This is a genomic window from Microbacterium sp. Z11_20 (assembly GCF_057197605.1).
Genome location: NZ_JBXVOQ010000004.1, coordinates 282,595 through 337,722 on the forward strand (window position 1 = coordinate 282,595; position 55,128 = coordinate 337,722).

Annotated in this window: 57 protein-coding genes and 1 tRNA gene (2 of these 58 cut by a window edge); 28 read left to right on the forward strand and 30 right to left on the reverse strand. The window is 69.5% G+C overall.

What is annotated here, in order from left to right; genetic code table 11:
* Both AC2DFQ_RS11765 and AC2DFQ_RS11770 read right to left on the reverse strand, forming a co-directional pair.
* Window positions 1-299 carry the start of a Gfo/Idh/MocA family protein gene (locus AC2DFQ_RS11765; protein WP_484510728.1) on the reverse strand. 934 nt of this gene lie to the left of the window's left edge, so only the first 299 of its 1,233 coding nucleotides appear in the window; the start codon lies at window positions 297-299; its stop codon lies off the left edge, out of view.
* 168 nt (window positions 300-467) lie between these two features.
* Complete coding sequence (locus AC2DFQ_RS11770) at window positions 468-1,280, reverse strand: DeoR/GlpR family DNA-binding transcription regulator (protein ID WP_484510727.1); 813 nt, start codon at window positions 1,278-1,280, stop codon at window positions 468-470.
* 118 nt (window positions 1,281-1,398) lie between these two features.
* On the opposite strand from AC2DFQ_RS11770, the gene AC2DFQ_RS11775 reads away from it, so the two are divergent.
* The 7 genes from AC2DFQ_RS11775 (at window position 1,399) to AC2DFQ_RS11805 (ending at window position 7,076) form a co-directional block, all read left to right on the forward strand.
* Window positions 1,399-2,274 (forward strand): SIS domain-containing protein, encoded by an 876-nt coding sequence (locus tag AC2DFQ_RS11775; protein WP_484534026.1) that lies wholly within the window; start codon window positions 1,399-1,401, stop codon window positions 2,272-2,274.
* Window positions 2,271-3,137 (forward strand): ROK family protein, encoded by an 867-nt coding sequence (locus AC2DFQ_RS11780; protein ID WP_484534027.1) that lies wholly within the window; start codon window positions 2,271-2,273, stop codon window positions 3,135-3,137. Before AC2DFQ_RS11775 ends, AC2DFQ_RS11780 begins: the two co-directional genes overlap by 4 nt.
* Complete coding sequence (locus AC2DFQ_RS11785) at window positions 3,134-4,126, forward strand: 1-phosphofructokinase family hexose kinase (protein ID WP_484534028.1); 993 nt, start codon at window positions 3,134-3,136, stop codon at window positions 4,124-4,126. The genes AC2DFQ_RS11780 and AC2DFQ_RS11785 overlap by 4 nt, the downstream gene beginning before the upstream one ends.
* Window positions 4,123-4,956: a class II fructose-bisphosphate aldolase gene (locus tag AC2DFQ_RS11790; RefSeq protein ID WP_484534029.1), complete on the forward strand. Its 834-nt coding sequence runs from the start codon at window positions 4,123-4,125 to the stop codon at window positions 4,954-4,956. Before AC2DFQ_RS11785 ends, AC2DFQ_RS11790 begins: the two co-directional genes overlap by 4 nt.
* A 118-nt stretch (window positions 4,957-5,074) precedes the next feature.
* Window positions 5,075-5,464, forward strand: coding sequence for a GntR family transcriptional regulator (locus AC2DFQ_RS11795; RefSeq protein ID WP_484510722.1), 390 nt, complete (start codon window positions 5,075-5,077; stop codon window positions 5,462-5,464).
* A complete protein-coding gene (locus tag AC2DFQ_RS11800; protein WP_484534030.1) occupies window positions 5,464-6,381 on the forward strand; it encodes an ABC transporter ATP-binding protein in 918 nt (305 codons plus the stop codon). The genes AC2DFQ_RS11795 and AC2DFQ_RS11800 overlap by 1 nt, the downstream gene beginning before the upstream one ends.
* Window positions 6,378-7,076 (forward strand): hypothetical protein, encoded by a 699-nt coding sequence (locus tag AC2DFQ_RS11805; protein WP_484510720.1) that lies wholly within the window; start codon window positions 6,378-6,380, stop codon window positions 7,074-7,076. The genes AC2DFQ_RS11800 and AC2DFQ_RS11805 overlap by 4 nt, the downstream gene beginning before the upstream one ends.
* 125 nt (window positions 7,077-7,201) lie before the next feature.
* On the opposite strand, the gene AC2DFQ_RS11810 is transcribed toward AC2DFQ_RS11805, so the two are convergent.
* The gene (locus tag AC2DFQ_RS11810) at window positions 7,202-7,513 is read right to left on the reverse strand and encodes a chorismate mutase (RefSeq protein WP_484510719.1); all 312 of its coding nucleotides are present in this window, start codon (window positions 7,511-7,513) and stop codon (window positions 7,202-7,204) included.
* A gap of 128 nt (window positions 7,514-7,641) precedes the next feature.
* Here AC2DFQ_RS11810 and AC2DFQ_RS11815 point away from each other — a divergent pair, with 128 nt between their 5' ends.
* Window positions 7,642-8,760 carry an AI-2E family transporter gene (locus tag AC2DFQ_RS11815; protein WP_484534031.1) on the forward strand — a complete coding sequence of 373 codons (1,119 nt, stop codon included), beginning with the start codon at window positions 7,642-7,644 and terminating at the stop codon, window positions 8,758-8,760.
* Between the two features lie 22 nt (window positions 8,761-8,782).
* Here AC2DFQ_RS11815 and AC2DFQ_RS11820 read toward each other — a convergent pair whose 3' ends face one another.
* A complete protein-coding gene (locus AC2DFQ_RS11820; protein ID WP_484534032.1) occupies window positions 8,783-9,976 on the reverse strand; it encodes a lactonase family protein in 1,194 nt (397 codons plus the stop codon).
* Window positions 9,976-11,262, reverse strand: coding sequence for an adenylosuccinate synthase (locus AC2DFQ_RS11825; RefSeq protein ID WP_484534033.1), 1,287 nt, complete (start codon window positions 11,260-11,262; stop codon window positions 9,976-9,978). Before AC2DFQ_RS11825 ends, AC2DFQ_RS11820 begins: the two co-directional genes overlap by 1 nt.
* A 106-nt stretch (window positions 11,263-11,368) precedes the next feature.
* On the opposite strand from AC2DFQ_RS11825, the gene AC2DFQ_RS11830 reads away from it, so the two are divergent.
* Together AC2DFQ_RS11830 and argG are read left to right on the forward strand one after the other, a co-directional pair.
* On the forward strand, window positions 11,369-12,076 hold the full coding sequence (locus tag AC2DFQ_RS11830) for a Pr6Pr family membrane protein (RefSeq protein WP_484534034.1): 708 nt from the start codon (window positions 11,369-11,371) through the stop codon (window positions 12,074-12,076).
* A 40-nt stretch (window positions 12,077-12,116) separates the two neighbouring features.
* Window positions 12,117-13,559 carry an argininosuccinate synthase gene (gene argG, locus AC2DFQ_RS11835; protein ID WP_484534035.1) on the forward strand — a complete coding sequence of 481 codons (1,443 nt, stop codon included), beginning with the start codon at window positions 12,117-12,119 and terminating at the stop codon, window positions 13,557-13,559.
* A gap of 141 nt (window positions 13,560-13,700) precedes the next feature.
* Here argG and mnhG read toward each other — a convergent pair whose 3' ends face one another.
* The 7 genes from mnhG to AC2DFQ_RS11870 form a co-directional block, all read right to left on the reverse strand.
* Complete coding sequence (mnhG, locus tag AC2DFQ_RS11840; protein ID WP_484510713.1) at window positions 13,701-14,102, reverse strand: monovalent cation/H(+) antiporter subunit G; 402 nt, start codon at window positions 14,100-14,102, stop codon at window positions 13,701-13,703.
* On the reverse strand, window positions 14,099-14,368 hold the full coding sequence (locus AC2DFQ_RS11845; protein ID WP_484510712.1) for an MrpF/PhaF family protein: 270 nt from the start codon (window positions 14,366-14,368) through the stop codon (window positions 14,099-14,101). Before AC2DFQ_RS11845 ends, mnhG begins: the two co-directional genes overlap by 4 nt.
* Window positions 14,365-14,955 (reverse strand): Na+/H+ antiporter subunit E, encoded by a 591-nt coding sequence (locus AC2DFQ_RS11850; RefSeq protein ID WP_484510711.1) that lies wholly within the window; start codon window positions 14,953-14,955, stop codon window positions 14,365-14,367. The genes AC2DFQ_RS11845 and AC2DFQ_RS11850 overlap by 4 nt, the downstream gene beginning before the upstream one ends.
* Window positions 14,952-16,508, reverse strand: a complete 1,557-nt coding sequence (locus AC2DFQ_RS11855) for a Na+/H+ antiporter subunit D (protein WP_484510710.1) — start codon at window positions 16,506-16,508, stop codon at window positions 14,952-14,954. The genes AC2DFQ_RS11850 and AC2DFQ_RS11855 overlap by 4 nt, the downstream gene beginning before the upstream one ends.
* Entirely contained in the window at window positions 16,505-17,050 is a 546-nt protein-coding gene (locus tag AC2DFQ_RS11860) for a Na(+)/H(+) antiporter subunit C (RefSeq protein ID WP_484510709.1), read from the reverse strand. Before AC2DFQ_RS11860 ends, AC2DFQ_RS11855 begins: the two co-directional genes overlap by 4 nt.
* Complete coding sequence (locus tag AC2DFQ_RS11865; protein ID WP_484534107.1) at window positions 17,047-19,986, reverse strand: Na+/H+ antiporter subunit A; 2,940 nt, start codon at window positions 19,984-19,986, stop codon at window positions 17,047-17,049. The genes AC2DFQ_RS11860 and AC2DFQ_RS11865 overlap by 4 nt, the downstream gene beginning before the upstream one ends.
* A 97-nt stretch (window positions 19,987-20,083) precedes the next feature.
* Window positions 20,084-21,139, reverse strand: coding sequence for a LacI family DNA-binding transcriptional regulator (locus AC2DFQ_RS11870; protein WP_484534036.1), 1,056 nt, complete (start codon window positions 21,137-21,139; stop codon window positions 20,084-20,086).
* Between the two features lie 66 nt (window positions 21,140-21,205).
* Here AC2DFQ_RS11870 and AC2DFQ_RS11875 point away from each other — a divergent pair, with 66 nt between their 5' ends.
* From AC2DFQ_RS11875 to AC2DFQ_RS11885, 3 genes are all read left to right on the forward strand, one after another.
* Window positions 21,206-22,435, forward strand: a complete 1,230-nt coding sequence (locus tag AC2DFQ_RS11875) for an MFS transporter (RefSeq protein ID WP_484534037.1) — start codon at window positions 21,206-21,208, stop codon at window positions 22,433-22,435.
* 46 nt (window positions 22,436-22,481) lie between these two features.
* Entirely contained in the window at window positions 22,482-23,177 is a 696-nt protein-coding gene (gene nucS / locus AC2DFQ_RS11880; RefSeq protein WP_484534038.1) for an endonuclease NucS, read from the forward strand.
* 79 nt (window positions 23,178-23,256) lie between these two features.
* A complete protein-coding gene (locus AC2DFQ_RS11885) occupies window positions 23,257-23,940 on the forward strand; it encodes an HAD hydrolase-like protein (protein ID WP_484534039.1) in 684 nt (227 codons plus the stop codon).
* Between the two features lie 199 nt (window positions 23,941-24,139).
* Here AC2DFQ_RS11885 and AC2DFQ_RS11890 read toward each other — a convergent pair whose 3' ends face one another.
* Window positions 24,140-24,343 carry a cold-shock protein gene (locus AC2DFQ_RS11890; RefSeq protein WP_484510704.1) on the reverse strand — a complete coding sequence of 68 codons (204 nt, stop codon included), beginning with the start codon at window positions 24,341-24,343 and terminating at the stop codon, window positions 24,140-24,142.
* Window positions 24,344-24,639: 296 nt separating this feature from the next.
* Between AC2DFQ_RS11890 and AC2DFQ_RS11895 the strand changes: the two genes are divergently transcribed.
* Entirely contained in the window at window positions 24,640-25,125 is a 486-nt protein-coding gene (locus AC2DFQ_RS11895) for a GNAT family N-acetyltransferase (RefSeq protein WP_484534040.1), read from the forward strand.
* Between the two features lie 21 nt (window positions 25,126-25,146).
* Here the strand turns inward: AC2DFQ_RS11895 and AC2DFQ_RS11900 are convergent, their stop codons facing one another.
* On the reverse strand, window positions 25,147-27,357 hold the full coding sequence (locus AC2DFQ_RS11900; protein WP_484534041.1) for an alpha-galactosidase: 2,211 nt from the start codon (window positions 27,355-27,357) through the stop codon (window positions 25,147-25,149).
* 118 nt (window positions 27,358-27,475) lie between these two features.
* Here AC2DFQ_RS11900 and iolC point away from each other — a divergent pair, with 118 nt between their 5' ends.
* Complete coding sequence (gene iolC / locus AC2DFQ_RS11905) at window positions 27,476-28,432, forward strand: 5-dehydro-2-deoxygluconokinase (protein ID WP_484534042.1); 957 nt, start codon at window positions 27,476-27,478, stop codon at window positions 28,430-28,432.
* Complete coding sequence (locus tag AC2DFQ_RS11910) at window positions 28,432-29,313, forward strand: class I fructose-bisphosphate aldolase (RefSeq protein ID WP_484534043.1); 882 nt, start codon at window positions 28,432-28,434, stop codon at window positions 29,311-29,313. The genes iolC and AC2DFQ_RS11910 overlap by 1 nt, the downstream gene beginning before the upstream one ends.
* A 3-nt stretch (window positions 29,314-29,316) precedes the next feature.
* Here the strand turns inward: AC2DFQ_RS11910 and AC2DFQ_RS11915 are convergent, their stop codons facing one another.
* A complete protein-coding gene (locus AC2DFQ_RS11915) occupies window positions 29,317-29,442 on the reverse strand; it encodes a hypothetical protein (RefSeq protein ID WP_484534044.1) in 126 nt (41 codons plus the stop codon).
* Between the two features lie 13 nt (window positions 29,443-29,455).
* On the opposite strand from AC2DFQ_RS11915, the gene iolB reads away from it, so the two are divergent.
* On the forward strand, window positions 29,456-30,391 hold the full coding sequence (iolB, locus tag AC2DFQ_RS11920) for a 5-deoxy-glucuronate isomerase (RefSeq protein ID WP_484534045.1): 936 nt from the start codon (window positions 29,456-29,458) through the stop codon (window positions 30,389-30,391).
* The gene (gene iolD, locus AC2DFQ_RS11925; protein WP_484534046.1) at window positions 30,388-32,274 is read left to right on the forward strand and encodes a 3D-(3,5/4)-trihydroxycyclohexane-1,2-dione acylhydrolase (decyclizing); all 1,887 of its coding nucleotides are present in this window, start codon (window positions 30,388-30,390) and stop codon (window positions 32,272-32,274) included. Before iolB ends, iolD begins: the two co-directional genes overlap by 4 nt.
* Window positions 32,275-32,291: 17 nt before the next feature.
* Here the strand turns inward: iolD and AC2DFQ_RS11930 are convergent, their stop codons facing one another.
* The 7 genes from AC2DFQ_RS11930 to AC2DFQ_RS11960 all read right to left on the reverse strand — a co-directional run bounded on the left by AC2DFQ_RS11930 (window position 32,292) and on the right by AC2DFQ_RS11960 (window position 38,682).
* Entirely contained in the window at window positions 32,292-33,053 is a 762-nt protein-coding gene (locus tag AC2DFQ_RS11930) for a GntR family transcriptional regulator (RefSeq protein WP_484534047.1), read from the reverse strand.
* 58 nt (window positions 33,054-33,111) lie between these two features.
* A complete protein-coding gene (locus AC2DFQ_RS11935; RefSeq protein WP_484534048.1) occupies window positions 33,112-33,939 on the reverse strand; it encodes a ThuA domain-containing protein in 828 nt (275 codons plus the stop codon).
* Entirely contained in the window at window positions 33,936-35,099 is a 1,164-nt protein-coding gene (locus AC2DFQ_RS11940) for a Gfo/Idh/MocA family protein (RefSeq protein WP_484534049.1), read from the reverse strand. The genes AC2DFQ_RS11935 and AC2DFQ_RS11940 overlap by 4 nt, the downstream gene beginning before the upstream one ends.
* A gap of 7 nt (window positions 35,100-35,106) precedes the next feature.
* Complete coding sequence (locus AC2DFQ_RS11945) at window positions 35,107-35,997, reverse strand: carbohydrate ABC transporter permease (RefSeq protein ID WP_484534050.1); 891 nt, start codon at window positions 35,995-35,997, stop codon at window positions 35,107-35,109.
* 1 nt (window position 35,998) lies between these two features.
* The gene (locus tag AC2DFQ_RS11950) at window positions 35,999-36,919 is read right to left on the reverse strand and encodes a carbohydrate ABC transporter permease (protein ID WP_484534051.1); all 921 of its coding nucleotides are present in this window, start codon (window positions 36,917-36,919) and stop codon (window positions 35,999-36,001) included.
* A gap of 20 nt (window positions 36,920-36,939) precedes the next feature.
* On the reverse strand, window positions 36,940-38,298 hold the full coding sequence (locus tag AC2DFQ_RS11955; RefSeq protein ID WP_484534052.1) for an ABC transporter substrate-binding protein: 1,359 nt from the start codon (window positions 38,296-38,298) through the stop codon (window positions 36,940-36,942).
* Between the two features lie 300 nt (window positions 38,299-38,598).
* A tRNA-Leu gene (locus AC2DFQ_RS11960) sits at window positions 38,599-38,682 on the reverse strand.
* A 478-nt stretch (window positions 38,683-39,160) separates the two neighbouring features.
* On the opposite strand from AC2DFQ_RS11960, the gene AC2DFQ_RS11965 reads away from it, so the two are divergent.
* Genes AC2DFQ_RS11965 through pknB form a run of 7 tightly spaced genes read left to right on the forward strand, consistent with a single transcriptional unit; the run spans window position 39,161 to window position 48,033 of the window.
* Window positions 39,161-39,901 (forward strand): FHA domain-containing protein, encoded by a 741-nt coding sequence (locus tag AC2DFQ_RS11965; RefSeq protein ID WP_484534053.1) that lies wholly within the window; start codon window positions 39,161-39,163, stop codon window positions 39,899-39,901.
* A complete protein-coding gene (locus AC2DFQ_RS11970; protein WP_484510698.1) occupies window positions 39,898-40,434 on the forward strand; it encodes an FHA domain-containing protein FhaB/FipA in 537 nt (178 codons plus the stop codon). Before AC2DFQ_RS11965 ends, AC2DFQ_RS11970 begins: the two co-directional genes overlap by 4 nt.
* Window positions 40,435-40,448: 14 nt before the next feature.
* Entirely contained in the window at window positions 40,449-41,687 is a 1,239-nt protein-coding gene (locus AC2DFQ_RS11975) for a PP2C family protein-serine/threonine phosphatase (protein ID WP_484534054.1), read from the forward strand.
* Window positions 41,684-43,093, forward strand: a complete 1,410-nt coding sequence (locus tag AC2DFQ_RS11980; protein ID WP_484510696.1) for an FtsW/RodA/SpoVE family cell cycle protein — start codon at window positions 41,684-41,686, stop codon at window positions 43,091-43,093. Before AC2DFQ_RS11975 ends, AC2DFQ_RS11980 begins: the two co-directional genes overlap by 4 nt.
* Before the next feature lies 1 nt (window position 43,094).
* Window positions 43,095-44,549, forward strand: coding sequence for a peptidoglycan D,D-transpeptidase FtsI family protein (locus AC2DFQ_RS11985; protein WP_484510695.1), 1,455 nt, complete (start codon window positions 43,095-43,097; stop codon window positions 44,547-44,549).
* Window positions 44,546-46,294 (forward strand): serine/threonine-protein kinase, encoded by a 1,749-nt coding sequence (locus tag AC2DFQ_RS11990; RefSeq protein WP_484534055.1) that lies wholly within the window; start codon window positions 44,546-44,548, stop codon window positions 46,292-46,294. Before AC2DFQ_RS11985 ends, AC2DFQ_RS11990 begins: the two co-directional genes overlap by 4 nt.
* 35 nt (window positions 46,295-46,329) lie before the next feature.
* The gene (gene pknB / locus AC2DFQ_RS11995; protein ID WP_484510693.1) at window positions 46,330-48,033 is read left to right on the forward strand and encodes a Stk1 family PASTA domain-containing Ser/Thr kinase; all 1,704 of its coding nucleotides are present in this window, start codon (window positions 46,330-46,332) and stop codon (window positions 48,031-48,033) included.
* Here the strand turns inward: pknB and AC2DFQ_RS12000 are convergent.
* The 3 genes from AC2DFQ_RS12000 to AC2DFQ_RS12010 are packed head-to-tail and all read right to left on the reverse strand — an operon-like array spanning window position 48,011 to window position 49,610.
* The gene (locus AC2DFQ_RS12000) at window positions 48,011-48,670 is read right to left on the reverse strand and encodes an anthranilate synthase component II (protein ID WP_484534056.1); all 660 of its coding nucleotides are present in this window, start codon (window positions 48,668-48,670) and stop codon (window positions 48,011-48,013) included. The two genes, pknB and AC2DFQ_RS12000, sit on opposite strands and share 23 nt — an antisense overlap.
* Window positions 48,667-48,822: a hypothetical protein gene (locus AC2DFQ_RS12005; RefSeq protein ID WP_484510691.1), complete on the reverse strand. Its 156-nt coding sequence runs from the start codon at window positions 48,820-48,822 to the stop codon at window positions 48,667-48,669. Before AC2DFQ_RS12005 ends, AC2DFQ_RS12000 begins: the two co-directional genes overlap by 4 nt.
* A complete protein-coding gene (locus tag AC2DFQ_RS12010) occupies window positions 48,822-49,610 on the reverse strand; it encodes a class E sortase (protein WP_484534057.1) in 789 nt (262 codons plus the stop codon). Before AC2DFQ_RS12010 ends, AC2DFQ_RS12005 begins: the two co-directional genes overlap by 1 nt.
* A gap of 53 nt (window positions 49,611-49,663) precedes the next feature.
* Between AC2DFQ_RS12010 and AC2DFQ_RS12015 the strand changes: the two genes are divergently transcribed.
* The gene (locus AC2DFQ_RS12015) at window positions 49,664-49,903 is read left to right on the forward strand and encodes a cell division protein CrgA (protein ID WP_484534058.1); all 240 of its coding nucleotides are present in this window, start codon (window positions 49,664-49,666) and stop codon (window positions 49,901-49,903) included.
* Window positions 49,904-49,962: 59 nt separating this feature from the next.
* Here the strand turns inward: AC2DFQ_RS12015 and AC2DFQ_RS12020 are convergent, their stop codons facing one another.
* Both AC2DFQ_RS12020 and AC2DFQ_RS12025 read right to left on the reverse strand, forming a co-directional pair.
* A complete protein-coding gene (locus tag AC2DFQ_RS12020; protein WP_484534059.1) occupies window positions 49,963-50,889 on the reverse strand; it encodes a rhomboid family intramembrane serine protease in 927 nt (308 codons plus the stop codon).
* 16 nt (window positions 50,890-50,905) lie between these two features.
* Window positions 50,906-51,463, reverse strand: a complete 558-nt coding sequence (locus AC2DFQ_RS12025; RefSeq protein ID WP_484510687.1) for a peptidylprolyl isomerase — start codon at window positions 51,461-51,463, stop codon at window positions 50,906-50,908.
* A 101-nt stretch (window positions 51,464-51,564) separates the two neighbouring features.
* Between AC2DFQ_RS12025 and AC2DFQ_RS12030 the strand changes: the two genes are divergently transcribed.
* Window positions 51,565-52,143: a DNA helicase gene (locus AC2DFQ_RS12030; protein ID WP_484534108.1), complete on the forward strand. Its 579-nt coding sequence runs from the start codon at window positions 51,565-51,567 to the stop codon at window positions 52,141-52,143.
* On the forward strand, window positions 52,140-52,622 hold the full coding sequence (locus AC2DFQ_RS12035) for an aminoacyl-tRNA deacylase (RefSeq protein ID WP_484510686.1): 483 nt from the start codon (window positions 52,140-52,142) through the stop codon (window positions 52,620-52,622). The genes AC2DFQ_RS12030 and AC2DFQ_RS12035 overlap by 4 nt, the downstream gene beginning before the upstream one ends.
* 7 nt (window positions 52,623-52,629) lie before the next feature.
* Here AC2DFQ_RS12035 and AC2DFQ_RS12040 read toward each other — a convergent pair whose 3' ends face one another.
* The 3 genes in view from AC2DFQ_RS12040 to AC2DFQ_RS12050 are tightly spaced (at most 40 nt apart) and all read right to left on the reverse strand, a layout consistent with a single transcriptional unit that may run on beyond the window.
* On the reverse strand, window positions 52,630-53,058 hold the full coding sequence (locus tag AC2DFQ_RS12040; RefSeq protein ID WP_484534060.1) for an NUDIX hydrolase: 429 nt from the start codon (window positions 53,056-53,058) through the stop codon (window positions 52,630-52,632).
* A gap of 40 nt (window positions 53,059-53,098) precedes the next feature.
* Entirely contained in the window at window positions 53,099-54,469 is a 1,371-nt protein-coding gene (locus AC2DFQ_RS12045) for an NtaA/DmoA family FMN-dependent monooxygenase (protein ID WP_484534061.1), read from the reverse strand.
* A 30-nt stretch (window positions 54,470-54,499) separates the two neighbouring features.
* Window positions 54,500-55,128: the final stretch of an NtaA/DmoA family FMN-dependent monooxygenase gene (locus AC2DFQ_RS12050; protein WP_484534062.1), read on the reverse strand. It continues 733 nt past the right edge of the window; 629 of the gene's 1,362 nt are visible here — the last part of the coding sequence; the start codon falls outside the window, past its right edge — the gene reads right to left on this strand; it ends in the stop codon at window positions 54,500-54,502.

Genomic DNA, 55,128 nt, shown 5'->3' on the forward strand with positions numbered 1-55,128 from the left:
CCGACACCGGCGCGGAGCAGCTGTTCGGCGATGTCGGCGTGCGTGTCGTCGGGCGCGGTGACGACTGCGGCATCGACACCGCCGGCATCCAGGAGCGCAGTGATGTCGCCGTGCACCGGAATCCCGGCGAACAACGACTCCGCGCGCGTCCGGCCGTGCGGCGACGGTTCCACAGCGGCCACGACCCGGGCTCCCGGGAAGGCATCCGGCACGTGGTGGGCGATCACGCTGCGCGCGCCGACGCCCACCACCGCAACGCGGGGCGCATCGTGCCCGTCGCGGAGCGAAGGGGGCGTCACAGGGTGCCCACGTCCGGCTGCATGGAGCCATCTTGCAGGTTGTGAGCGAATTTGTCACGGGTGGGCTGGAAACGTGCAGGATCGGCCAGTACCCTGGGCCGAAACCTCGCAAACGCGCGCGGCCCGGGGCGCGTCCCGTCCGACGCTGACGCGGCGACGGTCCCGGCGTCAGCGGGGCGGGGAGGCGCGCGCCGAAGGCGCCACGATCACGTCGACGCCCGCCTTCTCGAACTGGGCGCTCACCCGGGCCGGAAGCGGTGCGTCCGTGACGAGGATGTCGACATCGTCCAGCGCACAGATCCGCGCGAAGGTCGTTCGACCGATCTTCGTCTGATCGGCAGCGACGACCACCCTGCGGGCGACCGCGGCGATGTGCCGACTGGCGTCGGCCTCACCCTCGTGGAGGGTCGTGGCACCGAACTCCGCCGTCAGTCCATCGACACCGAGGATGGCGATGTCGAGGCTGAAGTCGCGCAGTGACCGGCCCACGAGTGGCCCGATGAGCTCGTACGACTGCCGTCGCGGCACGCCACCGGTGACGACGATCTTGATGTTCTCCCGCACGGAGGATTCGAAAGCGATGTTGAGCGCATTGGTCACGATGGTGACCCCCGGCTCGCCCCCCACCGAGGGGAGTCGCTCACTCCGGCCGAGGGCGCGCGCCACCTCGGTGACGGTGGTTCCGCCGTTCATGCCCACCGTCGCCCCGGGCGGGACGAGGCCCTCGACCGCCCGCGCGATGGCGAGCTTCGCATCCGCCTGGCGGGCGATCTTGTACTGCAGCGGAAGCTCGTATCCCGACCCCAGCGCCGACGCCCCGCCGTGGGTGCGCGTCACGAGCCGCTGTTCGGCCAACGTGTTGAGGTCGCGGCGAGCCGTCGCCGTGGAGACGCCGAGCCGCTCGCTCACGTCGGCGATGCTCACGTGACTCTGCTCGCTCACGAGTTCGAGCACGAGATTGAGCCGCTGCTGCTGGTGCATCGGGACGGCACCTCCTCCGACTCATCGTTGCACAGCGGAAGTTGACGCCGGTGATTGATTCTGCTCAAATGCTTGGTAAACGATCAGTTTTGATCCGCCGCCTTCAGGAAGAAGACCGATGAGTTCCCCCTTCGTCGATGATGAGATCGCGTCCCAGCCGGCGTCTTGGGCGGAGGCGGCCCGCGTGGCCCCCACGGTGCGTGATGCACTCCCCTCGGCCGGTGAGCGGGTGGCGTTCGTGGGGTGCGGGACCAGCTGGTTCGTCGCCATGGCCGCGGCGGTGCGGCGAGAGGCTCTCGGCCTCGGAGAGTCGGACGCCTTCGCGGCGAGCGAGTTCCCGTCCGGCCGGCAGTACGACCGCGTCGTGGCGATCTCCCGGTCGGGGACCACGACAGAGGTCGTCGATCTGCTGCAGCAGCTGGACACGCCGACCACCCTGATCACCGCGGTGGCGGACTCCCCCGCGACGGTGGCGGCCCAGCACACGGTGACCCTCGACTTCGCGGACGAGCAGTCCGTCGTCCAGACCCGGTTCGCCACGAGTGTGATCGCACTGCTGCGCAGCCATTTCGGAGAAGATCTGGAGGCCGCCATCGCCGACGCACGGACGGCGTTGACGATCGACATCGCCGCCCTCGTCTCCGTCGATCAGTGCACCTTCGTCGCCACCGGATGGCCGGTGGGTCTGGCCTACGAGGCGGCGCTGAAGACGCGGGAGGCCGCGCAGGCATGGGCGGAGTCCTACCCCGCGATGGACTACCGCCACGGTCCGATCTCCATCGCTCAGCCCGGGCGACTCGTCTGGAGCCTCGGCGGTACTCCCGAGGGCCTGGAAGCCCAGGTGACCGCGACCGGCGCGACGTTCGTCGAGCACGATCTCGACCCGCTCGCGCGTCTCATCGTCGCGCAGCGATTCGCTGTCGCGCTGGCGAAGTCCAAGGGACTCGATCCCGACCACCCGCGCTCCCTCACCCGGTCCGTCATCCTGGCGTGACCGCTCCCCTCGCGATCGGCGTCGACGTCGGCGGCACGACGGTGAAGGCCGTCGTCGCCGACGCGCACGGCGCCATCCAGGCCGAGTCCCGCGCGCCGACGCCCTCGCCCGACCCCGCCGGCACCGCCGTCGTCGAGACCGTCGCGCGTCTGGTCGCCGACCTGGACGACGCCGCGCGGCTCCCGATCGGCGTCGTGGTGCCCGGCATCGTGGACGAGACCCGCGGAAGGGCACTGTATTCCGCCAACCTCGGATGGTCGGACATCCCGCTGGCCGCCCACATCCAGGAACGCCTCGGGCGCCGGATCGGGTTCGGCCACGATGTCCGCGCAGGAGCGCTGGCCGAGGCGCGGTGGGGTGCGGCCTCGAGCGTCGCCGGCGTCGTCGCGTTCGTTCCCGTCGGCACGGGTGTGGCGGCGGCCATTCTCGTCGACGGGCGTCCTGTCGTGGCGGGGGGATGGGCGGGTGAGATCGGACAGCTGCGCATCACCGCTGGCCGGTTCGCGGGTGCGCGAGTGGAAGAGATCGCCTCCGCGGCCGGCACCGCGCGGCGGGCGGGCCTCCCGGATGCGAAGACCGTGCTCGAACGCGTCCGCGACGACGACGCCGACGCCCTGCGCGTCTGGCGCGAGACCATCGACGTGCTGGCCGATGCCCTGGCCGCTCTCACGGCCACGACCGGGGCGGAGACGATCGTGCTCGGCGGCGGCCTTGCCCTCGCGGGCACCGACCTCACGGAGCCGCTCGCCCGCTCGCTGTCCGGGCGCCTGGGCGCGCTCCGCCATCCCGTGCTCCGCACCGCACGGCTCGGTGACCGCGCCGCCGCCCTCGGTGCGGTACTGCTGGCGGCGGGTCCGTCATGAGCGATGCGAGACCCGTCGGCGACGGCCCGGCTATGGCTCGCATCCTGACCGTGACGCCGAATCCGGCCATCGACGTCACCTACACGGCGGCGCGGCAGGCCCTGGGTGAGACCGTGCGGGTCACCCAGGTGCGCCGGCGCCCCGGGGGTAAGGGGCTGAATGTCGCTCGCGTGCTCCGCACGCTCGGTCGCGACGTGGTGGCGCTGCATCCGCTCGGGGGCGATGCCGGCGCCTGGATCGAGCGGGCACTGGTGCGCGACGGGCTGCCCGCCACCGCGTCGTCCATCGCGGGCGAGACACGGACGACCGTGGCGGTCGTGGACGGCATCGACCACCCCACCCTGCTCGCTGAACCCGGGCCATCGCTCTCCGACAGCGAATGGGCGAACCTCCTCGACACGGTCGCCGCCGCGATCACGCCGGGTGACTGGGTCGTCGTGGCGGGGTCCTTCCCGCCGGAGACCACACCCGCCCGGGTGACACGCCTCGTCCGGCGCGTCCATGACCGTGGCGCCCGCCTGCTCGTCGACACGAGCGGCCCCCTCCTCGAGGCCGCCGCCGCAGCCGGCAGCGACGTGGTCAAGGCCAACGAGGACGAGATTTGCGAGGCGACGGGCGAAGACGACGCGGGCCGCGCGCTCGCCCGGCTCTCGGCGCACGGATGCGACGTGCTGATGTCGCGCGGCAGGCATGGTGCCGTTCTCCGCCTCGCCGAGGGCGACACGTGGGAACAGCCGGCGGTGCCCGGGGTGGCGGGAGATCCCACGGGCGCGGGGGACGCCGCAACCGCCGGATTCATCGCGGCGCTCACCGAGGGTCACGGCCCGGCGACGGCGCTGGCCTGGGCGGCCGTTGCCGGAGCCGCGGCGGTTCTCCGTCCGGTCGCCGGCGAGATCGGCCCCGCCGTCCTGGCCGCGCTCGGCGGCCGGCTGGGCCTCCCGTCCGACCGCCTTCTCCTCCCCCTCGAGCCCGATCGGAGCCGCCCGTGACCGCACGGACCGTCGTCGACCTCGTGTCCGAGGCCCGCCGTGAAGGATCCGGAGTCGGAGCCTTCAACGTCGTCCTCCTCGAGCACGCCGAGGCGATCGCCGAAGGGGCAGAGCGGGCCGGGCGCCCCGTGATCTTCCAGATCAGCCAGAATTGCGTCGCCTACCATGGCGCGCTGGCCCCGCTCGCGCTGGCGACCCTCCGCATCGCACGGTCCCTGTCCGTGCCCGCCCTCGTCCACCTCGATCACGCCGACGACGGCGACCTGGTGCGGGAGGCCGTCGACCTGGGGTTCGACAGCGTCATGTTCGATGCATCCGCCCTCTCGTACGCCGGCAACATCGCCGCCACGAGCGACATGGCCCGGTTCTGCCAGGAACGCGGGGTGCTGATCGAGGCCGAACTCGGCGAGATCGGCGGCAAGGACGGCGTCCACGCCCCCGGGGTGCGCACCGACCCGAACGACGCACGCCGATTCGTCGAGGCGACGGGGGTCGACTGGCTCGCGGTCGCGGTCGGCACCTCTCACGCCATGACGTCGCGCGAAGCCGCCGTCGACACCGCCCTCATCGGCCGCCTCGCCGAGGCGGTGCCGGTGCCGCTCGTTCTGCACGGGTCGTCCGGTCTTTCCGATGAGCAGCTGCAGCATGCGGTGGCGGCGGGAATGACGAAGATCAACATCTCCACACATCTCAACGGCCTCTTCACCGCCGCCGTGCGCACCGCCCTGGCGGATGCACCCGACCGCGTCGATCCGCGGACCTACGTCGCGCCAGGGCGGAAGGCCGTCGCCGAGGAGACCGCCCGCCTCCTCGGCCTCCTCGCCTCGTGATCCACGCCGCCTAGGACGTGAGACTCCGTCCCAGCTCCTTCTCCTCCCCCGCTTGACAGCGGGCACCTTTGCCGTCATGGTTAGTTACTGAAGTAAGCAACCAATCAACGGAGGGCACGTGATCGAAGAAGGCAGAGCGCTCTTCCTGCAGATCGCGGAGAGCGTCGAAGACGCCATCATCGACGGCAGCCTGCCCGAGGAGGGCCAGGCGCCGTCGACCAATGAGCTCGCGGCCTTCTACCGGATCAATCCCGCCACCGCCGGCAAAGGAGTCAACATGCTCGTCGACAAGGGCGTGCTCTACAAGCGACGGGGCATCGGCATGTTCGTGGCTCCCGGCGCGCGTGAGCTGCTCCTCGCGGAGCGCCGCACCGCATTCGCCGACCGCTTCGTCGAGCCGCTGCTCGCCGAAGCCCGCAAACTCGGGCTCGGACCCGATGACCTCACCGCTCTCATCCGCGACCGCGCCGACCGGGTCGAGGACACCCCTACCGAAAGGACGGCCTGATGACCGCCGTAATCGAGGTGAACAACCTCACCAAGCGCTACCGCGACACCGTCGCCGTCAACGACGTGAGCTTCTCCATCGAAAAGGACAAGATCTACGGCCTGCTCGGCCGCAACGGCGCGGGGAAGACCACCGTCATGTCGATCCTGACCGCGCAGAACTTCGCCACTTCCGGCGACGTACGCGTGTTCGGGGAGCATCCCTACGAGAATGCGCGCGTGCTGTCGCGCATGTGCTTCGTACGTGAGGGTCAGAAGTACCCCGACGACGCGGTGCCGCGCCACGCCTTCCGCACCGCCCGGCTCTTCTTCCCGAACTGGGACCAGGACTTCGCCGAGCAGCTGATCGACGAGTTCCAGCTCCCGTTGAAAACGCGCATCAAGAAGCTGTCCCGCGGGCAGCTCTCGGCCGTGGGCGTCATCATCGGACTCGCTGCGCGGGCAGAAGTGACCTTCTTCGACGAGCCGTACCTGGGGCTGGATGCCGTCGCGCGACAGATCTTCTACGACCGGCTGCTGGAGGATTACACCGAGCACCCCCGCACCGTGGTCCTTTCCAGCCACCTCATCGACGAGGTCGCCAATCTCATCGAGAAGGTGATCGTGATCGACCGCGGACGCATCGTCATGGACGACGACACGGATGCCGTGCGCGATCGCGCCGCCAACATCGTCGGCGACACCGCCGCGGTCGACGCCTTCGTCGCCGGACGGGAGGTCCTGCACCGTGAGGCGCTGGGTCGAGTCTCTTCGGTGACGGTGCTCGGCGCCCTCACTGCCACCGACCGCGAACGGCTGGCTGCGGCGGGACTGGATGCCACACCCGTCTCGCTGCAGCAGCTCATCGTCCGCGTCACGCAGAAGGAGGCATCCACCGGTGCCGCCGCATCCGCCACCGAGGAAGGAGCCCTCCGATGAACCGCACACTGAACGTCATCCGGATGCAGCTGGCCAACCGCCAGACGTTCATCTGGCTCCCGCTGATCATCCTCGGCGGTTCGCTGTTGATCACCCTCGCGATCTACGCGATCCTGTACTCCTCCGCCGGGGTGGAGGCCAACATGTACGGGGGCGGCGCACAGGCGCCGCTGTGGTACTTCCTGGCCGTCGGCGTGTACTCCCTGACGCTCAGTTTCCCGTTCTCGCAGGCGATGAGCGTGACGCGGCGCGAGTTCTACCTCGGCACCCTGCTGACGGCGGCACTGACCGCGCTCATCATGGCGATCGTGTTCGTGCTCGGCGGCCTTCTCGAAGGGGTCACCGGCGGGTGGGGCATGAATGGGTACTTCTTCCGCCTCGACTGGATCTGGGAGCAGGGAGCTCTCGCTGCGGGTCTGTTCTTCTTCGTCCTGGCGATGTTCTTCTTCGTCATCGGGTTCTGGGCGGCCACGATCTACAAGCGGTTCGGACCGATGGGCCTCACGATCGCGCTGGTGGGGGTCGGCGTAGTGCTCCTGGGCATCCTGTGGCTCATCGGGCAGGCGCAGGCGTGGGCGGAGGTCTTCGGCTGGCTCGCCACGCAGGGTTCGCTCAGCCTGACGATGTGGGGCCTCGTCCTCACGGCCGTCCTCGCGGCGAGCGCGTTCCCGATGTTCCGCCGGCTCGTCCCCTAGCCGCATCCGCGCCCCGTCGAGAAACGACATTCCGGGCGAGACATAACGCGCCGCGTCGTGTCTCGCCCGGATCGTCGTTTCTCGCAGATGCGCAGCATGCGCAGGATGCGGCGGGTGCGGCGGGGTCAGGCGTTCTCGGCGGCGGCGGCGTGGTGGCGGATGACCTCGGCGACGACGAAGTTGAACCACTTCTCGGCGAACTCCGGGTCGAGGTCGGCCTCGGCCGCCAGGCGCCTGAGCCGCGCGATCTGCTGCTCTTCGCGCGCCGGATCGGACGGCGGCATCCCGTGCTGCGCCTTCAGCACCCCAACCTGCTTCGTGCAGCGGAAGCGCTCGGCGAGCAGGAAGATCAGCGCGGCGTCGATGTTGTCGATGCTCCCGCGGAGCCCCGCGAGCACCTCCAGCGGATCGGCGGTGGCCGGCAACGAATCGGTCATTGGCATCCTCCCGCGTCCGACCATACCCGCTGGCGATGCCGTGACCCGGTCGTGCACCCTGACAACCGGCCGTGCACCCTGCCGACCGGCCCTGCCGGGGAGCGGAGGCCCGTCCTAGAGTGTGTCGCATGACCGACGGGACCGAAGGCGCCTCCCCTCCGCCCGCCGCGCCCCCCGGTTCGCGCGTGGCCAAGCCCGTCTCGGCGAACCTCGCCAGTCCCTTCGCCGCCGGCTTCTTCCTCACCCTCGGCGGCCTCCTGGCGGTGGTGCTGGGGCTCGCCCTGTCGCAGCTGTCGACGGTCGTCATCTACGTCGTGTTCGCGCTGTTCGTGGCTCTCGGGCTCGACCCCGTGGTGCGCTTCCTGGGGCGCCGCGGGCTGGCCCGCGGATGGGCCATCGCCGTCGTCTTCGCCGCCTTCGCCGTCGTGCTCGTCGGCGTGCTGTGGCTCATCATCCCGACCGTCGCCAGCCAGATCAGGCAGTTCGTCGACAACGTGCCCTCGCTCGTGGACGACTTCAGCAAGAGCGACGTCTACGCATGGATGCAGAGCACGTTCGGCGGGAGCGTCAGCGACCTGCTCGACGACGTGCAGAGGTTCGTCACCGACCCGGCCACCATCGCGAGCATCGGCGGTGGCGTGCTCAAGGTGGGGATCTCGATCGCCACGGCCGTCTCCGGGGTGATCATCGTGCTCGTGCTGAGCCTGTACTTCCTCGCCTCCCTGCCGGCCATGAAGGCCTCGTTCGTGCGTCTGGTGCCCGCGCGGAGTCGCACCGGAGTCGCCGACATGACGGACGAGATCACCGGCTCCATCGGTGGCTACCTCATGGGGATGGTGGTGCTGGCCCTGTGCAACGCGACGCTCGCGTTCCTCCTCTACCTCTTCCTCGGGCTTCCCTTCCCGGCGCTCATGGCGGTGGTGGCGTTCTGCCTCACCCTCATTCCGCTCGTCGGGTCGGTGCTTTTCTGGACCGTCGGCGGAGTGCTCGCCCTGTTCACCAATCCCCTCGCCGCCCTCGTGTTCGCCGTCGTCTACCTCGTCTACATGCAGATCGAGGCCTACATCCTCACCCCGCGGGTCATGAACCGCGCGATCTCCGTCCCGGGCGCACTCGTCGTCATCGGAGCCCTGGTCGGCGGAACTCTCCTGGGTCTGCTCGGGGCGCTGGTCGCGATCCCGGTGACCGCGTCGCTGCTCCTGATCATCAAGCAGGTCATCATCCCCCGCCAGGACGCCAAGCTCTGACCGGCGACGGGATGCCGGTGCGTCAGCCTGCGGGCAGGAGGCAGGTGGGCGCCGGGGCCTCCGTGCGGTGACGGAGCGCACCCGGAACGCCGGTGCGCAGGTCGAGCGACAGGGAGACGATGTCGTTCGAGCCCTGCCCGGCGACCAGCAGCGTGTCTCGCACGATCACGTGGTGACGCGGGCGCCGCACCCCGGCCTCGACGAGCGCCATGGGCTCGAGCGCCTCACCGGAACCCCGCACGCGAAGGACGCCGATCGTGTCGCTCCCGCGGATGCCCGCGTAGAGGAACTGACCGTCGCGGGATGCGGCGAGCTCGGCTCCGGTGTCGCCGTCGAGGGCACCCGGTGCGGCCGGGGCACCGCCGAGGAGGTGCCAGTGCCCCTCCGCGTCGGGCGCGAGGACGAAGACTTCGTGGGTGAACTCGGTCAGCACGTACAGGTGTCCGCTCGGATGCCACACCATGTGCCGCGGACCGCTCCCCTGCGGCAGGACGATCTGCTGTCCGCGCCGGAGCCCCGCACCGGCGGCGTGCCACACGCGCACCAGATCGAACCCGAGGTCGGTCGTCACGACGACTCCGCCGGGGAGGAAGAGGGCCTCGTGGGCGCGCGACACCCGCTCGGAGTCCTCCGGCGTGCCGGGCGCGGGCGCGGGTGGCGGTGGGGGCGCCTCGTCGTCGTACCCCCGGAGGAGCTCGGCGTACTCCTCGCCCGCGGCCGCCCGCAGGGCCCGGGCGGCGGCAGCGAGCCCGGGATCGGCCGCCTCCGCCGCGGCGGCTTCGGCGTGCGGGCCATACGGATCGGCGGCCGCCGGGGCGAGGCGCGGGGTGCTCAGCGCGCCGTCGGCGTGCAGGGGAACCCGGACAACGCGCCCGTCACCCCAGCAGCTGGCCAGGAGGAAGTCACCGCCCGGCGCGACCGCGACATGGCAGACGGCACTGCCGGCGGCGACGGGATCGCCAAGGGGGACCAGGCGATCGTCGGCCACCCGCTGGAAGGCCTGGACGCTGCCGGCCCCCTCCAGGCCCGCGTAGACGACATCGAGCGTCGGATGCGCCGTCACCCACGACGGCGACGGGGCAGCGACTGCCGTACCGGTGAACGACAGCGGCCCGCCGGCCGAACCCGCGTCGGCCTCGCCGGCCACCAGCATCCCGATGCCTTCGGCGGGGGCGCCGTTGTGATCGGGTCCATACCCGCCGACCCAGAACCTCATCAGTCGACGAGGTCGTGTCGGACGATGACCGCGTCGCGCGCCGCACCCACACCGATGACCGAGATGCGCGTCCCGCTCATCTCCTCCAGCGCGAGGACGTAGTCCTGCGCCTCCAACGGCAGCTCCTCGAACGTGCGCGCCGCCGAGATGTCGGCCTTCCAGCCCGGGAAGTACTCGTAGATGGGCGCCGCGTGGTGGAACTCGGTCTGGTTGACCGGCATCTCGTCGAAGCGCTGTCCGTCGATCTCGTATGCCACGCACACCGGGATGCGGTCCAGACCCGTGAGGATGTCGAGCTTGGTGAGCACGAGGTCGGTGATCCCGTTGATGCGGGTCGCGTAGCGGGTGATGGGCGCGTCGTACCAGCCCACCCGGCGGGGGCGGCCGGTGGTCGTGCCGAACTCGAAGCCGCGGGAACGCAGCCACTCCCCCGACTCGTCGAAGAGCTCCGTCGGGAACGGTCCCGACCCGACGCGCGTCGTGTACGCCTTGACGATGCCGACGATGCGGTCCAGCCGGTTGGGCCCGACGCCGGCTCCCGTCGCGGCGCCTCCCGCGGTCGCCGACGAGGAGGTCACGAACGGGTAGGTGCCGTGGTCGACATCGAGCATCGTCGCCTGGCCGCCCTCGAACACGACCACGTCGCCGGCATCCAGTGCGTCGTTGAGCAGCAACGAGGTGTCGGCGACCATCGGACGGATCCGCTCGACGTAGGACAGGAGGTCTTCGACGACCTCGTCCACCGCGATCGCGCGGCGGTTGTAGACCTTCAAGAGCAGATGGTTCTTCTGATCCAGTGCCCCCTCGACCTTCTGCCGCAGAATGTTCTCGTCGAAGAGGTCCTGGATGCGGATGCCGACGCGGTTGATCTTGTCGGCGTAAGCGGGCCCGATGCCCCGACCGGTCGTGCCGATCTGCCGCTTGCCGAGGAATCGCTCGGTGACCTTGTCGAGGGTGCGGTGGTACTGCGTGATGACGTGCGCATTCGCGCTGATCCGCAGGCGCGAGATGTCCACCCCGCGAGCACTCAGCGCCTCGAGCTCGTTGAACAGCACCTCCAGATCCACCACCACGCCGTTGCCGATCACGGGGACGACCCCGGGCGACAGGATGCCGGAGGGAAGCAGGTGCAGTGCGTACTTCTCGTCGCCGATGACGACGGTGTGGCCGGCGTTGTTGCCGCCGTTGAACTTCACGACCCAGTCGGTACGTTCACCCAGGAGATCGGTGGCCTTGCCTTTGCCCTCGTCCCCCCACTGGACTCCGACGATCACGATTGCGGGCATGGACGCTCCTCGCGTGGATTCGGGCGGTACGCCTCATCCTATCGAGGCCCCCACCCACCCCCTCGCGCCGCGCTCGCGCGACGGGTGCACGGATAGGGTGTGGGCCATGGATCGCGGGCGCGGCGTGGCGACGGGGTGGGCGGTCGCCCGGCTCGTCGTCGCGGTCGTGGTCGGTGCGGCCGTGACCGCGCAGGGGTTCTCCACCATCGGCGGCGCGATAGAGGCCGGCCGCCACGTCGCCACCACGACCGCCAACTACTTCAGCTTCTTCACGATCCTCTCCAACATCGCCACCGTCATCGTGCTGGGGTGGTCGGCCCTGTGGCGTCTCCCGCGAGGTCGGCGGGATGCGACGGAGCCGCGCGCTCTCGCCGCGGCCTTCGTGTGCGTCACGACGTACATGCTCATCACGGCCGCGGTGTACAACGTGCTGCTGCGGGCCGTGTCGATCGGGTCCGACTCGGTGCTGTGGGCGAACGAAGTGATGCACGTGTGGGCGCCGCTGTTCCTCCTCGCCGACCTGGTCGTCGGCACCGGTCACCGGCGCCTGCGGTGGCGCGACGCCTTTCCGGCGCTGATCTTCCCGCTCGCGTGGATCGCCTACACGCTCCTTCGCGCGCCACTGATCACGTCACCCTCCGCCGGCACGCCGTACTGGTATCCGTATCCCTTCCTCGACCCGTACGGCAGCGGCGGCTGGGCGGGAGTGATCGCCTACATCGTCGGCATCGCGCTGGGAATCGCCCTCGTCGCCTTCGCGCTGGTCGCGGTGCTCCGATGGCGTCTCGCGGAACGCCGCATCCGCACACCCTGACCGGCTCGGGGGGAGGCGAGCGCACAAATAGACTGGGAGCATGTCCAAAGTCCTCCAGACCCTGCCCGTCGGCGAGCGCGTCGGCATCGCCTTCTCGGGAGGACTCGACACCTCCGTCGCCGTCGCGTGGATGCGCGACAAGGGCGCCGTGCCCTGCACCTACACCGGCGACCTCGGCCAATACGACGAGGACGACATCGCCTCCATCCCCGGCCGGGCGCTCGAGTACGGAGCGGAGCTGTCGCGGCTGGTCGACTGCAAGACGGCGCTGGTCGAGGAGGGCTTCGTCGCCCTGGCCTGCGGCGCCTTCCACATCCGCTCGGGCGGCCGCACCTACTTCAACACCACGCCGCTCGGCCGCGCGGTCACCGGCACGCTGCTGGTGCGCGCGATGAAGGAGGACGGCGTCGACATCTGGGGCGACGGGTCCACCTACAAGGGCAACGACATCGAGCGGTTCTACCGCTACGGCCTCCTCGCCAACCCCGCGCTGCGCATCTACAAGCCGTGGCTGGATGCCGACTTCGTCACCGAGCTCGGTGGGCGAAAGGAAATGAGCGAGTGGCTCATCGCCCACGATTTCCCCTACCGCGACAGCGCCGAGAAGGCGTACTCGACCGACGCGAACATCTGGGGCGCGACGCACGAGGCCAAGACCCTCGAGCACCTCGATGTGTCGCTGGAGACCGTCGAGCCCATCATGGGCGTGCGGTTCTGGGATCCCGAGGTGCAGATCTCGCCCGAGGACGTCACCGTCACGTTCGAGCGCGGCCGCCCCGTGGCGATCAACGGGGTGGAGTTCCCCGACCCCGTCGCCCTGGTCCGCGAGGCCAACGCGATCGGCGGACGCCATGGCCTGGGCATGAGCGACCAGATCGAGAACCGCATCATCGAGGCCAAGTCGCGCGGCATCTACGAGGCGCCGGGCATGGCGCTGCTGTTCATCGCCTACGAGCGGCTGGTCAACGGCATCCTCAACGAAGACACCCTCGCGACCTACCACGAGCAGGGCCGTCGTCTGGGCCGTCTCATGTACGAGGGCCGCTGGCTCGAGCCGCAGTCGCTCATGCTGCGCGAGTCGATCCAGACCTGGGTCGGATCGACCATCACCGGGTCGGTGACGGTGCGCCTGCGCCGCGGCGAGGATTACACCATCCTCGACACCACCGCGCCGCACCTGTCCTACGGCCCGGAGAAGCTGTCGATGGAGCGGGTCGGCGACGCCGCGTTCGGTCCGATCGACCGCATCGGTCAGCTGACGATGCGCAACCTCGACATCGCCGACTCCCGCACGCGCCTCGAGCAGTACGCCGCCATGGGACTGATCGGAGGCCCGACGGGCGACCTCGTCGGCAGCGTCACCGCCGGCGAAGCCGACGAGATCACCGAGCCCGCCATGCGTCCCGACGCGGCGCACGAGGCGCTGGCCGACGCGACCGACGCCGCCGGCGAGGCCGCGGCGTTCGACTCCGGCACCGACTGAGCCGCAGCATCCCGCTCGCGTTCAAAATTCAGGAGACACGCCGTAGCCGGGTGCGTCAGCACCCCTTTCGGCGACGGATCTCCTGAGTTTTGAACGCCAGATCGCCGCGCGCGTCCTGGGCGGGCAGAGTAGAGCGCGGCATCAGCCGCCCGAGGCGGGCGGGGTCTCCCGCTCGCCGCGCAGCTCGTCGACGTAGAGGGTGGTGCGGTCGAACGTCGCGTTCCGATACGCCTGGCGTCCCACCATGTGCGCGGACAGCGGCGCGGTCGCCAGCTGGAAGAGCACGATGGGCACCAGGAACGCCACAGCCGGCCACGAGCGCAGCGACAGGGCGATTGCGAGGCAGATCACGACGAGCCCGAGCACCTGCGGCTTCGTCGCCGCGTGCAGACGCGTCAGCACGTCGGGGAAGCGCAGGACGCCGATGGCAGCGACCAGGCACAGCAGGGCGCCGACGAGGATGAGAACCAGCGCGATCCCGTCCAGCCACGCGTCCAGAGGCGTGGCGGGGGTTTCGCTTCCGAGAGCGGCGAGCAGGATCATCGTTCGACGGCGTCCTTCCTCGCGACGAAGCGAGCCACCGATACCGACCCGAACACACCGACGGCGGCGATGATGAGCATGACCGGGAGCGAACGGGTGTGCTGATTGATCGCCATCTCCGCCCCCAGCACGCACATCACCTCCGTCAGCAGCACGTCGGATGCCACGGCCCGGTCGAGGATCGACGGCCCGACGACCACGCGCCACAGCGTCAGAACCGATGCCACGGCGAAGACGACGAAGATCACGATGAGCATCGCGTTCATGCGGCCCCTCCTCTCGACCGTCCGCGCACCACGTCCCGCGACGGCGCCTCCACGAGCTCCCGCTCCGCTCGCGAGCCGACCGCCCGGACGATACGCCGCTCGAACTTCAGCACGTGGGCGCGCTGCGTGACCACGTCTTCGTCTGAACGCACGCCGATCACGTGGAGGTACAGGACACGGCGCACGCGGTCGGCTTCGACGATGAGGGAACCGGGGATGAGGGATGCGGTCACCCCGACATGGGTCATGATCAGGTCGTCATCGGTACGGAGCGGAACCGCGATGATCGCCGCCCCCGGCTGACGGCGGAAGTCGAGGACCTGAGCCGAGACGATGAGGGAGCCGCGCACCACGTCGACGAGGAACGCCACGACGAACACGATCCCGTACCAGAGGTTCACCCGGCCCGACAGCTCCACCGGGGGGAGGCGGAAGACGCGGGTCACCGCGATGGCGGCGATGAGCCCCGTGAGGAACGCGAGCACGGTGAACTGACCCCACAGCAGCATCCACAGGGCGATCAGCCAGACGAAGAACGGCAGCTGCCGCCACGCGGCGTGCAGCAGATCCGTGGCCTTCCGCTTCATCCCTGCACCTCCTGCTCGACCTGAACCACCGAGATCGGCTCCAGCAGCGTCTCTCCGATCCGCGCGCACACGTCGTACAGCGGACCGGCGAACACGGTGAGCGCGACCGTCACGGCGACCATGCCCGCCGTCGCGGCGGTCATGATGCGCGGCGTGACGCGGCGCTCGGTCTGGACGCCCGCCGCGGGAGCCGAGCCCAGGTACTCGATGCGCGCTTCGGTCTCGGGGGAGTCCTCCTCCTCGCGCCAGAACGCGAGGTTCCACGCGCGCATCAGTGCGTAGAGGGTGAGCAGAGACGTCACGATTCCGCCGACGATGAGCACGATCATGAGCGGCGTGCCGACCTCCGCCGCGGCGTCGAACAGGCCGTACTTGCCGATGAAGCCGGAGAAGGGCGGCAGGCCACCCAGGTTGATGGCGGGGATGAAGTACAGCACCGCGATCACCGGCGTGGCGCGCATCAGGCCCCGCACGCGCAGGATGGAGGTACTGCCGGCACGGCGCTCGATCAGCCCGATCGCCAGGAACAGGGTCGTCTGCACCACGATGTGGTGGACGGTGTAGTAGATGGTCGCGCCGATGGCGAGGGGGGTGGCGATCGCGAGCCCGAACACCATGTAGCCGATGTGGCTGACGAGGGTGAACGACAGGATGCGCTTGAGCTCGGCTTGCGCGAGGGCGCCGAGCACCCCGACGATCATGGTCGCCAGCGCCACGATGAGAAGCAGCGTGTTCACGTCGCTGTCGCGGAAGATCTGCGTCTCGGTGCGGATGAGCGCGTACACGCCCACCTTCGTCAGGAGGCCGGCGAACACCGCAGTGACCGGCGCCGGCGCCGTGGGGTAGGAGTCGGGGAGCCAGAACGACAGCGGGAACACGGCCGCCTTGATTCCGAAGGCCAGCAGCAGCATGAGGTGCAGCACAAGCTGCGTCTCCTGCGGCAGGTCGCTCATCCGCTCCGACAGCTGCGCCATGTTCACGGTGCCGAGCGCCCCGTAGATCACGGCGATCGAGGCGAGGAACAGGATGGATGACACCAGCGACACGACGATGTAGACCACGCCCGTGCGGATACGGGATTCGGTGCTACCGAGGGTGATCAGCACGTACGAGGCCACCAGCAGGATCTCGAACCCGACGTAGAGATTGAACAGGTCGCCGGCGATGAACGCGGTGAAGATGCCTGAGGACAGGATCAGGTACGACGGGTGGAAGATCGACACGGGCGTGTCGTCGTCGCCGTCCTCGGCGCCCTGGCCCACCGAGAAGAGCAGAACCGCCAGCAGGACGAGGCTCGAGACGACCACGAGGAGCGCGGCGAGGCGGTCGACGTACAGCACGATGCCGAAGGGGATCGGCCACCCGCCGACCGAGACCACGAGCGGCTGGTCGGAGGAATGCACCACCACCAGCAGCACCATCGCGATGAGCAGGGTCGCCGTGAGCGTGGTCACCGAGACGGCCACCTGGGTCTTGCGGTGGCGCCCCGCGATCAGGGCCATTCCGGCGCCCAGGAGCGGGAGCGTCACCAGCAGGGGAACGAGCGCGCTCATCGATCGTCCTCGCCCTCGTCGTGTCGTCTGCGGCGATAGGGGCGGTCGGCCGGCGCGTCGTCGCGGATGGCGGCGACGTCGTCGCTGTGCAGGAGGCGGATGGGGGCGCTGGCCATCCCCACGAAGTCGGTCGTGGCGTCGTCGTCCTCGTCCTCGACCTCGACGTCCATGGCGTCTTCCTCGCTGGGGCGCACGCGGATCGCGACATCCTCTTCGTCGTCCTGCACGGTGTCTGCCTGGCCGAGCTGCCACGAGCGGTAGATGAGGGCGAGCAGGAACGCCGAGACGGCGAAGGTGATGACGATGGCGGTCAGCGTCAGCGCCTGCGGCAGGGGATCGGAGACCGCGTTCGGATCGTCCGACACTCCGGAGAAGGCAGCGAGTCCCGGGTCGCCCATCACGATCAGCAGCAGGAGGTTCGCGGCGTTACCCAGCAGGAGGAACCCGATGAGCACCCGCGTGAGACTGCGTTCGAGCATCGCGTAGACGCCGCACGCGAAGAGCACGGCCATGATGATGATGAGGACGAGGGACGTGGTCATCCGGCCAGCACCCCCCGGGCGCGCATCTCCTGGGTCTGGCGGTCGACCTCGGCGCCGAGGCTCCGCAGGACGTCGAGCACGAGCCCGATGACGACGAGGTACACCCCGACGTCGAAGATGGTCGACGTGACGAACTCGATGTGACCGATCACCGGCACATCCGCCTCGATGACGGCGCTCGTCAACGGCGCCTGGCCGAAGAACAGGGGGATGACGGCGCACGCCACGGCAAGGCTCATCCCGGCGCCCAGGATGCGCCCGGCGTCGGCGGGGGCGGCCACGCCGAGCTCGTACCGGCCACCGGCCACGTACCGCATGACCAGCGCCATGCCCGCCACCAGGCCCCCGGCGAAGCCGCCGCCAGGGAGGTTGTGACCAGCGAACAGCAGGTACAGCGACACGATGATGATCGAGTGGAAGAGCACCCGGATGATCACCTCGAGCACGAGCGAACGGTTCTCCGGCCGCACCTTCTGCCCACCCACCAGCCACGCCTGCGGGCGGTGGCTGGTGTCGGGCGTCCACGGACGAGGGCCCTCCTCGGTCTCCACGAGCGGCGCGCGTCCGCGCGCGCGCATGCTCGGCAACGGTGAGGTGAATTCCGAGAGGGTGTCGGCACGGTGGGTGACGAACACGAGAGAGGCCACGCCCGTGGCGGCGAGGATGAGGACGGAGAGCTCCCCCATCGTGTCCCAGCCGCGGATGTCGACGAGCGCGACGTTGACGACGTTCTGCCCATGACCGATCTCGTAGGCCAGGATCGGCCAGAGGTCGGAGATCGGCCGCTCGGTGCGGGCGGCGGTCGCCACGATGGCGACGAGCGCCATGGTCGCCCCCACGGCGATGGCGAGGACGGCCCGCGCCACCGGCCACACCGAGGCGTTATGCTCCCCCATCCGCGCCGGGATGCGGCGGAGCACCAGGGCGAATGCGACGAGGGTGACCGTCTCCACGAGCACCTGCGTCAGGGCGAGGTCGGGGGCGCCGCTCGTGGCGAAGAGCACGACCATTCCGAGGCCCGTGACCGAGACCAGGACCACGCCGGTGTAACGCTTGCGGGCGTTCACGGCGAGGAGGCCGGCAGCGATCATCACCGGTGCCACCGCCAGCTGCACCGGCGTCTGCCAGGCGTCCAGGTCGGCGCGCCACGTCGGGGACGACAGCAGGGCGGTCGCCTCCGCGGCGACGAAGACGATGAAGATGGTTCCGACGTAGACGGGAAGCGACCCGCGTTGGGTGAGTGACGTGGTGAACACGGCCAGGCGAGCGATCGCCCGCAGGGTGACGTTGTAGACGTCGGTGGCGGTGAACGGCATCAGGCGCATCGTTGCGAAGCGGCGCGGGCGCGCGGTCACGGCGAACACGACGACACCCAGCGCGATCGTTCCGAGCGAGATCCACAGCGCCGGCTCGAAGCCGTGCCACAGGGCAAGGTGCGGCGCGCCCTCCGGGGCGGGGAGACCGGGGCTCGCCGCCGGCGCGGCCTGGGCGTAGGGCTGCAGCACCGCGTCCACCCACGGCGTCGCGATGCCGGCGACCACGGTGAGCCCGGAGAGGACGACCGGAGCCGCGAGGAAGCCGAGCGGCGGGTCGGGCCATTCCGTTCTCTCCCGGCGCGCGCCGTCGGCATCGCGCTTGGTGGCGAAGGCGCCCCACAGAAAGCGCAGGCCGTACGCGGCGGTGAGGATGGAGCCGAGCGAGACGCCCAGGAGGGCCACGAGGCCCCACGCGTCGCCGAGCGTCGCCTCCTCCAGAAGCGCGGTGAGCGCCCCCTCCTTCGCCACGAAGCCGATCGTGGGGATGATGCCGGCCATACAGGCCACCGCGATCGTCGAGAACACCGCGAGCACGGGCGCCTGGCGCCCTACTCCGCTGAGCTCGCCGATGTCGCGCGTGGAGAGCTGACGGTCGATGACGCCGACGACCAGGAACAGCGACGACTTGAACAGGGCGTGGGCGATGAGCAGCGCCAGGCCGGCCAGCGCGGCCTCCTGCGTGCCGTAGCCCAGCACGACGGTCAGGAATCCCAGCTGGCTGACAGTGCCGAAGGCCAGGACGCGCTTCAGGTCGCTCTCCCGCAGCGCCTGGAGGCCGCCGAGGAGCATCGTGAACACACCGAGGGAGATGACGATCGGCCGCCACGGTGCGGCGAACGCGAACACCGGCGCCAGGCGGGCGATCAGGTAGATCCCCGCCTTCACCATGGCGGCGGCGTGCAGGTACGCGCTGACCGGCGTGGGCGCCGCCATGGCTCCCGGCAGCCAGAAGTGGAACGGGAAGATCGCCGACTTGCTCAACGCGCCGACCAGGAGCAGCACGAGGGATGCGTCGACCACGGCGCCCGTGGGGGCGATCTCCAGGATCTCGGAAAGGCTCGTGGTGCCGGTCTCGACGACGAGGAGCACCACCCCGATCAGCATCACGAGGCCGCCGATGGTGGTGACCAACAGCGCCTGCAGGGCGGCACGGCGGCTCGCACCGCGGGTGTGGTAGTACCCGATCAGCAGGTACGAGAGGATGCTCGTGACCTCCCAGAACATCACCAGCAGGACGATGTCGTCGGTCAGGACGAGGCCGTACATCGCCCCGGCGAAGGCCAGGAGCACCGCGGAGAACTGCCCGACGCCCGCGGTCTTGCCGCGGAAGTACCAGCGGCAGTACAGCATCACGAGGGCGCCGACCCCCGTCACGATCAGAGTGAGCACCCAGCTGAGGGTGTCCATCCGCATCGAGATCTCGATCCCGAGCGCGGGGATCCAGTCGTATGTCTCGAAAGGAATGTCCCCGTCGAGAATCGCGGGTGTGGCGAGGGCCGCGTGCACGAAAGCCGCGATCGGAAGGAGCGCCGCGAAATAGAAGGCGCGCTCCCCGATGCGCGACACCAGCCACGGCAGAAGGAGGGGGATGAGGCAGAACGCACCGAGGAGCAGCAGCATCGCGCCCTCCTCGGGGTCGACGGGCGGGAGCGCCCGGGGCTCTCGGGGTGTCTCCTCCATCCTACGCGGCGGCTCGGCCGCCGCGTCGCCTGCCGAATCAGCGCGGGGAGACGGGACCCGTGGTGTTCCCCTCACGGAAGGCGCACGTGAAGAGCAACGATGCCGCCGGCGCCCCGTCCAGCATGGCCGCGACCGCATCGCCGGCGGCCCGGCCCTTCTCCGCCGCGGGCTGCACGGCGGTCGTCAGCTCGTACGGCGCGAGGCCATCGACCACCACTCCGTCGAAGCCCGTCACCGACACGTCGTCCGGCACCCGCAGGCCCGCCTCCTCCGCGGCCCGCACGATGCCCGCGGCCAGGAGGTCGCTCTGCGCGAGGACGGCGGTGGGCCGGGACGCACGCTCGGCGAAGATCACGCGACCGGCCGCCAAGCCCTCGTCGATCAGACTGGCACCGGCGGCATAGGCCGGCGCATCCGGGTACACGTCGCGAGCTCCGGCGAGGCGATCGGCGGCGACCTCGACGCGGATGTCGGCCTCGGCGGCGGCATCCAGCCACCCGGCGCGGCGGGCGGCCGTGGTGGGCAGGGTGACGATGGTGACGTCGCGGTGGCCGAGCCCCGCGAGGTGGCTGGCGAGTTGGCGCTGCGCCTCCCGGTTGTCCAGGCGGATCTGGGGCACGCCGGCTCCGCCGTCGCCCTCGATCACCACCACGGGCACGTTGCGGGCGCGCAGCACGTGCAGCGACTCGCGCATCCGCGCATTGCAGCCGATGAAGACCGCGGCATCCAGCGGCGTGGTGAGCAGGGACGGCTCCGCCCCCGCGTCACCGCGATCGCGCAGGAGCAGCACCCCGGCGCCCACGCGGGTGACCCCTTCGGTGAGTCCATCCATCTGCAACCGCATGACCGGATCGGAGAACACCGACCCCAGCCGCTCCTCGATGACCACGCCTACGATGCCCGAGCGCCCGCGCCGGAGCGAGGCCGCCCGCGGGTCGGGACCGGTGTAGCCGAGGTGGGCGGCCGCGTCGAGGACTCTTTGCCGGGTGGCATCCGACACCGGCGTCCGACCGCTGAAGACGACCGACGCGGTCGACGGTGACACGCCCGCCTCGCGGGCGACGTCGGAGATGGTTGCTCGGTGCGCGCTCATGTCGCCCTGATCGTACCCCGGGCAGGCATCGAATCGATTCGGCGTCGATTCTGTACTGTGGTGGGCATGGACGTCGACCTCTCCCGGAAGCAGCTCGCGCGCTGGCGTGCCGCGATCTTCGCCGTCTTCCTCGCGAGCGGTCTGAGCATCGCGACGTGGGCCTCGCGCGTGCCCGCCATCAAGTCGTCACTCGAGATCGACAACATCCAGATCGGCATGCTGCTCCTGGGCGCGGGGATCGCCTCGATCCTCGGACTGTCCCTCGCCCCCGTCGTGCTGGCGCGTGTGGGAGCGCGAAGAGGAATGCTCGGGGCGCTCCTGGTCGTCGCCGTCGGCGTGGCGCTGGTGGGCGCCGGCTCCGACGCCTTCCACTCGTACGCGCTCGTCCTGCTCGGTCTCGTGCTCTTCGGAAGCGGCAACGGCGCGGTCGACGTGATGATGAACGTCGAGGGCGCGGCCATCGAGAAGTACAGCGCACGGACACTCCTGCCGCTGTTCCACGCGTTCTTCAGCTTCGGCACCGTGATCGGCGCGGGGCTCGGGGTGCTCGCCGCCTGGGCGGATGTCGCCCTCTTCGTGCACGCGGGAGTGATCGCGGGAGTGATCGTGCTCCTGGCCATCGTGAGCGTCGCGAACGTCCCATCACGCGCGGGCGATGACGACGCCGAGGCCCCGCGGCCCGCGTGGCGCGAGCGGATGCACCATGCCCTGAGCGCGTGGCGGGAGCCGCGCACGTACTCTCTCGGGGTCATCATGCTCGGCATGGCCTTCGCCGAGGGCGGAGCGAACGACTGGCTGCCCCTCGCGGTCGTCGAGGATCACGGCGCCGACGACGCGTTCGGCGCGGCGGCGCTCACCGTCTTCTCCGTGGCGATGACGGTCGGGCGCGTCCTCGGCGGCCCTCTCGTCGATCGCTTCGGACGGGTCGCCGTGCTGCGATCCCTCGCCTTCACCGCGGCCGCGGGCCTCCTGCTGTTCATCTTCGCCCCGAACCTCCCGCTCGTCTTCGTGGGGGCGGCCCTGTGGGGGACGGGCGCGTCCCTCGGCTTCCCGCTCGGCATGTCCGCAGCCGCCGACGACCCTGCGAAGGCGGCCGCGCGGGTGAGCGCCGCCGCGACCATCGGCTACGTCGCGTTCCTCTGCGGGCCCCCGATCCTCGGGTTCATCGGCGAGAACGTGGGGCTGCTCAACACGCTCCTCGTCATCGTCGGACTCATCGTCCTCTCGGGCCTGTTCTCCGGCGCGGCGCGCCCGATCGTCCCCGCGGGGAACCCCGCGGTGCGCGACGGCGCGTGAGGCCGCCGCGGGCCGGGTGGCGGCCGGCGCCGACTAGGCTCGTCGGGTGCGTCTCGTCATCGCCCGCTGCTCGGTGCACTACACCGGCCGCCTCAACGCGCACCTGCCCTTGGCCACGCGCCTCCTCGTCCACAAGGGCGACGGCAGCCTGCTCGTCCACTCCGACGGCGGCTCCTACAAGCCGCTCAACTGGATGAGCCCGCCGTGCGCCCTCGTCAGCGAGGCCCCGGATGAGGCAGACCTCGAGGACGGCGTCATCGAGCGCTGGCGCGTCACGCATGCCAAGTCGGGCGACGCGCTGGTCGTCCGCATCCATGAGATCGTCCACGACACCTCGCACGACCTGGGCGTCGATCCCGGATTGATCAAGGACGGCGTCGAAGCCGACCTGCAGCGCCTGCTGGCCGAACAGGTGGCGCTCGTGGGCGACGGCCTGACCCTCGTCCGGCGGGAATACCCGACCGCGATCGGCCCCGTGGACCTGCTCCTGCGCAACCCCGAGGGCGGCACGATCGCGGTGGAGATCAAGCGCCGCGGCGACATCGACGGCGTCGAGCAGCTGACCCGCTACCTCGAGCTCTTGGGCCGCGACCCGCATCTGGCCCCCGTGACCGGAGTGTTCGCGGCGCAGGAGATCAAGCCGCAGGCACGCGTGCTGGCCACGGACCGGGGCATCCGCTGCCTCACCCTGGACTACGACGAGATGAAGGGCACCGACTCCGGCGCCCCGCGCCTGTTCTGAACCCCGCTGCCGTACCCGGCCACCGCCGTACCCAACCACCGCGGGCCGGCACCCCCTCCGGCCCCGATAGCGTTGTGGAATGCCGATGCGTTCACCCTGGTCATGCATTCTGTGGGATGTAGACGGCACCGTCGTCGACGCCTCGGAGGGAATTCTCCGTCGCCTGACCATCACCCTCGAGCATTTCGGGATGCAGCCACCCACGCGCGGCGAACTGTCGCGGTGGATCGGCCCGCCGATGTTCGAGTCCTTCCAGGTGAACCTCGGTATGAGCCCGGAGGAGGCGACCGAGGCCGTCGCCTTCTACCGCGGGCTCAACAAGGCCGAGGGCTATACCGCGAGCGCCACCCTCTTCCCCGGCATCGCGCAACTCATCGCCGACCTCGCGGCGGCCGGCGTGCCACAGGCCACGGCCAGCTCGAAGCCCGAGGTACAGGTCGTCGCGCTCATGGACCACTTCGAGCTCTCGCCCTACTTCACCGCCATGGTGGGGGCAACGCCCGATGAACGCACGCTCAGCGCGAAGTCCGACATCGTCGCCGAAGCGCTGCGCCGCCTGGCCGCAGCCGGGGCGGATGTGAGCCGCCCCGTGCTGATCGGGGACCGCCACCACGACGTGGAGGGCGGTGCGGCCAACGCCGTGCCCGTGATCTTCGTGCGCTGGGGTTTCAGTTGGCCGCACGAGGCGGACGGGGCGCAGGCCGCGGTCGATGACGCCAGCGAACTCGCCCGTCTGCTCCTCCTGCCCGACTCCCCGGCGTAGGCCCCTTCAGCGGAGCTCGCGAGAGGGAGGGGCATGGGCGACCCCCCGGCGCGACCGCACCGACTCCTGCATGTGGTGCGACGGATGCCCGCCGCCTTCGCACTGGTCGCTGCCGCAGCTCGCCGACGCGAGCCTGAGCTCGGGTGCGGCGAACGCTGACGCGCGGCGCTGCCCGCGGGGCAGGCGCCGCGTCGCCGCATCAGATCGGGCGGATGTTCTCCGCCTGGAGGCCCTTGGGGCCCTGTGCGATCTCGAACTCCACACGCTGGTTCTCCTCGAGCGAGCGATAGCCCGACGCCTCGATGGCCGAATAGTGGGCGAAGACGTCAGCACCACCCTCATCGGGGGCGATGAAGCCGAAGCCCTTCTCGGAGTTGAACCACTTGACGGTGCCCTGACTCATTTGCGATGCCGTTCTTTCTTGCCGGCGCCGTGGTGCGCCATGAGAGCCACGGTAACGGTCGAGGCGCCCCGGCGCACGGGTTGGTGACACAAACGTTGCACGAGGGTCAGATCGTCACGGGGCGTTAACCATACGACGCCCGGGCCGAGCCATAGGCTCAAAGCCCGGGCGTCGACGGATCCCCCCGGATAGGCCACGCAAAGCGTGACTGCCAACACTCTACTGACAACTCCGGCCGCAGCGCGATAGCGAGTACGAAACTCGTCGGAATGAGTCATCCTCCCTAGGGTGACGGCGTGGCCCACATCGAACTGCGCGACCTGGACGACGACGATCTCGACGCCGTTTTCGAGGTGATGCGCGACGCTCCAGCCACCGCGGGCGCCGCGTTCACGGCATCCGACCGCCACGATCGCGCCGCGTTCGCCGCGTGGATCGACCGGGAGCGCCGCTCGCCGGATGTCTCGCTATGGGTCGTGACCGAGAACGGCGGATTCGCCGGGACCGCGGCGGCTTACAACATCGACGGCAGCCGCGAAGTGACGTACTGGATCGCGCCGCACGCATCCGGACGGGATGTGGGGACGGCGGCGCTCCAGTTGCTCGTGGCTCGCGAGGGCGAGCGTCCGCTGTACGCGCGAGTGGCGTCGGAGGACGCACCGTCGCTCGCGGTGCTCGAACGCATCGGCTTCACCGAGGTATCGGGGTCGACGGCGTCCGCTCCCGACGCCGGTCGCGAGGTCGACGAGCGCCGCTACGCCCTGCCGCCGACGCTGGAGTGATTCGCCGGATCCGCCCGGGGGTCATGATTCCTCTGTCAGCCGGAGGATCACCACGCGCTCGGGAAACGATCCCGGCGGCTGCAGTCCGGCCACGGCGAGCGCTCGGCCGCTCAGAACGACGCCCGCGCCCTCCGCGTACCACGGCGGCTCGGTTCGCCCAGGGTCGGGGGTGCCGACGATGACGGGCGCGACACGGTACCGCTTGTCGGGGTCGAGTCCGGGCAGCGTGAACCGCCCACGTGGGGAGACGGCCGAGCGACCCAGGAACGCGAGGAACATCAGCCCTTCCGACTTGTCGGGGGAGACCACCCCGTACACGTGGAGAGTGGGGTCGATCTCGTCGCCGCGGACGAGATCGCCCGCGTGCATCAGCGCGCGATGCTGCTTGTAGAACGCGACCCACGCCGCGAGGTCGCGGTTCTCCTGCTCCGTCGCCTGGGCGAGGTCCCACTCGATGCCGAAGTGGCCGAACACGGCCGTTCCCGCGCGGAAGGACAGCTCGTGCCGCCGGCCGGTGGTGTGATTCACGCCGGATCCGACGTGCGACCCGAGCAGCTCGGCGGGGAGCAGCTGCATCGTCCAGCGGTTCATCTGCTGACGGTCCAGCGGATCGATGCAGTCACTGACCCACACGCGATCGGTCCGCTCGATGACGCCGAGGTCGACGCGCGACCCGCCCGACGCGCACGACTCGATCTCCAGGCCCGGGAATCGGGACTTCAGCTCGTCCATCAGGCGATAAGCGGCGAGCGTCTGCTCGTGAACGCCGGCCGCCCCGGTCGGGAACGTGCCCGCGTCGATCAGGTCTCGGTTGTGATCCCACTTGACGTAGGAGATGTCGTACTCGGCGAGGATGGCCGTCATGCGGTCGCGGATGTGCGCGTACGCCTCTGGGATCGCGAGATTCAGCACTTGCTGATGCCGCGCGCGAATCGGGAGACGCCCGCCGGTCTGCAGGATCCACTCCGGATGCTCCCGCGCCAGGTCGCTGTCTTCGTTCACCATCTCCGGCTCGAACCACAGCCCGAACTCCATGCCGAGGCCTGTGACGTGGTCGATGATGGGCGACAGGCCGTTCGGCCATATGTCCCCATCGACGTTCCAGTCGCCGAGGCCGCGCGTATCGTCGCGGCGCCCCCGGAACCATCCGTCATCGAGGACGTAGCGCTCGACGCCGAGGGCGGCCGCTCTCTCGGCGAGGTCGATGAGCCGACCGAGGTCGTGGTCGAAGTACACCGCCTCCCAGACGTTCAGAGTCACCGGTCGCGGGCGGACAGGATGCGTCGGCCGGGTTCGCAGGAATCGGTGGAAGCGATGTGCCTGATCGTCCAGCCCTTCGCCATACGCGCCGTACACCCAGGGGCCCCGGTACGTCTCGCCCTCCGCGAGACGGATCTCGCCGGGAAGCAGGAGTTCGCCCCCGCCGACCACCTGGAAGCCGAGGAAACGCTCAGCATAGAACCGGTGATTCCCGCTGAACCCGACGTGAACGCCCCAGACCTCGCCCTGTCCGAACCCGAATCCGGGCGTGCCGACGCTGAGGACGAGCGGAGCATCCGCGCCCGGACGACCCTTCCTGCCCTCACGCTCATGGATTCCGGACACCAGCTCTCGTCGCTGCGGCGTGCGTTCCTTGCCCCAGCGGCCCGCGAAGTCCAGGATCTCGCGCGCACGGGAAGGAATCGGCAGTGCGAGGTTCACGTCCGTGAGCGTGTAATCCCCGGATCTGGAATTCCTGACGGACGCTCGCGCGCGCAGCAGGCCGCTCGGTAGGAGCTCGACCTCGAGCGTCAGCGACAACCCGGCCGCATCGTCGCGTGCACGGAAGGTGGCCACGGTCGGACCCGTCTCGATGAGACTCCCGTCGCGGCGCACGTCACCGGTCATCTCGACCTCGACGACCGCGAACTTCGGCGACCAGTCTGCGCCGTTGCGGTGGCCACCGATGCCCGGTTTTCCCTGCCACCCGGCGTGGTGCTCGGGCAGTATCGCGACGCGGATGGGGTCATCGACGACGTTGCCGGCCTGCGAGTCCATCGCGGCCGCGCTGAGTGCGGCGGCGTCCTGGAAACTCTGTCGCCCGAGCGCGGCACCCCAGTGCACGATGGCGGGCACCCGGCCCTGCGTCGCGTCGAGGACAACGCTCACCCCGCCCGCCTCGAGATGGAGGAAGTCGACGTCGGGAGCGTCCCCGTCGATGCGGTTCAGCGTCGTAACGGAGGCGATCGACATGGGAACTCCCTGTGTGCGGCCAAGATCGACAGAAATCTTTTTGTTCCTATGTCCTGACATTATGCTAGGCGGCGGAGGATGCTTCGATCACACCCTCCAGGAAGCTGTGGGACGAAGCATGACCGGAAAGGACTCGGCGTCCTTCGACGTGGTGACCATCGGGCGGATCGGTGTCGATATCTACCCGCTGGAGGACGGCCACCTCGAAGACGTCTCCCGCTTCGGGAAGTACCTGGGCGGCAGTGCCGCCAACGTCGCGGTCGCTGCGGCGCGGCACGGCCTGAACTCCGCGGTCATCACCCGCACCGGCGATGACCCGTTCGGCACCTATCTCCACCGCGAGCTCCTCCGGCTCGGCGTGAGCGACCGGTTCGTCTCCAGGGTGGGAGGTCTGCCGACTCCCGTGGTGTTTTGTGAGCTCTTCCCGCCCGACGACTTCCCGATCTACTTCTATCGCGAGCCCAAGGCACCCGACCTCGTGATCTACGCCTCCGAGCTCGACCTGGACGCGGTCCGCAGCTCGCGCGTCTACTGGTCCACGGTGACCGGCCTCTCGGAGGAACCCAGCCGCGGCGCCCACCATGCGGCGTGGGACGCCCGCGGACGAGCGCCCCTCACCGTGCTCGACCTGGACTACCGCCCACAGTTCTGGGAGCGACGTGAGCTGGCTACCACTGAGGTGGCCCGCGCACTGGAAAAGGTCACGGTCGCGGTCGGGAACCGTGACGAGTGCGAGGTGGCCGTCGGCGAGACCGAGCCGCATCGCGCCGCCGATGCCCTCCTCGAGCGCGGAGTCGAACTCGCGATCGTGAAGCAAGGACCGAAGGGCGTACTGGCCAAGACCCGCGACGAGACGGTCGAGGTGCCGCCCCACCCGGTCGAAGTCGTCAACGGTCTCGGCGCGGGCGACGGCTTCGGCGGCGCCCTCTGCTACGGATTGCTGCAGGGGTGGCCGCTCGAGGACGTCCTCCGCTTCGCCAACGTGGCCGGCGCCATCGTCGCCGGCCGCCGCGAGTGCTCGACCGCGATGCCGACCACCGCCGAGGTACAAAAGATCCTGGGGGGAACGCCGTGATGCCGGCGCTGGATTTCACCGCCCTGCGCGAGATCCGCGCCGCACAGCCGCGCCGCATCCGCGAAGTCCTCGCCGACCGTACGCGGCGGGACCTCATCAGGGGCGACGGGAGGCTCTTCATCGTGGCGGCCGATCATCCCGCCCGCGGAACCCTGAGCGTCGGATCCAACGAGAACGCGATGGCCGATCGCTATGCGCTGCTCGAGCGGCTCGCCGTCGCCCTGTCGCATCCGGGGGTGGACGGCGTCCTCGGCACACCCGACGTGGTCGAGGATCTCGCCCTCCTCGGCCTGCTCGAGAACAAGATCGTCGTGGGCTCGATGAACCGCGGCGGCCTCAAGGGCGCGGCGTTCGAGATGGACGACCGCTACACGGCTTACGACATCGAAGGCATCGTGCGCGACGGGCTCGATTTCGCCAAGAACCTCGTGCGCGTGAACCTCTCCGACCCGTGCACCGCCGACACGCTCGAGGCCACCGCGTGCGCGGTGAGCGAAGCGGCCGACGCCGGCGTGCCGATCATGCTCGAGCCCTTCATGAGCGCGTGGGTCGACGGCAAGATCCGCAACGACCTCTCCCCGGATGCGGTCATCCTCTCCGTCGCGATCGCCTCAGGGCTGGGCAACACGAGCTCCCACACGTGGCTGAAGCTCCCGGTGGTCCCCCACATGGAGAGGGTCATGGCCGCGACGACCCTCCCGACGCTTCTCCTGGGCGGCGACGCGACCGGCAACCTCGACGACACCTTCGAGGCCTGGGAAAAGTCGCTCGCGCTGCCCGGCGTCCGCGGGCTGGTTGTCGGCCGTAGCATCCTGTACCCGCAGAACGACGACGTCGCGTCGGCGGTCGATGTGGCCGCCGCCCTCGTCCACGGCGCCTGAGCATCAGGAGAAGAGCACCATGACCTTTCCCGTCATCGCCCACTGGATCGTCGGCACCACGCCCGACCACCTCCGGTCCCACCCCGCCCAGGTGTAGCCCGCCGCTGCATCCCGCTCATCCGCTCCCACGAAGAGGACTCTCGTGACCCGTACCGCCGGCAGCTGGTTCTACCCTCGCGGGAGTCTCTCCCGGGACGACTGGGAGACCGTGGTCGACTCCACCATCGACCGGTGGAAGCACACGGGTATCCGCGTGGCCGAGCTCGCCGCCACCGCCGAAGTGACGCTGCCGGCGGACTCGGTGGAGCGCCTCATCGTCCCTCTGTCGGGCTCGTTCACCGTCCGATATCGCACGGATGCGGCATCCGACGAGGTCGAGCAGGTCTTGGCCGGCCGCGTCAGCGTGTTCGAGGGCCCCACCGACGTGCTGTATCTCCCGATCGCGACCGAGGCGGTCGTGGCCGGCCGAGGTCGGGTCGCGGTGGCGGAGGCTCCGGCCACGATCGCGCACCCGCCCGCCTACATCCCGGCAGCGAGCGTGCCCGTGGAGCTCCGCGGCTCCGGCCGGTCGAGCCGTCAGGTGCACAACTTCGGCACTCCGTCCGCGCTCTCTGCAGATCGCCTCATCGTGTGCGAGGTGATCACCCCGGCGGAGAATTGGTCGAGCTACCCGCCGCACAAGCACGATGAGTCGCTCCCGGGGAAGGAGTCCCGGCTCGAGGAGATCTACTACTTCGAGACGGCGGTGACCCGCGGTGCCGCCGCCGGGCGCGAGGCGTCGGCCTTCGGGTACATGCGCACCTATTCCTCGCCGGCCGGCGCGATAGACACACTCGCGGAGGTGCGCACCGGCGACGTCGCGCTGGTGCCGTTCGGCTGGCACGGGCCGTGTGTCGCGGCTCCCGGTTACGACCTCTACTACCTCAACGTGATGGCCGGACCCGATGCCGAGCGCACGTGGCTGATCACCGACGACCCTGCCCATGCCTGGGTTCGACAGACGTGGGCCGGCCAGAAGGTGGACGGGCGGCTTCCCTACACATCCGCGACCCGTACCTCGACGGAGGAGTCTGCATGAGCACCCGGCGAATGACCGTCAGCCAAGCGCTGGTGGAATTCCTCACCCACCAGTGGACCGTCGACGGCGATCACCGCGAGCGCACCATCGCCGGGACGTTCGGCATCTTCGGCCACGGCAACGTCGCCGGCATCGGTCAGGCCATCGCACAGCTGTCGCGTGATGATCCCTCCCGCATGCCGTACCACCAGGCCCGCAACGAGCAGGCGATGGTGCACGAGTCGGTGGCGTACTCGCGGATGACGCGGCGCCGGTCCACGTTCGCCTGCGCGGCATCCGTCGGCCCCGGGGCCACCAACATGCTCACCGGTGCGGCGCTGGCAACCATCAACCGGCTGCCGGTCCTGCTCCTGCCCTCGGACACCTTCGCCACGCGCGTGGCCGACCCCGTGCTCCAGCAGTTGGAGCTTCCGCACGATGCGAGCATCAGCGTGAACGACGCCTTCAAGCCCCTGTCCCGGTTCTTCGACCGCGTTCAGCGACCCGAACAGCTGTTCTCCGCTGCTCTGGAGGCGATGCGTGTGCTCACCGACCCGGCCGAGACGGGAGCGGTCACGATCGCCCTTCCCGAAGACGTCCAGGCCGAAGCCCTCGACGTGCCCGCAGAGTTCCTCGCCGACCGGGAGTGGCGCATCCGCCGGCCCCGGCCCGACCGTGGCGCGATCGCCGACGCGGTCCGCGCCATCCGCATGTCGTCGCGTCCCCTGATCATCGCCGGCGGAGGCGTCATCTATTCGGATGCGGCGGCCGCGCTCCGCGATTTCGTCGAGGCCACGGGCATCCCGGTCGGTGTCTCCCAGGCGGGCGTCGGCTCGCTGTCCTGGGACCACCCGCAATACCTCGGTTCAGTCGGGGCCACCGGCACGACCGCCGCCAATCGCGCGGCCGCGCAGGCCGATCTCATCATCGGCATCGGCACGCGGTTCAGCGACTTCACCACCGCCAGTCGCACCGCGTTCCGGCATCCGGATGTGCGTTTCGCCACCATCAACGTGGCGTCGTTCGACGCGTTCAAGCACGGCGGCAGCATCCCGATCGTCGCCGATGCGCGGGAAGCGATCACGGAACTTGCCGCCGCGGTCGAGGGCTACCGCGTGGATGAGGCCTATCGCGCCGAGTACTCTCGCGACAAGCGCGCCTGGGATGACGTGGTCGATCAGGCCTTCGTCCCCCGGGGCCTGGACCTGCCGAGCCAGACCGAGATCATCGGCGCGGTGCAGGAGGCCACCGATCCGCGCGACGTCGTCGTCTGCGCCGCCGGGTCGCTCCCCGGCGACCTGCACAAGCTGTGGCGCGTGCGCGACGATCTCGGCTACCACGTGGAGTACGGCTATTCCACGATGGGTTACGAGATCGCGGGAGGCATCGGCGTAGCACGGGCCGACCCGACGCGGGACGCCATCGTGATGGTCGGCGACGGTTCGTACCTCATGATGCACACCGAGATCGTCTCCGCGGTCGCGGAGGGCATCAAGGTGATCATCGTGCTCATCCAGAACCACGGGTACGCGTCCATCGGGCATCTCAGCGAGGACGTGGGCTCGCAGCGTTTCGGCACTGTATTCCGTTACGCGGGCGACGGCGATGGGATGCTTCCGGTCGATCTCGCCGCCAACGCCGAGAGCCTCGGCATCCCGGTGATTCGGGTCGCACGCGGGCCGAACGCCGTCTCAGACCTCTCCGCTGCCGTCTCGACCGCCAAGTCCTCAAACCGCGCCACGCTGATCCATGTCGAGAGCGACCCTCTCCTCTACTCGCCCGATGGGGAGGGATGGTGGGACGTGCCGGTGGCGGAGGTCTCCACGCTCGAGAGCACGCGCCACGCCCGCGACGACTACGTCGAGCGGAAGAAGGAGCAAAGGCGGTATCTCGGGCCCGCGTGACGCGTCGCCGGCGACGACTACTTGTCGACGAGCGTGATCTCGAACGAGTACAGGTCCGGGCGGTAGGCGTGGTGGCCGTATTCGACCGCACGGCCCGAATTGTCGTAGGCGGTGCGATCCATCGTGAGCACCGCGTCGTTCCGGTCGATCTGCAGCAGGGCGCTCTCCGCCGGGGTGGCGCGCCGCGCGCCGATGTTCTGGCGGGCCACGCGGATGGCCACGCCCCGGCCGCGGAGCACCTGGTACAGGCCGTGCGCGGCGAGGTCGGACTCGCTGACGTCGGAGAGGGCCTCCGGAAGATAGTTCTCGAGGATCGCCAGCGGCACACCGTCGGCGCATCGGACCCGCTGGAGGTGAAGGACGGGTGAATCCACCTCGACGTCCAGTCGCTCCGCCACCCGCGCGGGCGCTCCGATGATCTCGTGCACGAGGATCTCGGTGGTGGGCGCCCGGTTCTCACTGGCGAGGTCCTCGTAAAGACTCGTCAGTTCGACTTTGCGCGTCACCTGCCCATGCACGACCTGGGTTCCGATCCCCCGCCGCCGTACGAGAAGCCCCTTGTCCACGAGGTCCTGGATGGCGCGGCGGATGGTCGGGCGCGAGAGGCCGAGCCGCTCCCCGAGGGCCACTTCGTTCTCGAGTCGCGACCCGGGGGGCAGCCGACCATCGAGGATGGCACCTTCGATGCGGGTGGCGACCTGGAAGTACAGCGGTATCGGCCCCGACCGGTCCAGATCCATGAACAGGGCGCTCGGGAGGTTCTGCGCCAGCTGTTGCACGGGTTCTCCAGATCGAGGGGTGACGTCGTCACACGTGAATATGTATGAACAATCTTAATCAGGACGGCGAATCGGCCCGTGGAGCAAGGGGTTCGCGCGTGTAATAGTCGACCAGTCCTTCACCGGACGTCAGCACCGGGCGGTCGAACTCCCCCCGGAGGTACATCGGCGTGACCTGGTACGCCTCCCGGGCGCGCTCGGGACGCGCCCACAGCACGCCATTCGCTATCACCCGCTGAATCTCGGGCTGGTGGTAGACCGGGTAGATCTCGTCGCCGGGGCTGAAGTAGAACACGCGGCCGTAGCCGCGGCGGTAGGTGATCCCGCTCCGGAACACCTCCCCGCCGGAATAGCTGCTGATGAACACCAGCTCGTCGGGCTCGGGGATGTCGAAGAATTCGCCGTACATCTCCTGCTGCGGGATAACGAGCGGCTGCGGTACACCCTGGGCGATGGGATGCCGCGGGGCGACAGTCCACACGATCTCTCGGTCGCCACCGTCGTTGCGCCACCGCAGGCTGCAGGTCGTCCCCATGAGGCGTCGGAAGATCTTCGAGTGGTGCCCCGAGTGCAGCACGATGATGCCCATGCCCTCCAGGACGTGGCGTTGGATGCGCTCGACCACCTGGTCGTCGACCTCGTCGTGCGCGGTGTGTCCCCACCACAGCAGAACGTCGGTCGCGGCGAGCACCTCTTCGCTCATCCCGTGCTCCGGCTCATCCAGGACGTGCGTCGAGACGTTCACGGCATCGCCGAGGAGCGAGGTGATCCCGTCGGCGATGGTGGTGTGCATCCCTTCGGGGTAGATGCCACGGACCACAGGGTTCACCTGCTCGTGCCGGTTCTCCCCCCAGACGACGACGCGGATCGGTGTAGTGCTGGTCATCGGAGGCCCCCTGCGGCGGTCGGGGCCGGAGCGGAGCCCCAGGCCGGTGTGGCGATGCCGTCGGCGGCGCTGGCCCACGAGCGCAGTTCATCGGCGACGTCGGAAGCGTGCTCGTCGATGAGAGCCTGCGCAAGCGCGTCCTCGAGCAGGTCGGCGACGACCACGCGCTCGCCGCCGCGATCGCTGCTGCGGATGGCGGCCTCGACCATGGCAAGGCTGCGCACGTTCAGGCGCACCTCGTTCTGCGGTGTCGTACCGGTGCGCAGGGAGGTGACGAACTCCTCCAGCGATCCTTCGATGCCCTCGCGGTGGTGCGGCGTCTCGACGATGATTCCCTCCCCGTCGACGCGCACGACGTCCTCTCCATCCCAGGACGCAGCGCCGCGCTCCGCGTGGACGCGCCAGTCGGCGTTCCACGAGGTCTGATGGCCCGGCGTGCAGCGGCTGCCGGCGTAGACGAAGCGTGCCCCCGACGCGAGTTCGACTTCGGCGGATGCGGCAGCATCGCCGGCGTACCAGCTCCACGGCGGGTTCCAGGTGCTGCACCGGACGGCGACGGGCTCGTCGCCGGTGACGAAGCGAAGCTGATCGAAGTGGTGGATAGACATATCCACGAGCAGGGGGTGGGCCATCTGCTCGCGGAATCCCGGCTCGTGATCCGCATGGAAGAACTGCGCGGTGACGGCGCCGAGCGGTCCGAGCCTCCGCACGGCCGCACGGAACGCGGTGAGGTGCGTGAAGTACCGGCGGTTCTGGCTCACCATGAGGAGGTTGCCGGTGAGATCCGCGAGCGCGACCTGGCGGAGCGCCTCGGCCACGGTGGGTGCGAGCGGCTTCTCGCACAGCACGGGAAGGCCCGCCCGCAGCGCCTCCTCGTTGACGACGCGGTGGGCCTGAGGGACGGTGACGTTGATCACCGCGGCGGCACCCGTGCGCTCGGCGACATCGACCAGGGACGAGCCCACGACCGCGGTGTTGAGGCCCGCCGCTGCCGCCGCCGCGGCCGCGAGGTCGACGTCCAGGTCGACCACGCCGACGGGCTCCGCGTGCGGCGAGGCCGACAGCATCCGGATCCACGCGCCGCCCATCGCGCCGGCGCCGACCACGACGACCGGGAGACGGGGTGCGGGCGCGCTGGAGGAGCCCGTGCGATCGGTCATTATCGCGTCATCCCTTCAGCGCGCCGCCGAGGCTCGAGCGGAGCAGGTGCCGGCGCACGAGGACGTAGAGCAGAGCAGGTGGCAGGACGTACACGATGGCGCTCGCGGCCAGCAGACCCCAGTCGACCTGGTTGTGCTCGCTGAAGGCTCGGAATAGCCCGATCGACAGCGGATACAGGTCGGAGCTCTGCAACATCACGAGGGGGGTCAGGAAGTCGCCCCAGATGTTCATGAAGGCCAGCATCGCCGCAGCACCCAGGCCCGGCCCCACCAGAGGCAGCACGATCCGACGGATCGCCTGCAGGCGCGAGTTTCCGTCCACCCAGGCGGCCTCCTCGAGTTCGATGGGCACCGCGTCGATGGTGCCCTTCAGCAGCCACAGCGTGATCGGGAGCTGAAGCACCGCCTCGACGAGGATGAGTCCGAAGAGGCTGTTGGTGAGCTTCAGGTTCACCATGATCAGGTAGAGCGCGACGATCGTGGCCGGCGCGGGGATGACGCGGATCAGCAGGATGCCGAACATGAACGTGCGCCGACCGCGGAAATCGAAGCGCGAAAGCGCATATCCGCCGGCCAGGCCCAGCGCGAGATTCAGCGCCGTTCCGCCGATACCGATGATGAGGCTGTTCAGGAGCAGTCGCGGCGTCCCGGCCTCGGTGAAGAAACGCACGAAGTTCTCCAGGGACAACGTCGGCCACTGCACGTTCGGTCCGGCGTTCGCGTCGACCGCACTGAAGACCACCCAGGCGAACGGGACGAGGCAGAACACCGCCATCAGCACGATGAGGATGTAGCCCAGTGTCCGCTGGATCACCTGAGCGGTGCTGAGCGGGCGCCGGCGCATGCGCGGCGCAGCCTCTGCAGGGGCCGCTGCGGACAACACGGTCGGGGCAGCCATGTCAGACCTTCACCTTCGAGAGCCGGACGTAGACGAGCCCGAGGACCAGCACGATCACCAGCAGGATGATCGACGCGGCGCTACCGATGCCCACCTGGGAGAACTGCAACGCGCGCTCGTAGATGTAGATGGCAGCCAGCTGCGTACGATCGCCGGGGCCTCCCTGCGTGAGGAAGTACACCAGGCCGAATACGCCTACGGTACTGATGGTCGTGAGCAGCAGATAGAGGAACACCGGCCCGCGGATCAACGGCAGGGTGACGTAGCGGAACACCTGCGTGGCGCGTGCACCGTCGATGCGGGCCGCCTCGATCAGTTCGGCCGGCACGTCCTCGAGCGCGGCCTGGAACATGATCATGGCGAACGCGACGCCTCGCCAGATGTTGATGATGATGATCGACGCCATCGGGACGGTCTGCAGCCAGTCGGTGGGTTCGGCCCCGAACAGGCCCGTCAGCTGGTTGAGGGTGCCCGACGAATTGTTCGACAGCACGCTCGCCCAGGTGAGGGAGGCTACGACCTCGGGAACCACCATCGGCATCAGCACCGCGGCCCCGAAGACGCCCTTGCCGCGCAGCCACGGCCGGCTGAGGAGGATCGCCGCGATCATCCCGAGGACGGTCTGGCCGATGATGGCCGAGTAGAGGACGAACTCGCCGGTGCGCCCCACCGAGCCGAGGAAGTCTCCGTTCGTCAGCAGGTAGACGAAATTGTCCAACCCGACGAACTGCGGGTTTCGCGCCGCGAATCCGGTCAGCTGCGTGTTCGTGAGGCTGAGGTAGAGGCTGTACACGGCCGGGGCGACGATGAACACCGTGATGAGCAGCGCGGAGGGTGCGAGCAGGAGGAGGACGAGCGGCCAGGTCCGCCGCCCACGCCGGCGTCGCGACGGCGGCGCGGAGGCCGCCGTCGGGACCGGCATTTCGAGAACCGACGACACTACTACTGGACCAGGTTGGGACCGAGCAGGTCCGTCGCTTCCTCGACGAACGCCTCGTGGGCCTGCTCACCGGTCGCCTCTCCCGTGAGGATGAGCTCGGTGGCGGTGGCGATCGCCTGCGAGATCTGGTCGGAGCCGTCACCGGTCACCACGAACAGCCCGCTGGCCATGTCCTCCGCGGCTTCCAGCAGCTTGGGCTCGTCCGAGTACGGCGCGACCTCGGCCATGTCGTCGCGCGGGGCGGCAGCGCCGGAAACTACGAGCTGCCGGGCGAGCGGTTCACCGCTGGAGAGGTACTGGGCGAGGAGCATCGCCTCGTCCTTGTGCTCGGAGCTCTCCGGGATCGCGTAGCCGAATCCCATGCCGCTCCATACGAACGGCTCGTCACCGTCGCGCAGCCCGGGATACATCCACGTGTCGACGTTCGTCTCCAGATCGGGGATCGGGGTCGCCCCCTCAGGGCCCCAGTCGAACTTCCAGCCCCACGTGCCCTGCGCGGCCACCTGGATCTCGCCAGCCGGGAACTTGTCGTACTTCGTGGGCTCCCACGGGTTCGGGTTGAGCAGATCCTGAGTGGGCAGGAGCTCATTGGTCACGAGCTGCTCGTAGAGGTCGAACACGGCGCGGAAGCCCTCGCTCTCCAGGTTCCACGTGCCGCTCTCGAGGTCGTAGTAGTCCTGGGCGGTACCGCCGAGGATCGGCTGGAAGCCCTCGCTCCACGTGCCGCCGCCCCACGCGGTTCCAGCGGGGATGACGATCGGCTCTCCGCCGGTGAGCTGCTTCACTTCGACCAAGCGCGCGATGAGGTCGTCCCACGTCTCGGGCTGAGCCGTGTCGACACCGAGCTCGGTGAGCACGTCCAGGCGGTAGAAGAGGTTCTGTACGCCACTGTCGTGCACGAGGGCGTAGATGTTGCCGTCCTGGCGCACCATCGCCTCCTGGAACTGCGGATACCAGTGATCCCAGCCGTCCCATTCCTCGAGGTAGTCATCGAGGGGCGCGAGGTAGCCCGCGCCGGCGAATCCCGCGACCATGTTGTCGCCGATGTCGATGAGGTCGGGAGCCTCGCCCGCGATCAGCTGCTGCGTGATCTGGGTCCGGAACTGCTCATCGGTGAGCTCGTCGCCGATCAGCTCGACCTGGAGGTCCCGTCCCTGTTCGGCCATGGCCGCCTCGAACCCTGGAATCTCCTCCCGGAGCGCCTCGATGCGGGACTCCTGATACTCCACGACCGTGATCGTGACCGAGCCGTCACCACTGTCGGCGGAGCACGCGGCCAATGCACCTCCGGCGACAATGGCCGTGACGGCTGCGGACAACACCCGGGTGCGCTTCAATGCGGTGCCTCTCTCTCCGCTCACCCCCGCCGGCTGCTTTGCCGACTGGTCGGGAGGAACGATGACGTAATGTTAGGACATACGCATCATGGGTGTCAACGCTCGTCAGCGCTCGCCACGAACGGGCCCAACACGGCCGGAGGGCACTCTCCGGGACCCCTGCCGTTCTGTCGCCTCGATCGGTAAATCACGGCCCCGCGACCCCGTCACCTCGGGCGTTTCCGCGGTAGGCCTCCGACGTCGACGCAGACGCCGCCCAGCTGAGGAGCGGTCCCGTGCCGCCAAATGACGAAAGGGCCCCTTTCGGGACCCTTCGCCGTACTGTGCGCGAGGGGGGACTTGAACCCCCACGCCCTTGCGGGCACTGGCACCTGAAGCCAGCGCGTCTACCTATTCCGCCACTCGCGCGAGACGCAGCATCCTGCGTACTCAACCTGCCGAGGATATCACGGCTCCGCGCGCCACTCGCAAAGCCGCTACCGGGGTCACCCTGCGCAAAATTCAGGAGATTCCGGCATCCAAGCCGCCCTTAGGGCTCCTCGACCGGCGTGTCTCCTGAGTTTTGAACGGCGGATGCCCGGCGCCGTGCACCAGCCGACACCCCCAACCCCGGATGGCCGCCACCCCGCCCGCTGCGCAAAACTCAGGAGATTCCGGCATCCAAGCCGCCCTTAGGGCTCCTCGACCGGCGTGTCTCCTGAATTTTGAACGGCGGATGCCCCGCCCGGGGCGTCGGCGGCTCCCCGGCGCGGAACGGCCGCGGAACGCCGCGGAGCGGCGGATGCGCCGGCCGAGGCCCGAATCGGCAGCCCAGGGCGGCGTCCATGGGTCCCCCAGGCGTGCTGACTACGATGTACCCACTGGTCTGCCTGCCTGAAGGAGTCTCGTGGGACTACTCGACAGTTTCGAGAAGGGTCTCGAACGCGCTGTCAACAGCGCGTTCGCGAAGACCTTCCGCAGCGGCATACAGCCCGTGGAGATCGCCTCCGCCCTGCGGAGCGAGCTCGACAAGAAGTCCGCGGTGGTCAGCCGCGACCGCATCCTCGCCCCGAACACGTTCGTGGTGCACCTGGCTTCGGCCGACGATGAGCGGATGCAGTCGCTGGGCACGGCACTCGGCGACGAGCTCGACACCCTGGTGCAGACGCACGCCCGCACGCAGGGCTACTCCTTCGCCGGCCCGGTCACGATCACGCTGAAGCGGGATGAGTCGGTGGCCACCGGCACGCTGCGGGTGGAGTCCTCCACCACCGCCGGCACGGTGTCCTGGCGCGGCGTCGTCGACGTCGACGGCCAGCGCCATCAGCTCACGAAGGCGCGCACCGTGATCGGTCGCGGTAGCGACGCCGACATCACGCTGCCCGACTCGGGCACGAGCCGCCGCCATGTGGAGATCCTGTGGGACGGCGAGCGCGCGATGGTGCGCGACCTGGGCTCCACCAACGGCACGCAGCTGGACGGCCGGAAGGTGACCGAGGCTCCGCTCCCGCCGGATTCCACCGTCCGGATCGGGCGCACCGACATCGTCTTCCGCGTCGTGCCCCAGGCCGTCTCCGCACCGCCCCGCCGCCCGGTCTCCGACGCGACGCGCGCGTTCGGCGTGAACGAGGGAGGGCCCAGGGCGTGAGCGAACTCACCCTCCTGCTGCTGCGCATCGGATTCCTGCTGCTGCTGTGGTTCTTCGTCTTCGCGGTGGTGTACTCGCTGCGCGCCGACCTGTTCGGCGTGAAGGTGCGGAAGCTCCCCGAGCCCGCCGCAGCCGGCGGCCCGGTCCCCTCCAGCGGTCCCGGCGATGCCACCGAAGCCGTCAGCCGTCCCGCCCCGGCGAGGACCAGGGATGCGGCACCCGGAGGCAACGCGACCACGAGCACGGTCTCGCGCATCGTCATCACGAGTGGTCCGAAGGCGGGGGTCGAGTTGCCCCTGGGGACCGAGCCGCTGACGATCGGCCGCTCCAGCGAGTCGGCGCTGGTCATCCGCGATGACTACACCTCCAGTCATCACGCGCGGCTGGTGCTGTGGGGCGACAAGTGGATGATCCAGGATCTGGATTCCACCAACGGGACATTCCACGACGGCACCCGCGTGGCAACCCCGGTCCCGGTGAAGATCGGCGCCCCCATCAAGGTGGGCGCGACGACCTTCGAGCTGCGGAAGTAGCTCCCGGGATCCCCATGGTCTTTCAGGGCTCGAGCGCCGCCATCTCGCACACCGGCAAGGTGCGCTCCAACAACCAGGATTCCGGCTACGCCGGGTCGAACCTCTTCGTCGTCGCCGACGGAATGGGCGGCCACGCCGGCGGAGACGTCGCGTCGAGCCTCGCAATCTCACGCCTGGCGATCCTGGATCAGCCGTTCAGCTCGACCTCCGAAGCCGAACGGGCGCTGCGCGACTCGATCGCCGACACCGCCACGGAACTCATCGAGACGGTCGGGCGTCGCCCCGAGCTGGCCGGCATGGGCACCACGGTGAGCGCACTGGTCATGGTCGACGACTACGCCGTCATCGGCCACATCGGCGATTCACGCATCTACCTGTTCCGCGACGGCGCGCTCACCCAGATCACCACCGACCACACCTTCGTGCAGCGGCTGGTCGACTCCGGCCGGATCACCCCGGAAGAGGCGCGGTACCACCCTCGGCGCTCGGTGCTCATGCGGGTCCTCGGCGACATGGACCCCGACCCCGAGGTCGACACGTTCATCATGCCGACCCAGCCCGGTGACCGCTGGCTGCTGTGCTCCGACGGGCTGTCGGGGGTGCTGGATGACGCGCACACGGCCAAAGCTCTCGGCCAGGGCCTGGCCCCGGGCCGCACGGCCGACACCCTGCTCAAGCAGGCGCTGGACGGCGGGGCACCCGACAACGTCACGATCGTGATCGTCGACGTCGGCGGGCAGCATCCGCTCTTCCTCGGAACTCCGACCATCGTCGGATCGGCGTCGAATCCGATCGGCGTGGAGGTGCCGGCAGCCCGCCCCGGACGCAGCGGCTGGCTGCACCCGAACCGGCAGGCAGCGAACGAGCCGACCCACTTCGAACCGGATGCGGAGTTCCTCGAGGAGCTCATCGAAGAAGATCGGCGCCGCTCACGCCGACGTCGCGCCGGGTGGATCATCGGGCTGCTCCTCGTGCTCGCCGCCCTCGCCGCCGCCCTGGCGATCGGGTACAACTGGACGCAGACCCGCTATTTCATCGGCGCCGACGACGACACGGTCGTCGTCTTCCGTGGCATTCAGCAGTCGCTCGGGCCGATCTCACTGTCGACGCCACACGAAGACACGGGCATCGCGCTGGCCGACCTCCCCGACTTCGAGCGGGCAACCGTGGAGAACACCATCAACGCCCGGTCGCTCTCCGACGCCGAACTCATCGTCGAGCGTCTCCGCGTCACGGCGGAGAGGGACCGATGACCACCCCGCCGATCGCCCGCACCGCCCCGCCGGCCGACGGCGTGAGCGCCGACACCGCGGTGCTGCGAGCCCTCCGCCGCATCCGCGTCCCGCAGACCCAGCGCAACCGCGAGCTGGCGCTGCTGCTGTTCGCGCTCGTCCTCAACGCCGGCGCGGTGACTCTCGTCGATCTCGGCACGGGCCGGACCCCCGGCACGGATGTGTTCGTCTACGGCGGCATCCCCGTCGTCCTGGCGCTCGCGCTGCACATCGTGCTGCGACTGCGGGCGCGGGACGCCGACCCGTTCGTCCTGCCCATCGCCACGCTCCTCACCGGGCTCGGCATGGCGGAGATCTACCGCATCGACATCGCGCGCGACCACATGGGGTGGGATGCGTCGTCCACGCGCCAGCTCGTATGGTCGGGCATCGCGATCGGCGGCGCCATCCTCGTGGTGATCTTCCTGCGCAACTACCGGGTGCTGTTCCGCTACACCTACCTCTTCGGGCTGGGGGGCGTGCTGCTGCTGCTCCTCCCGTTCGTCCCGGGCCTGGGCACCGACCAGAACGCCGACGTGTGGGTGTCGGTCGGCGGGCTCTTCCAGTTCCAGCCGGGCGAGCTGGCGAAGATCGCCCTGGCGATCTTCTTCGCCGGCTACCTGGTGCGTACCCGGGAGAGCCTCGCGTCGGTGGGCACCCGGTTCCTGTGGATGACGTGGCCGCGAGCGCGCGAGCTCGGCCCCCTGCTGGTGATCTGGCTCATCTCCCTCGGGATCATCGTGCTCCAGCGCGACCTCGGCACGGGGCTCCTCATGTTCGGCATGTTCGTGGCGATGCTCTACGTGGCCACCGGCAAGACCAGCTGGGTGCTCATCGGCGTGGTCCTCGCCGCCGCCGGCGCCTTCCTGGCATCGCGCGTGCTCCCCTACGTCGGCGCCCGCTTCGCCAACTGGCTGGATGCGTTCAACCCCGACCTGATCAACGGCAGCAGCTACCAGCTCGTGCAGGGGATCTTCGGCCTCGCTCAGGGTGGCCTCATCGGTACGGGGCTCGGCCAGGGCCGGCCCTATCTCACACCGCTGTCGCAGAGCGACTACATCCTCCCGAGCCTCGGCGAGGAGCTCGGACTCGCGGGGGTCTTCGCGATCCTGTGCCTCTATATGGTGTTCGCCAGCCGCGGGGTGCGGATCGGCCTGGCCGGTCAGGACGACTTCGGCAAGCTCCTGGCCACGGGCCTGTCTTTCACGATCGCACTTCAGGTGTTCATCATGGTCGGCGGCGTCACGCGCCTCATCCCGCTGACGGGTCTGACGACCCCGTTCCTCACCGCGGGCGGATCGTCGCTGATCTCCAACTGGCTCATCGTCGCCCTCCTGCTGCGCATCTCCGATGCCGTGCGCAGCCGACCCCGGGTGGTGATCGGTTGACATGACGAAAGAACTCAGACGACTCAGCATCCTGATGCTGGCGATGTTCCTGGCCCTGTTCGCATCGACCAGCGTCATCCAGGTGGTGCAGGCCGAGGACCTCGCCCGGAACTCCGCCAACACGCGCGCGCTGTACGACTCGTATGAGGTGCAGCGCGGATCGATCCTCGCCGGGGGCACCGCCATCGCCTCGTCCACGCCCTCCGACGACGTCTACAGCTGGCAGCGCGTGTACGTGGATGCCGACATGTGGGCCCCGGTCACCGGCTACATCAACCCCGTCCTCGGCTCAGCCACGGGGCTCGAGCAGTCGATGAACCAGGTGCTCAGCGGCACGGCGGGTTCGCAGTTCCTCTCCCGCCTGGACCGCATCGTCACCGGTCAGCCGCCGCGCGGCTCCAACGTCGAGACCTCGCTCGACCCGGCCGTGCAGCGTGCCGCGTACGACGCGCTGTCGGGTCTGGAGGGGGCCGTTCTCGCGATCGAACCCGACACCGGACGGGTCCTCGCCATGGCCAGCACCCCGAGCTTCGACACGAACGCCCTCGCCTCCCACGACACGGAGGCGGTCGAGGCGACCTACGACGCACTCGTGGCCGACGAGGCCGACCCGCTGGCCAACCGCGCCATCGGCGGTGCCCTGAATCCGCCGGGCTCCACGTTCAAGCTGGTCGTGGTCTCGGCGGCGCTCGCCTCCGGCCAGTACACGCCCGAATCGACGCTCCCCAACCCGGCGATCTACCAGCTGCCGCAGTCCTCGCGCACGGTTCGCAACGCCAGCGGCGGAACCTGCGGCCCCGGCGAGGAGGTCACCATCGCGGAGGCGCTGCGGCTCAGCTGCAACATCCCGATGGCGGAGCTCGCCGTCCGCCTCGGCGATGACGCCATCCGCGACGAGGCGGAGAGGTACGGCTTCAACCGCTCCTTCGAGCTTCCCCTGACATCGACGGCCTCGACGTATCCGAGCGGACTGGATGACGCGCAGACGGCGCTGACCGGATTCGGCCAGGGACAGGTGACCGCGACGCCGCTGCAGATGGCGATGGTCTCGGCAGGGATCGCCAACGGCGGGACGGTCATGAATCCACGGATGGTCGACGCGGTCATCGGCCCCGATCTGACGGTCCAGGAGACCGTCGAGAGCACCGAGTTCGGGAGGGCCCTCGAGGAGGACCTCGCGGGTCAGCTGGCGCGGATGATGGTCGCCAATGTCAGTGACGGTGCCGCCTCCGGTGCAAGAATAGACGGGGTCGAGGTGGCCGGTAAGACGGGCACCGCGGAGAACGGCGACCGCCCGTACACGCTGTGGTTCACCGGCTTCGCCCCGGCAGTTGATCCGCAGGTCGCCGTCGCGGTGGTCATCGAAGCGGGCGGCGGACAAGGACAGTCGGGAAGCGGGAACACCATCGCCGCTCCTATCGCGAAGAAGGTCATGGAGGCGGTGCTGGGAAGATGAGACCGACACAGGGTGTGACCTTCGGTGGACGCTACGAGCTGGAGTCGCGGGTCGCGATCGGCGGCATGGGCGAGGTGTGGGAAGCCACCGACCACGTCATCGGCCGTACGGTGGCGATCAAGATCCTCAAAGACGAGTACATGGGCGACCCGGGCTTCCTGGAGCGCTTCCGCGCCGAGGCCCGCCACGCCGCGCTCGTCAACCACGAGGGCATCGCGAGTGTGTTCGACTACGGCGAGGAGGCCGGCAGCGCCTTCCTCGTCATGGAGCTCGTCCCGGGTGAAGCGTTGTCGACGATCCTCGAGCGCGACGGGTCGCTCTCCACCGACCAGACGCTGGACATCGTCGCTCAAACGGCAGCCGCCCTCCAGGCCGCTCACGCGGCAGGTCTCGTGCACCGCGACATCAAGCCCGGGAACCTGCTGATCACGCCCGACGGACGCGTGAAGATCACCGACTTCGGCATCGCCCGCATCGCCGACCAGGTGCCCCTCACGGCCACCGGCCAGGTCATGGGCACCGTGCAGTACCTCTCTCCCGAGCAGGCGTCGGGTCACCCGGCATCACCCGCCACCGACATCTACTCCCTCGGCATCGTGGCATACGAATCCCTCGCCGGCCGGCGGCCCTTCACGGGGGAGTCGCAGGTGGCGATCGCGATGGCGCAGATCAACGAGCAGCCGCCTCCGCTGCCGTCGACCGTGCCCGAGCCCGTCCAGCGGCTCGTGATGGCGATGATCACGAAGAAGCCCGAGGAGCGCCCGGCCTCGGCCGCCGCGGTCTCCCGGGCGGCAGCGGCGCTTCGCCGTGGCGATCTGTCGGCCGCCATCGCGGCGGTGCCCGCCATCGGGGGCGCGTCCGCCGCCGATGAGGTCACGCAGCTCCTCACCGCGGGCGCCGACACGGCGGCCGCCACGCGACTGCTGCCCTCCCCCACGGTGATGACGACGGCGGAACACACCGAGGAGGATGCAGCGACGCAGAAGCGCAAGCGCAGCCGCTGGACCTGGCCGCTGGTCGCCCTCGTCGGACTGCTCCTTCTCGTCCTGGCCGGCACGCTGATCGCTTTCTTCGTCAACCAGGAGCCGGCGGCTCCCGCGCCGTCGACCAGCGCGCCGAGCACACCGCGACCGTCGCAGAGCTCTGCAGCGCCATCGCCGACCTCCAACCGCATCGATGTCGACGCACTCGGGCTGTTGGGACAGGACTGCGACACGGCAATCTCCATCGCTGAGGAGGCGGGCGTCGAATCCGTCTCCTGCACCATCGCGGATCCCGCCCCCACGGCGGAGCAGGTGGGCCTCGTCTACCGAATCGACCCGCGCGGCTCCATCGAGCCCTCGCAGCAACTCACGCTCACTGTGTACGGGGATCAGATCGCCCTCCCCCAGCCGTCCGCGCCCAGCCTTCCCGAAACGGTGGATCCCGGCGCCAGCGCGCAGGTCACCTGGGGCGGCTACAACTGCCCCGCCGGCACCGGCTCGGTCAGCTCATACAACCTGACCGCCACGAACGGCACGTTCTCGACCAACGGCCAATCGTCGGCCGCCTTCACGCCGAACGCCCGCAACGCAGATATCACTGTGAGCAGCGCCGCCAGCGAAACCCTCATCGTCACATATACCGTGACGTGCTCGGGCGGTGACGGTCAGCAGCGCGATTCCGGCCCATCACCCGAGGCGAACGCGCCCATTGCGGAGGAACCGGCCCCCACTCCCACTCAGTCCCCAACGACGAACGGATAAGCTGAGCCCTTGTTCCACCACCGGGGGAGTGCACCGTGACGACCGAGCCGCGCGTGCTGTCCGGCCGCTACCGCGTCGATGAGCTCATCGGCCGTGGCGGCATGGCCAGCGTCTTCCGCGGTTACGACGTCACGCTCGGCCGCGAGGTCGCGATCAAGATCCTGCGGCGCGATCTGGCCGAGGACGCGACCTTCCGCACCCGATTCCGCCTCGAGGCCCAAGCAGCCTCGCGCATGGCGCACCCGGCCATCGTCCGGGTGTTCGACGCCGGCGAGGACTCCGAGATCGGCTCCGACGGTGAACCCCACCCGGTGCCCTACATCGTGATGGAACTGGTCCACGGCAAGCTGCTGAAGGACATCATCGACGAGGGCCCCGTGCCCGAAAACGATGCCCGCCGCTATGTCGACGGCATCCTCGAGGCTCTGGAGTTCTCCCACCGCGCCGGAGTCGTGCACCGCGACATCAAGCCCGGCAACGTCATGGTCACCGACGCCGGTCAGGTCAAGGTGATGGACTTCGGCATCGCCCGGGCCGTCTCGGACTCGTCCTCGACCGTGGCCGAGACCACGACGATCCTCGGCACCGCGGCGTACTTCTCACCCGAGCAGGCCAAGGGCGAGCCGGTGGATGCCCGCGCCGACCTCTACTCGGCCGGGGTCGTGCTCTACGAACTCCTCACCGGTCGGCAGCCGTTCCGGGGCGAGTCCCCGGTGGCGGTGGCCTACCAGCACGTCAGCGAAGCGCCGATCCCGCCGTCGGAGATCACCGACACCGTCTCGCGGGCCTTGGACGCCGTCGTGCTCCGCGCCCTGGCGAAGGATCCCTTCCAGCGCTTCCCGGATGCGGCGACGTTCCGGGCAGCCCTCGAGGCCACCGTCGAGGGGAAACAGCCCAGTAAGCGTCAGCTCGGCGCGCTCACCAGTGAGCTGTACGGGCCGAATCCCCGCCAGGCGGCCGAAACCGCCCGGTCGTTGCGCCAATTGAGCACCGACACGACCATGCGCCGTACGCAGTCCGGACCACCGGTCGCGTGGATCTGGTCGGGCGTCGCGCTGCTGGCGGTGCTCCTGGTCTCCGTGCTCATCTGGACCATGTCGATCCGCACCGGCACCACCGAGGTTCCCGGCGAGGCTCGCGTGGTCCCCGATGTCACCGACGTCGCGTGGGAGCGTGCCGATGAGCTCCTGACTGCCGAAGACCTCGTCGCTGTCCGGGTGGACGAGCCGAGCGAGACCGTGGCCGTCGGAAACGCGATCCGAACCGAGCCGGGGGTGGGGGTCTCGGTCGCCCCGGGCGACCAGATCACGGTGTACGTCTCACGCGGCGAGGAGACGGGGGTCGTGCCCGCCCTCACGGGGATCCCCGAGGAGTCCGCGCGTCAGGCCCTGTCCGACGCCGGGCTCGTCGTCGGAGCCATCCGCCAGCGCAACGACCCGAACGCCGCGGCCGGAACCGTGCTGGAAGCCGAACCGCCGGAGGGTTCGTCCGTGCCGCTGGGAACGGCGGTGAACCTCGTGGTCTCCACCGGCCGCGTGGTGATCGTCGACTACACCGGGTACACGCTCGACGCGGCGACCCGCCAGCTCGAGAGCCCCGACATCGGGCTGACGGTCCTCTCCGCGGAGGATCCCTCCTGCGCAGCGGCGGCCCCGCCGACCGTCGCGGGTCAGTCGATCGGCCCGGGTGAGGTGCCGATCCATTCGGAGATCACGCTCACCGTCTGCTCGGGGCCGTAACCGCTCCGCCGGGATGCAGCGCACCGCCGCGCTCATCGGCCCCCGCCATCCCGGCCGACGCCAGCCAGTTGCCCAGGAGCCGGTGACCGCCTTCGGTGAGGATGCTCTCCGGGTGGAACTGCACGCCCACGATCGGTGCGGTGCGATGGGCGATTCCCATGATCACGCCCGACTCGGCCACGGCCGTCACCACGAGCGCGTCGGGCAGCGACTCCGGCACGATCGTCAGCGAGTGATAGCGCGTGGCCGTCAGCGGCTGCGGCAATCCGGCGAAGACCCCCGAACCGTCGTGGTCGACGAGCGAGGTCATCCCGTGCATCAGCTCAGGGGCGTGCGCGACCGTCGCCCCGAACGCCACGCCGATGGCCTGATGGCCGAGGCAGACCCCCAGGAGCGGGACGCCGGCATCCGCCGCCGCGCGCACCATGGCGATGGACGCGCCCGCGTGGCCGGGGTCTCCCGGGCCGGGCGAGACGAGCACGGCGTCCGCGCTGCGCACGACGGATGCGGCGTCCTCCGGGTCGATGGCGTCGGCTTCGACGAGGGCGACCTCCGCGCCGAGTTCTCGCACGTACCCGGCGAGGGTGTGCACGAAGCTGTCGTGGTTGTCCACCACGAGCACGCGGAACCCGGTCACTGGACGGTGACGTCCTGGGGGTTCACGTACTGGCTGACCCACGGGAAGGCCCAGAAGAACAGGCCGTACACGACGGCGGCGATCAGGACGATCAGGATCAGGACGCGGATCCACCACGGGCCCGGAAGCACACGCCACAGTGCGCCGTACATCAGCTCGCCGCCTCGGTCAGGGCCGCCGGCGGCTGGCCGGCTGAGCGCGGTGTGAAGGACTCGAACAGACCGTAGGCGACGATCCGCTCGGTCATGGCGTACATGGGGCTGCAGCTGGTCAAGGTGATGTATCGCTCTCCGGCGGGGACGTCGGGCTTTCGGGGCACGTCCAGCAGCACGTCGACAGCGTCGGGCGTGACGTACTCCAGGGTGCGGAAGCGGTAGGTGTACCAGCCATCGGGCGTCTCCACGACGATGGGATCGCCCACCTGCAGATCGGCGATCCGGTTGAACGGCTTGCCGAATGTCGTGCGGTGCGCCGCCAGGGCGAAGTTCCCCACATCGCCGGGCATGGCGGCATCCGGATAGTGGCCGATGCCGATCGGATCCAGCGTCCGCGCACGGCTGACGCCCCCCGCGATGGGCATGGCGTAATCGGCGCCGAACCGCGGGATGTGCATCACACCGAATTCCTCAGCATCCGCCGGCTGGGGCAGCACCACCGGGTCCACCGCGACAGCGTCGGTGGGCGTCTCCGGCGTCTCCGGCTGGTCGGCCGGTACCTCCGGGGTGTACTGCTGCTCCCACTGCTCGGAGAGCTCGGACCCGGCCTGGTTCTTCTCGGCCGCGTAGATGACGTCGCCGATCCACATCTGCCAGGCCACATAGAGCAGCACGACAACGCCGACGGTGATGAGCAGCTCGCCGAGGACGCCGACGACCGAGACACGCCGGCGCGGTCGCGGGCGTCGCGCACGCCGGGTTCCCGATTCCACGGTCGTCTGCACGGTGCGATCTTATGGCCACGGGCTATGCGACGGCTGGCAGTTAGACTGTCGGCATGGCACGTACTGGCAACGGCGACGACCCGATCGCCGATCGCAGCGAGAAGGACACCGTCCCCAATCCGGTGTGGTTCCTGCCGGTGATGGTCGGCCTCATGGTGATCGGCCTGGTCTGGGTGCTCGTCTTCTACCTCAGCGGCACGAATCTCCCGATCCCGGGCATCGGGGCGTGGAACCTCGCGATCGGCTTCGCCATCGCCTTCATCGGGTTCCTGATGACCACGCGCTGGCGCTAATTACACCGGTGTTATTCGTCCACACGTGTGAATAACCCTGTGGATAACTTTCGTCCTCGTCACGCGTAGAGCACGGGCGGCAGCGCGAAAAGCCCGACCAGCACCACGGTGAGGGCGACCATCAGGCCGACCTGCAATCGGCGTTGGCTCCGGGCACGCGTCCGGGCGTAGATGAGCCCCACCGCAGCCCCCACGATCAGTCCGCCCAGGTGCGATTGCCACGAGATCTGGATGGACGCGAGGGCACTGCCGAACGAGCCCGTCCCGACCGCGGAGACGAGCGCGAGAACGAACGGCAGCGCGAAGTTCACGGCGATGAGGATCGCGATAACCCTGATGTTGGCGCCGATGTGGCGGCCGATGACCAGCAGCGCGCCGAACAGACCGAAGATCGCCCCGGATGCTCCGACCACCGCCACGTTGGGAGCCAGAAGGGCGACCGCGAGTGACCCCCCGGCAGCGCTCAGCAGGTAGAGCAGGAGGAAGCGGGCGGCGCCCAGGAGAGGCTCCAGGCTGCGGCCGATGAACCACAGCGCCAGCATGTTGAGACCGACGTGCCAGAACCCGTCATGGACGAGCGCGACCGTCAGCACGCGCCACGGCTGGAAGTACCCGCTCACCTGTGGATAGAGCGCCGGCGCGAAGAACGACAGGAAGCCGTCCACGACGCCGCCGACGCCCGGAATGAGCGTCACGACGTACACGAATGCCGTGAGGGCGATGATCGAGTAGGTCACCACCGGGCGACCGGACCCAGCCGTCATCGCGACCGGTCGCGACCAGCGTCGCTCCGCCTTGCGCTGCGCGGGCGTCGCCGCGGCGCGCTGATCGGCCAGGCACTCCGGGCAGATGACCCCGACCGCGGCCTGCGTCTGACACTCCGCGCAGATGGTGCGCAGACACCGCTGGCAGAGCACGAAGCTCTGCCGATCTGGATGCCGATAGCAGAAGTTGTCGCGGTTGCGGTGGAATTCGTCCGTGGTCACCGCCGGGATCCTCGAGTCAGGCCGGGACGACGTCGATCGAGGAGATGACCACCGGCTCGATCGGGCGGTCGCCCGCAGCCGTCGGCACCGCGGCGATCGCATCCACGACGGCGCGGGACGCATCGTCGGCGACCTCACCGAAGATCGTGTGCTTGCCCTGGAGCCACGGCGTCGGGTCGGTGGTGATGAAGAACTGCGAGCCGTTGGTGCCCTCGAGGTCGCCGGTGATGGCATTGCGCCGCATCCCGGCATTGGCCATCGCCAGCTTGTACGGGGCGTTGAAGTCGAGCTCGGGGCTGATCTCGTCGTTGAAGTTGTAGCCCGGTCCGCCCACACCCTGACCCAGCGGGTCGCCGCCCTGGATCATGAAGCCCGGGATGATGCGGTGGAAGATGACGTCCGAGTACAGCGGCCCTTCGCCGGGCTGACCGGTGGCGGGATGCGTCCACGCCTGCGACCCATCGGAGAGCCCGATGAAGTTCTGCACGGTGCGGGGGGCCTGGTCCCCGAACAAATTGACGACGATGTCGCCCTGGTTGGTGTGGATGGTGGCGACGGCGCTATGGGAAGGCATGGGTACATTCTCGCAGAGTTATCTGCAAGCCCCTCCGTCCGGCGGAGGCCGCGTCTGGCAAGATGGGCGGATACGTCCCCATCGATCGGGAGGGCACCACCGTGAGCGTCAGCCGCAAGCGTAAGAAAGAACTCCGCAAGCTCCAAGAGCAGGCGACCAAGCTGTGGGAATCGCAGCAGGTCCTGCTGGGCCAGAGCGCGAACGTCGCCCGCGAGGCCGGGCGCCAGATCAGCCACTACGGCCGCGAGCAGGTCGTCCCCGCCGTGCAGCAGAGCTACGGCAGGTACGCGGCGCCGTACGTCGGCAAGAGCGTCCAGTTGTCCCGGCACCTGCTGACCGACACGGTGGTACCCGCCGCCGGCGCCGTCGTCGGATCGGCCATGTCGGTGTGGGATGCCGCGAACGACACCCGCACGCGTCTGTCCTCAGGACACGGCCTGGCGCTGCCCGACCCGAAGACCTACGCGAAGAAGGCCGACAAGTACAGCCAGCGGGCCACCAAGGCGATGTCGGCCAAGTTCGCCCCGCCGAAGCGCTCCGGTATCGGTGCCGGGGGTGTCGTCGCCATCGTGCTCGGCGTCGCTGCCGCCGCCGGCGTCGTGTACGCCGCCTGGCAGACGCTGCGCGCCGACGACGAGCTCTGGGTCGCGGACGACCCGCTGCGCGCGCCGGACGCGTGAGCGAAGACCCCACCGCCCGGGTACGTGCCGCCGCCGCCGAGCGGGGGCTCGAGATCGAGGTCATCGAGCGCCCCCCGGCGTCGGGGCTCGCCGAAGCGGCGGGACTCCTGGGCGTCACTCCCCGCGACATCGTGAAGACCCTGGTGGTCAAACGGTCCGACGACACGTACCTCTTCGCGCTCGTCCCTGGCGATCGGGCGATCTCGTGGCCGAAACTCCGCGCGGTCGTCGGCGTGAACCGGTTGCAGCTTCCCGACCCCGAGCGGGCACTGGCGGCCACGGGCTACGAGCGGGGCACCATCGTTCCCATCGGCAGTACGACGGACTGGCCGGTCTACGCCGATGAGCGGATCGTGGGGCGCCGCATCGGCATGGGGGCGGGCGCCCACGGCTACAGTCTCTTCGTGCAGGCCGACGCCCTCATCGCGGCCTACGGCGCCACAGTGGCCGACATCACCGGAGACGCCCCCGCCGGCTGACGCGCGATCAGTCGATCAGGCCCGCCATGCGCAGTCCGATATCGACCAGTTTCACGCGGGGAAGCGCCGTGATCTGCGGGAGCGAGAACCACGCCGCGCGGTCGGTGGACCCGCCGATCTCCGATTGCAGTCGCCCGCCCGTCACGTGCGCGCGGTAGACGATCCGCAGCGTATGCAGGGGGCCCGTAGCGTCGTCGGCGATCCGGTCGGCGGCTGGAATGACCCGCGAGTGCACCCCGAGCAGGTCCTCGACGGTGACACGGAAGCCCGTCTCCTCCCGCACCTCTCGGCGGGCGGCGTGTTCGGGGTCCTCGCCCGGCTCGAGCCCGCCCCCGGGGAGCGTCCACGCCGGGTGACGCCCCTCGTTCCAATGCGCGAGCAGCACCCGGCCCTCCGCATCCGCGATCACGGCGTACGCGGCGACCCTCATGTCCATAAGGCGAAAGCCTAGAGCTGGGCGGTGCCGCCCAGCCACCTCAGACGGCGGCGGACAACGCCGCGGAGCGGAAACGAGCCCCCGGGTGCGTCTCCGGGAGGCGGGTGTGTCCCTCACCGAACAGGTGCTCGCGAAGCGTGGTCCCGGGGAGCTCGTCCTTCAGCAGTCCACGCCGCCGCAACTCCGGCATCACGTGGCGGAAGAACATGTCGTGCGACCCGTCGACTTCCGGCTGAACCAGGAAGCCGTCGGCTCCGGTCTCCTCGATCATCGCCACAGCCTGGTCTACCGCCTCCTCCGCGGTGCCGAGGAACGGCGTGCCCATGACGCCGTTGGCGCGGAACTCCTCCAGGATCTCCCGCACCGTCGGAGCGTCCGGCCCGAGGAAGCGCTCGATGTTGGTGCGCCCGTTGTCGCTGTCGGCGGCGCTGGCGGGGATCGGCTTGTCACGGTCCAGGGAGAGAAGGTCCACCCCCGTGAAGTACGCGTACATGGTCGCAGCCTGGTCGAGGGTGATCCGATCGATCTGCTCCTGATGCTCGGCGCGTGCGGCCTCGCGGGATTCGGCGATGCGGAACGTGCCGGCGATCAGGCACTTCACCGCCTCCCGCCCGCGCCCGTTCTCCTCGGCACGGCGACGGATGTCCTCGATCTGCGCAGCGAGCGCCTTGGACTCCGCCGCGAGGAAGACGGCCTCGGCATACTTCGCGGCGAGCGCCCGGCCGGCCTCGGACGCCCCGGCCTGGAACAGGGTGGGGGTGACCTGCGGGCTCGGCGGCGTGACGAGCACACCCTTCGCTGAGAAGTAGGGGCCGTCGTGAACGATCTCGTGCACCTTGTCCGGGTCTGCCCACGTGCCGCTCGTCCCGTCCTTGATGAGCGCGTCGTCGTCCCAGCATCCCTCCCAGAACTTCAGCGACAGCTCGACGTGGTCATCGGCACGGGCGTAACGCTCGTCATGCGGGATCAGCGGCTCACCGAACAGCAGGGCGGATCCCGCCTGGGCGGAACCCGTCACGATGTTCCACCCGATGCGGCCTTGCGAAAGGTGGTCGAGGGTCCGGTACTGACGCGTGACGACGGGCGGTTTCTCCACGGTCGTCGACACGGTGGTGACCAGGCCCAGCTTCTCCGTCACCGCCGCCATCGCCGACATCAGCATCTGCGAATCGACGCTCGAGAATTGCACGTTCTTCTCGATGGCGGTGGGGACGATGCCGCCGTGAAGGGTGGGATAGCCGTAGGAGTCGGCGAGGAAGAGAAAGTCGGCGCCGGCCTCCTCGCACGCGCGGGCGAGGTCCGTCCAGTAGCTGAGATCCGTGAAATTCCGCTCGTGCTCCCGGCCGGGGATGCGCCAGGTGCCGCGCACCCCTCCGCCTTGGAACATACCGATGCTCAGCTTCTTGGTCACGGCTTCTCCTCTCGGGGTGGGTATGGCGCGTCAGACGAACGCGGGGACGGATCGGAAGGCGGCGCCGGGATGCGTGGGAGCAAGGTGCGGGTCGTCGGTGCCGGACAGCCGCTCTCGCAGTGTCATCGCGGGGGCATCGGTTCGCACGTGCCCGCGCGAACGCAGCTCCGGCATGACCAGGTCGAGGAACGTGTCGAACCCGCCGGTGTGGTCGGGCTGCACGGCGAAGCCATCGGCACCGGTGGCGGCCAGAACCTCTTCCGCCTGGTCGACCACGGAGGCCGGGTCTCCGACCAGCGGAGCCCCCATGACGCTGTTCCGTTGGAACTCCTCCAGGATCTGCCGCACCGTGGGGGCGTTCGGACCGAGGAAGCGTTCGACGTTGGTCCGCCCGGTCTGAGTGTGCACGGCGGCGGGGTCCATCGGCTTGTCCGGGTCCATGGTGGACAGATCCAGACCCGTGAAGAACGCGTACGAGGCCGCGGCATCGTCGAGCGACACGGCGGCCCGCCGGCGCGTCTGGAGCTCGTGCGCCTCCTGGGTGGTCTCGGCGACGACGAACGTGCCGGCGGCGATGAACTTGATCGCCATCGGATCGCGCCCGTATGCCTCCGCCCGACGACGGATGTCGGCGACCTGGGCGGCGAGGGCAGGCACCT

What these genes read in the sequence shown, in the direction of transcription:
- AC2DFQ_RS11770 (WP_484510727.1), bottom strand. Translation starts at nt 1,280, where the DNA reads ATGCACCAGCAGCAGCGGCTCAATCTCGTGCTCGAACTCGTGAGCGAG.
- AC2DFQ_RS11775 (WP_484534026.1), top strand. Translation starts at nt 1,399, where the DNA reads ATGAGTTCCCCCTTCGTCGATGATGAGATCGCGTCCCAGCCGGCGTCT.
- AC2DFQ_RS11785 (WP_484534028.1), top strand. Translation starts at nt 3,134, where the DNA reads ATGAGCGATGCGAGACCCGTCGGCGACGGCCCGGCTATGGCTCGCATC.
- AC2DFQ_RS11800 (WP_484534030.1), top strand. Translation starts at nt 5,464, where the DNA reads ATGACCGCCGTAATCGAGGTGAACAACCTCACCAAGCGCTACCGCGAC.
- AC2DFQ_RS11805 (WP_484510720.1), top strand. Translation starts at nt 6,378, where the DNA reads ATGAACCGCACACTGAACGTCATCCGGATGCAGCTGGCCAACCGCCAG.
- AC2DFQ_RS11810 (WP_484510719.1), bottom strand. Translation starts at nt 7,513, where the DNA reads ATGACCGATTCGTTGCCGGCCACCGCCGATCCGCTGGAGGTGCTCGCG.
- AC2DFQ_RS11815 (WP_484534031.1), top strand. Translation starts at nt 7,642, where the DNA reads ATGACCGACGGGACCGAAGGCGCCTCCCCTCCGCCCGCCGCGCCCCCC.
- AC2DFQ_RS11820 (WP_484534032.1), bottom strand. Translation starts at nt 9,976, where the DNA reads ATGAGGTTCTGGGTCGGCGGGTATGGACCCGATCACAACGGCGCCCCC.
- AC2DFQ_RS11825 (WP_484534033.1), bottom strand. Translation starts at nt 11,262, where the DNA reads ATGCCCGCAATCGTGATCGTCGGAGTCCAGTGGGGGGACGAGGGCAAA.
- AC2DFQ_RS11830 (WP_484534034.1), top strand. Translation starts at nt 11,369, where the DNA reads ATGGATCGCGGGCGCGGCGTGGCGACGGGGTGGGCGGTCGCCCGGCTC.
- argG (WP_484534035.1), top strand. Translation starts at nt 12,117, where the DNA reads ATGTCCAAAGTCCTCCAGACCCTGCCCGTCGGCGAGCGCGTCGGCATC.
- mnhG (WP_484510713.1), bottom strand. Translation starts at nt 14,102, where the DNA reads ATGATCCTGCTCGCCGCTCTCGGAAGCGAAACCCCCGCCACGCCTCTG.
- AC2DFQ_RS11845 (WP_484510712.1), bottom strand. Translation starts at nt 14,368, where the DNA reads ATGAACGCGATGCTCATCGTGATCTTCGTCGTCTTCGCCGTGGCATCG.
- AC2DFQ_RS11850 (WP_484510711.1), bottom strand. Translation starts at nt 14,955, where the DNA reads ATGAAGCGGAAGGCCACGGATCTGCTGCACGCCGCGTGGCGGCAGCTG.
- AC2DFQ_RS11855 (WP_484510710.1), bottom strand. Translation starts at nt 16,508, where the DNA reads ATGAGCGCGCTCGTTCCCCTGCTGGTGACGCTCCCGCTCCTGGGCGCC.
- AC2DFQ_RS11860 (WP_484510709.1), bottom strand. Translation starts at nt 17,050, where the DNA reads ATGACCACGTCCCTCGTCCTCATCATCATCATGGCCGTGCTCTTCGCG.
- AC2DFQ_RS11865 (WP_484534107.1), bottom strand. Translation starts at nt 19,986, where the DNA reads ATGCTGCTGCTCCTCGGTGCGTTCTGCCTCATCCCCCTCCTTCTGCCG.
- AC2DFQ_RS11870 (WP_484534036.1), bottom strand. Translation starts at nt 21,139, where the DNA reads ATGAGCGCGCACCGAGCAACCATCTCCGACGTCGCCCGCGAGGCGGGC.
- AC2DFQ_RS11875 (WP_484534037.1), top strand. Translation starts at nt 21,206, where the DNA reads ATGGACGTCGACCTCTCCCGGAAGCAGCTCGCGCGCTGGCGTGCCGCG.
- AC2DFQ_RS11885 (WP_484534039.1), top strand. Translation starts at nt 23,257, where the DNA reads ATGCCGATGCGTTCACCCTGGTCATGCATTCTGTGGGATGTAGACGGC.
- AC2DFQ_RS11890 (WP_484510704.1), bottom strand. Translation starts at nt 24,343, where the DNA reads ATGAGTCAGGGCACCGTCAAGTGGTTCAACTCCGAGAAGGGCTTCGGC.
- AC2DFQ_RS11900 (WP_484534041.1), bottom strand. Translation starts at nt 27,357, where the DNA reads ATGTCGATCGCCTCCGTTACGACGCTGAACCGCATCGACGGGGACGCT.
- iolC (WP_484534042.1), top strand. Translation starts at nt 27,476, where the DNA reads ATGACCGGAAAGGACTCGGCGTCCTTCGACGTGGTGACCATCGGGCGG.
- AC2DFQ_RS11910 (WP_484534043.1), top strand. Translation starts at nt 28,432, where the DNA reads ATGCCGGCGCTGGATTTCACCGCCCTGCGCGAGATCCGCGCCGCACAG.
- iolD (WP_484534046.1), top strand. Translation starts at nt 30,388, where the DNA reads ATGAGCACCCGGCGAATGACCGTCAGCCAAGCGCTGGTGGAATTCCTC.
- AC2DFQ_RS11935 (WP_484534048.1), bottom strand. Translation starts at nt 33,939, where the DNA reads ATGACCAGCACTACACCGATCCGCGTCGTCGTCTGGGGGGAGAACCGG.
- AC2DFQ_RS11940 (WP_484534049.1), bottom strand. Translation starts at nt 35,099, where the DNA reads ATGACCGATCGCACGGGCTCCTCCAGCGCGCCCGCACCCCGTCTCCCG.
- AC2DFQ_RS11945 (WP_484534050.1), bottom strand. Translation starts at nt 35,997, where the DNA reads ATGGCTGCCCCGACCGTGTTGTCCGCAGCGGCCCCTGCAGAGGCTGCG.
- AC2DFQ_RS11950 (WP_484534051.1), bottom strand. Translation starts at nt 36,919, where the DNA reads ATGCCGGTCCCGACGGCGGCCTCCGCGCCGCCGTCGCGACGCCGGCGT.
- AC2DFQ_RS11975 (WP_484534054.1), top strand. Translation starts at nt 40,449, where the DNA reads ATGGTCTTTCAGGGCTCGAGCGCCGCCATCTCGCACACCGGCAAGGTG.
- AC2DFQ_RS11980 (WP_484510696.1), top strand. Translation starts at nt 41,684, where the DNA reads ATGACCACCCCGCCGATCGCCCGCACCGCCCCGCCGGCCGACGGCGTG.
- AC2DFQ_RS11985 (WP_484510695.1), top strand. Translation starts at nt 43,095, where the DNA reads ATGACGAAAGAACTCAGACGACTCAGCATCCTGATGCTGGCGATGTTC.
- AC2DFQ_RS11990 (WP_484534055.1), top strand. Translation starts at nt 44,546, where the DNA reads ATGAGACCGACACAGGGTGTGACCTTCGGTGGACGCTACGAGCTGGAG.
- AC2DFQ_RS12005 (WP_484510691.1), bottom strand. Translation starts at nt 48,822, where the DNA reads ATGTACGGCGCACTGTGGCGTGTGCTTCCGGGCCCGTGGTGGATCCGC.
- AC2DFQ_RS12015 (WP_484534058.1), top strand. Translation starts at nt 49,664, where the DNA reads ATGGCACGTACTGGCAACGGCGACGACCCGATCGCCGATCGCAGCGAG.
- AC2DFQ_RS12025 (WP_484510687.1), bottom strand. Translation starts at nt 51,463, where the DNA reads ATGCCTTCCCATAGCGCCGTCGCCACCATCCACACCAACCAGGGCGAC.
- AC2DFQ_RS12040 (WP_484534060.1), bottom strand. Translation starts at nt 53,058, where the DNA reads ATGGACATGAGGGTCGCCGCGTACGCCGTGATCGCGGATGCGGAGGGC.